Here is a 57,671-nt window from a genome sequence, read left to right as displayed (position 1 = left end):
GACAAGTCTGTCAACGCATTTCTTTCTGCTTCGCTGGACTTTTCCAGCTCATCCAGAACTTGTGCGAAGAAATCATCAACCGCCTCAATCAACGCCATGCTCTTGGCAACCGTTCGTTCGATTTTTTTGGTTATCTCGGTGCCGGGATCGCGTTTGTAAATGTTGTCGTGCGTGAGTTCAGAGTGCGCATGTTGCAAAAGCGTGCGAAGCTGAATTTCGCACGGCGTGCCCTTCGGAACGACCAATCCAGCAGTCTGTGTATCAGACGCCGCTTTCAACACATAGTGTTTGGATTGATATGCAAACTCCATCGGACGAGAATCACGATCAGCCTCAAAATCTTTGTCAAGACTCCACGACCAACGATCCGATGACTCTATGACATCTTTCAGTTTGAGGATGTCAGCCGTCAGAAGAACCACGAAGCGAAGTCCAACCTTATCCTCAATGTCGGCATACGGGTCCTGATACGGTTTACCTCTATGAAAGGCCTTGCCAATCAATGAGTCAACCGTTTTCAGCCGCGGTTGTGGCGGAATTTTCAGAAAGGACTGCAAATCAACAGATGGACTGGTGTTTTGCAAAGTACGTTCGATTTCTTCCTGCACGAAGCTACCCCATGCCCGATAGATGGGCTCCTCGGATTGCCACTTCGCGAGAAATTCCGCTTCGTTCATTCCTGGTTCGCGATATCTGCTTTAACCGTTAGCATGGTCCATCTCGGAGGCCCGTTGGGTCCCGGTGGCACTCCATCGATGATGTCAATTTTCATCAGGTCTTCGAAGCCTTCGGCCGGCCCGGTCACCTTAATCTGATTTTTGAACGTCAGCTTCCGAAGGCGCAGTGACACATTCACGTCAGCCAAGTCTTTATTTACGGCCGTGTTGGGGAAATCAGCGGTCGTCATGTGCGTGCCATAAGCGTCCCGAATCTCACCTTCAGCGAAATAGCTTTGACCAAAATCTGCAACACTGACTGTAGGTGTTTGGTCCGCCTTGAGATACGTGACCAGCGCGTTGTGCAACACGGCGCGCTCCTCTTCGGGAATACTCATCGAACGAATGAAACTCTTGGTCAAATCATGAAACTGCTTGGTCTGACGAGCGCTGGATTGCGGGAACTGACAACCCAGAAATCCTTCGTAGAAATACTGCGCTGCGCCATATCGGTTGGCAAGGGTCAGCGTCTCATCGTAAATGTAGGCATCCCAGCCAGCAGGCAACCCGCCTGCGGCCGCAGGATCCGACTCGACAAAGAGTCCAATCTTGTACAACTTTGTCTGCGCGGTAAGAAGCAAGTTCTTCAGGAACTTCAATGCGAGCCCACCCTGCTGCTGCTGTTCGCGTGTGAACCCATTGTGCACTTCAGCTTTGATGACACCCATCAGCCGTCTGGCAGGCACGCCTGCAGTTCCTACAAAAACGACAACAATCCCGCCTGGAAGGTTACGAAACTTCTGGGCATCAGCCAGAAGGTCAGCCACACCCCGCGATTGCTGGATGTACAACGCTTCGTCCGCGTCCACGAGCGTTGAGGCGAACGAGCACATGCTACCGACTTGTGTTTTCTCGATAGTCATCTGAATGCACCGAGCAGGACTGGACATCGCGGCAACAACTCTGTTGCGGAGTGCGTCCATCGCTTCCAGGTCGAGGTTTTCAACTGAATCGCCGTACACCGGCGGGATTTTTTTCTTGTCGTCGGCCCTTTGAAAAACCTCGTGAATTACGACACGAGACAACTGCAAGTTCACCAGTTCCATTTAGCCCCCTTTTTTTCGAATGTACCAGAAGCCCCAAATACGCCTCCGTTCTCGCGACTTACCACCGGCGAACATTCCAGCCAAGCAATTGCCACCCGAAGTCCTCCGTATTTCTCGACGATTGTGCTGGCGATTCACCCAAAACGCTCGCGCCCTCCTTTCAATAAGGTCACACTGATCCCGCATCTTGGCCTCGGCCAAAGCGCGCTCGTCGGAGCGCCCCTGAGTCTGCTCAGGCGTTGCGGTCGTTACCCGCCTTCCCTATTGGCGCTGCACCCTGCGGCTGTCATTGGCACCTGGGTTCTTGCCCCACTTGAGACATCCGCTTGCTGTCGTCTGACGGCAGACCGTTTCATTTTTCCATAGCCCATTGAGCCCGCCAGCTTCCCCCGAAACCCGGCGTGCTCGCATTCACACACGGGGGTCATTCCTGACCCTCTCATTCATTCCCACCCGGGGAGCACGTCTCCCCAGTGGGTGGCTGTGTTCCCCATTTTTTGGAGAACACACCCATGGCACGCTATACCGCGCCTTCCCTATGGCTACCCGGGTTCAATCCGGAGCCGTCCGAGCCCGCAGCTCTTGTCATCGAGACCGAACCGCCGGCTTCTGAACTGGCCACTTCAATGGAGGAAAGTTCTGCTGATGAGTCGGTCGAATCCGCCCGTCAGCGTGTCAACTGGCGTGTGCTCAGCGGCACCGCAAAAACTGCAACCCGCAGCCTGTGGCCGCAATTGACCCGCGCCGAGCTGTACAAGCTGGGCGGCAGCGTCACCAAGTTCGAGGCCAACCTGGCCGCGATCGAGATACTGCGCCAGATCGAATCCGAGCAACGCCCGGCTACCCCGGACGAACGCAGCACCCTGCTGCGCTACACCGGCTGGGGCGGCTTACCAGCAAGCTTCAACCTCGAAACAGAGGATGCCGCCTGGGGTCACCGCGCACGGCAGCTGAATGCACTGCTGACCCCGGCTGAGTACGAATCCGCCCGTGCCTCGGTCAACAACAGCCACTACACCGAGGTCCACGTGATCGAGGCGATGTGGCAGGCCGTGCTGCGCTTTGGCTTCAGTGGCGGGCGCATCCTGGAGCCCGCTGCGGGTATTGGCCACTTCATTGGTGCCATGCCACCGGCCATCGCTGAATGCAGCAGTGTCACGGCAGTCGAGATCGACCAGTTGTCCGGGCGCATGCTGCACGCGCTGTATGCGTTGGGTGGTGTCGATGTGCGGATTTCCCCCTTCGAGAAAACCGCCCTGGCCGACAACTGGTTCGACCTGGTCATCGGCAACGTGCCATTCGGCAAATACCAGGTTGCCGACGTGAGCAACCGGGCCTACGCTCGATTCAGCATCCACAACTACTTCTTTGGCCGTGCGCTGGATCTGGTTCGGCCCGGCGGCCTGGTGTGCCTGATTACCACCAGCTACACGCTGGATGCCCAGGATGCGACTGTGCGCCACTACCTCGGCGCACAAGCCCAGTTGCTGGGCGCGATCCGGCTTCCCAAAGGAGCCTTCGCAGGCATTGCGTCCACCGACGTGCAGACCGACATCCTGTTCCTGCGCAAGCGGCAGCGGGCGGAGAAGGTCGATGACACCTGGCTGAGCCTTAACCTGGTGCCCGAGACACTGCGCGACCCGCAGTGCTATCAGAGGTACCTGCAAATCAATGCCTGGTACGCCCAACACCCGGAGTTCTGCATTGGCCGGATTCGGCAGGAGAGCAACGGCTACGAGGAAGTGCCGGTGGCGGTGTTCGACGGTGACCTGGAAGCCGTATTACCCGAACGGGTTGCCCTGCTCCCGTCCGATGTCTACCAGCCGCTGGTGAGAAAGCCTGTGCCATTGCGCGTCGTTGTACCCGCCGAATTCGGTGCCCGCCCCGGCAGCTACCGCCTCCACCAGGGGCGGGTGCATCGGGTGGACGGTAGCGAAATGACGGATGTGCATGACCGGCTCAACGCGACGCAACGGGGCCGGATCACCGGTATGTGTGCGATTCGCGATTACGCCCGGACCTTGCTGGATGCCCAGCTGTCCGGAAGCAACGACGGACGGCTGGGTCACCTGCGGGCTCTGCTCAACGGCACCTATGACCGCTTCATTGCCAAATACGGTTGCCTGAGCACCCGGGCCAATGCATTGGCATTCCGGCGTGACCCGGATTACCCGTTGCTGCTGTCGCTGGAGCACTACGACGAAGAGTCGGACAGCGCCAAGAAGGCGGCGCTGTTTACGCGGCGCACGCTGACACGGGTGATGGAGCCGACCACGGCGGGAGAGCCAACCGAAGCGCTGGCAGCCTCCATCCAATGGCGCGGCCGGGTCGATCCAGCTTACATGGCCGGGTTGCTCGCCGCGCCTGAAGACGCGGTGCTGCAGGCGCTGGCTGAAGCCGGACAGGTCTTTCTCGACCCGGCGGACGCTGACTGGAAAACTACCGACGCCTACCTGTCGGGCAACGTGAAAGCGAAGCTCAAGCAAGCCGTGATGTCGGGTAGCGCCTACCGGCGCAATATCAACGCGCTGGAACAGGTGCAACCCGAAGACCTGCCGCCAGCGTCCATCGAGCCGCGCCTAGGTGCGGTATGGATTCCAGCCATGGACGTCGAAGGCTTCGTGCAAGACGTGCTGGAACTCCAGGACTGCGAGGTCAGCTATTCGGCCGAGGCCGGTGCCTGGTCGGTGCGCTACAACGACTGGACAGCGCGCCAGAACGTGAAAGTGACACAGGAATTCGGTACATCCCGGATGAACGCGATGGAGCTGGTGCAATGCGCGCTGAACGTGCAGGTACCCACGGTACGCGACCCGGACCCCGAAACCGACAGGTATGTCGTCAACCCGGGGGAGACACTGGCCGCGCGCGAGAAGCTGGGCCTGATCAAGGACCGCTTTGCTGACTGGGCCTTCGAGGACACGGCACGGCGAGAAAGGCTGTGCCGCATCTACAACGAGCTGTTCAACGCCACCCGGCCACGGCAGTTCGACGGTTCCCACCTGAAGCTGCCGGGGTTCTCCCGCTGTTTCACGCTGCACCCGCACCAGCTGGATTCCGTCTGGCGCATCGTGCAGTCGGGCAACACCGGACTGTTCCACGTGGTCGGTGCGGGCAAGACGGCAGTGTGCGTGATCGCCAGCATGGAGCTGCGTCGCCTGGGTTTCATCACGAAGCCTTGCCATGTGGTGCCGAACCACATGCTGGCGCAATACACGGCGGAATTTGTTCGGCTCTACCCGAACGCGTCGGTGCTGATGGCCAGCAAGGAGGATTTGGAAGGCGACCGTCGGCGCGAGCTGGTGTCGCGCATCGCCACCGGCAACTGGGACGCGGTGGTCATCACGCACTCAAGCTTTGAGCGCATCAAGATGTCGCCGCAATTCACGGAAGGCTTTATCAAGGAGATCATTCATGAGCTGGAAATGGCCGTACGCGCCGAAAAGAGCAACGACAAGTCCAACCGGATCGTCAAGCAACTGGAGGCGATGAAGAAGAACTGGGCCGCCCGGCTGGAACGGCTGCTGGCGGACCAGAAGAAGGATGACCTCCTTACCTGGGAACTGCTGGGCATTGACTGTCTGTTCGTGGACGAGGCGCATTTACATAAGAACCTGTACCGGTTCACCAAGATGACCCGTGTCGCAGGCCTGCCGCTGACCAGCTCGGAACGCGCCTTCGATCTGTTCCTGAAGACGCGCTACACCATGCAGATCCATGGCCATGCGCAGCGTGGGGTGGTATTCGCCACCGCAACGCCGGTGGCCAACACCATGGCGGAGATCCACACCATGATGCGCTACCTGCAGCCCAATCGCCTGGAGGAACTGGGCTTGCAGCAGTTCGATGCCTGGGCCGCCACCTTCGGGGAGAGCGTCACGGCACTTGAGATCGCGCCGGACGGCAGCGGCTACCGCATGCACACGCGGTTTGCGCGTTTCATCAACGTGCCGGAGCTGATGGCGGTGTTCGGCGAAGTGGCCGACATTCGCACAGCCGAGATGCTGAACTTGCCGGTGCCACCATTGAGAGGCGGTAAGCCACGCATCATGGCCTGCCCGGCCAGCAAGGCACTGAAAGCTTTTGTGCAAACACTGGTGCTGCGGGCGGAGGCCATCCGCAATGGCGATGTGAAGCCGCAGGACGACAACATGCTGGCGATCACCACGGACGGTCGCAAGGCTGCGCTGGATTTCCGGCTGGTGGCACCGCTGGCCAAGTTTGATACCAAGGGCAAGGTGGCAGCCTGTGTGCGTGAGGTGATGGACATCTGGCGCAGGACGTCCACCTTCCGTGGTGCCCAGATGGTGTTTTGCGATCTTTCATCGCCCAAGGGGGGTAAAGGGTTCAGCGTCTATGACGATTTGCGGCAACGGCTGATCGATGCAGGCCTGCCTGACAAGGACATCGCCTTTGTGCACGACGCCGACACCGACGTCCAGAAGGCGACGCTGTTCAAGGCGGTGCGTGAGGGACGGGTCCGGGTGCTGCTCGGATCGACGGCGAAGATGGGTATTGGCACCAATGTGCAAACACGGTTGTATGCCCTGCACCACCTCGATGCGCCCTGGCGTCCTTGTGACGTCGAGCAACGAGAGGGGCGCATTTTGCGCCAGGGCAATGAATGCGAGGAGGTGGAGATATTCAGGTACGTGACTGAACAAAGCTTCGATGCCTACCTCTGGCAGACGCTGGAGACCAAGGCACGCTTCATTGCCCAGGTGATGAAGGGCGACAAGGGCATCCGCTCGCTGGAGGACGTGGAACTAGCGACCCTGTCGTATGCCGAGGTGAAAGCCCTGGCTTCCGGCAATCCGCTGGTGATCGAAAAGGCCGGTGTGGATGCCGAAGTGGCCAAGCTCTCAACGCTGTTCTCGCTGTGGCGTAACCAGCGCTACGCCAATGAAAGCGAAGTGGGTCGGTTGCCCATGATGATCGAGGCCCTGGAGAAGAAGATAGCGTTGTCTACCCAGGACGTGGCCAGGGTTGAGCCGCAAACCATGCAAGGCATTGCGATGGAATTGGCGGGACGACCCATCGCCGGACCGGATGCCGTCGGGGATGCCCTGCGAGGTCTGGTGAAGGCAGCCAAAGAAGAGGTGCGTACCTCCATTCGGATGATGGAGCGGGTGATTGGCCGCTTTGCTGGCTTCGACCTGGGCATCCTGGCTGCTCACGGCGAGGAAGTGCCCAACCTGTACCTGGCAGGCCATTGCCTGTACAACGCCGAGCCCTACCAGACGGGGCCGGCCCTCGTGGCAGGCCTGCTGGCAGCGCTGGAATCGGTGACCAAACACCACGCCGACGCGCTGGGGCAGTTGGAGGTGCGGCGCAAACGGCTGGAAGACATCCGGCTGGAACTGGCCCGGCCGTTCGAGTACGAGGGTGGTTTGGTAAATCTCCTCGCCCGTCAGCGAGAGCTGCTCAAGCAGCTTGACCTTGACAAGGATGAGGCGGGCAGCGCGAAGGTCGATGCCGAAGAGGTGCGACAGGTGGCTTGATTGAATGGACCCCCATGGCTGAAAGGCGATGAGGGTCTATTTTTACTCCCACGGCTGCTGGCGTTGTTTGAAAATTGATTAATTACGGGATAATTCGACTTTTCATACTATGAGAGACTTCGGATTTCGTTTACGCCGTCTAATTCGCAAATAGAAATATGGTGTGAATTTTTCTGCAAGCAAACGCCTAAAATCCATATTGGTGTTTTGCACCCCCGTGTCACCTCCCTGCGCGGGCGCGTGATCGCAAGATTAGGCGTTCCAACCCGGCCTCGCGTCGGGTTTTTTTTGCCCCGGCGACATCTTCAATCTGCCACATGACAAATTGACTTCCTGCTTCTGGGAAGTTACTTTTTGTCAGTTTTTGGCTTGCAGTCACAACAAAAAAACATGGGCGAGTTCAAATACCTCTTGATCATCCCGTTTTTGCGCAGCTTGTGAACTCCGCACTTGATGCAACTCATTGTTTCTCCCATGCCACCCATGCCCTGAAAGGGGGACCCGTTTTCCTTTGACGTGTATCGCAAACCGGTCGGGGAAATTAAGGTGTCTTCGTATTTGTACATCGATGACAAAATTATTTGTGAAGTGCCAATTTTGATGGGAAAAGTTGCTTTTTAATGGACATGAGGCTTTGAGTTAGGGCTCGTAAAAGCGCCCTGCGTTTCATGGTGTGCCATCCAACACAGTGCACGGCAACCGTAACATTATGGCGGGCATTGTTCTCGGTATGCCAATATAGAGGCTGGTGGTACTGACATTGGCATGTCCCAGATTGTCACGCACGACCTTGAGGTCCGCCTTCTCACTCAGATGGTTGTTTGGGAAAATTTAGCCAAGCAGTAGTAGTGCCGTCTAGAAATAGGTTGAGAATGGCACTTTTGTCCGACCTCAATATATCGGGCAAACTTTCACCGGTGAAAGTTTATGGTCAAATTTTGAATAGCAAACATGTTTTAAATAATCAAAAGGCTTATGTGCGATTTCTGACCTTATCCCGGTTGCCCCCCAAGATGACGTCGGCGGAAACACATCATCTCCCGGCTTTTGTTATTCGGAATCATTCAAGATATCCAGTTTTCGTGCCTTGGGCTTATTTAGCATCGTAGAGTTTGCACTGAAACAGGTGAACTGCCTTGCACTGGAATGACTGGTATGGTTTGGACGGAAATGAGTGGCGGTATTCACTGGAATACGCAGACAAAGCTGAAGCGGGCAGCGCAAAGGTCGATGCCGAAGAGGTGCGACCGCAGGCTTGATCGACATGCGTAAAGACAATTGGGGGTCTTTTTAGCGCTTGTTTATCCACATTTCCTGTGGACAAGCAAGCCGCAGCATGCAGGCAGCCCGCGTCAGATAACGATGCGGATGGATTGCCTAAAAATCAAGCAAAACTCGAGAATGCAGCGTGAAATCACTCATGTTTTTGATGGCGGCAAGTTTTTTCTTTCACGCGAAGCACGTCAGCCCACGAGGTTTCGATTTTGCCGATGCCGCTGGGACCGACGAACAGGAACACGCCTTTGGATGGGCTCGGATCGTTGGGGTTAGCGCACGAGGTGTGGCCTGTTTCTCAGGAGCCTTCTGACTCGACCTTGGCTTCGCTGGCAACGCTTCCCAAAAGATCATCAACCACCTCGACCACTGCGTCGGAAATTGGCACGCGTTGAGTCCGTCCACTCTTCGGGTCAAACAACACCACAGTTTTCGAGGTGGAGAACACGACGCGGCCACGGGCTACGTTCTTGCCATCTTTCGTGATCGCTACACACACAGCTCCGGGCTTGCCTTTGACGTGATGTCCCTGCTGTCGATTTTTCCAATCAGAACTCAACGCGCAATGATCGGGATCGAGAACCCACTCTTTCACATAGGCCTCACCTGCAGTCATCCCCATGATCGGCACCATGGCCAGAAGTGCCAAACCAAACACAATCACCACAACGCCCAGCAACGCAAAAAGTGGCGACAAGAAAATGAACAGCATCATCAGGGCATGCATGAACCAATATTGAACTGCCGAACGGCCCCCGTTTAGATCGTTTGTCTTTTTACCAGAGTAAGCCTTGACCAGGTTAGACCGTAAATCAGGCCAGTACCAACCAACCACGGCCATGAACAACACTGCAGCCACGGCCAGAATAACGGTCGGCCACTGCGCCCGATAAAGATTGACGTAGAACGCCCATTGGGTCAACGCTTGGCCGATGGCTGGAATGATTTGAAGGACGGCAGCACTCGCCAAATCTATCAGTTCGAAGGCGGAATCAAACATGGCCGCGTGTGGAATCCCGAACAAATTCTCTGCCGCCAGCGAGACACCGTAGCCCAGCAACGCCAGCGTAACGGCGACGATAGACACCAAGGAAGCGGCCACCGCAAGCCAACTGATTTCTTTTTTCTTTTCCCCGACTACGTCGTTGCCCGTGTCTTTTCTTGCTTCTGCAGTTTTCACATTTTCCCCTTTTGATTACCAATAAAAATCAACACACCTCTTTGCCCGCTTTGCGTGGCTCACATTTTTTAGGCAGTGATGCCCTGCATGGCCAGTTTTTCAAATTCGCGCAAGGGCACGGGCCTGCCGAACAGATAGCCCTGGTAGGTCTGGCAGCCAAAACGTTCAAGGCAGGCGCGCTGCTCCTGCGTTTCCACGCCTTCGGCAATCACGCGCAGCCCCAGGTTGTTGGCCATGCCAATGATGGTTTGTACGACGATGGCGTCGTTGTGGTTCGTGTCAATGTTGCTGACAAAACTCTTGTCAATTTTGAGTTGTTGAATGGGCAAGAGCGTCAGCTGCGACAGCGAGGAATAACCGGTGCCAAAGTCATCCATTGAAAAGTGGATGCCCTGCTGGTTCAATGCCTTCATCTTGGCGATGGTGTCAACCACGTTGTGCAGCACCAGACTCTCGGTCAGTTCCAGCTTGAGTTTTTCCGGGTTGATGCCGGTTTGCGCCAATATCTGGCACACCATGGAGACGAAATCAGACTGACGAAACTGGCGGGCACTGACGTTGACCGCGAGCACAAATTTTTCTGTCACCGGGTCAGTCGCCCAGACCTTCAGCTGCTCACACGCTGTGCGTAATACCCATTCGCCAATCGGCAGGATGAGTCCTGTTTCTTCCGCTATTGGAATGAACTGATCGGGCAATACCAGGCCGCGTTGGGGGTGTTGCCAACGCAGCAACACTTCGGCGCCCAGGACACCCTGCGTGTTGTCTATCTGTATCTGGTAGTACAACTTGAGTTGACTGCCCGCCAGGGCGTTGCGCAGTTCGGACTCCAGTGAAATGCGTGTTTCCAGTGAGGCCTGTATTTGCGGGTCATAAAAGCGCAGGGTATTGCGCCCGCTGCTTTTGGCCTGGTACATGGCGCTGTCAGCACGTTTGAGCAGCTCATCGAGAGTGGCGTTTTGACCCAGAAACAGGCACAGCCCCATGCTGGCAGAACTGTGGTGAAGCTGGTTTGCCAGCATGCAAGGCTGGTTGATGGCTGCCAGAATCTTTTTGCCGACTCCCTCCGCCTGCAGTGCGGCCTGCGCTTCATCCGCGCTCAAATCAACCAGCACGACGATGAACTCATCGCCACCCAGACGGGCGACCGTGTCGGCCTGGCGCACGCAGGACTGGATGCGCAGTGCTGTTTCCACCAGCAGGCGGTCACCGACATCATGGCCACGGGTATCGTTGATGCGTTTGAAATTATCCAGATCGAGCATCAGCACAGCACCGTAGAGATGGTTGCGCGTGCCCAATGACAGTGCTTGTTGCAACCGGTCATGCAGCAGTCGCCGGTTGGGCAGGCCGGTCAGGTGATCATAAAAGGCGAGTTGCTCAATATGAGCCGCCTGGACTTTAAGCTCGGTGATGTCCTCCACGACGACCAGCAATTCTTCTTCTTCTTCTTCTTCTTCTTCTTCTTCTGCAAGCCGGATTCCAGTGATGGTGAGTCGCAGCCATTTTTCACCCAGCGCGACGTCAATGCCGCGCAAGGCCATCCCGCTGGCGAGGACGGCTTGTGCCTGTTGGCGTAGATCGGGTAGCGGCAGGATGTCTTCGAGTTCGCGCCCGCAAACGTCTTCTCCGTTTTTCAGTCCGAACATTTCGCGGAAGGAGCGGTTGATGCTTCGCACCTTGAGGGTGTCGTTCACCACGATCAGCCCGGCGGGCAGGCTCGCAATGATGTTCTCGGCGTAGCGCTTGAGGCCGAGAATAGTATGCCGGCCGGCTTGCATATAGGTGTCGAGGGCAAACCCTATGTCCAGGAACACAATCTTCTGCAGCGCGTGGTAGGTGGCGAGAAACTTTTCCGGGTCGTCGCCAAGTAAGCGCCACAGCTCGGGCAGCAGCCCAACGAGGTACTTGCTGTAGGCGCCGAGGTACCACTTGGGTTCGAGTCCGATGCGCTGGTGGACGACGCCTACGCGCAGGCGTTGGAGAACGTATTCGGGGCCGTAGTCGCCGGCGGTCAGGCTGTCGAAGTAGGTCGCCTGGGAGCGCTTCAGGCGCTCAAGGGAAGGTGAATCCGGGACGAAGCGGCGGGTTTCCTCGAATTTGATGAGATGGGTGTAAAAGTCGTCCACGAAGTGCTGCGACACATCGTGCAGACGTGCGTGCAATTCCGTGAGCAAGTTGACATCGGTTTCGTCGAACTTCAGGAATGCCTTGCGCTGGGTGATCTCTTGTGCGTCGATCCCGATCGCACGGGCCAGCGCGGCGACGGCCTCGTTCGAGAGATTTTTCATCGTCCGGTTCCCGCTATGGGGCTGCAGACGGCAAAAGGGAGGTCAGGCTTGCTTGCTTGCTTGCTTGCTTGCTTGCTTGCGCAATATTTGTTCCACGATATGGCCCATTCCTGTTAATTCGCGTTTATATTTTTTGCCCCAGACGCTGGTGCACCCCCATTTACCGCTTTCCAATTCTCACGGGCTCATTCGGTTGCACGGCGGCGGCATGCCGAAGGTTTCGCAAAATACCCGATACAGATCCCGCTCCGCCCAGCGCCAGCCTTCGCTGATCAGACGAAATCGCACCCGAGCAGCACCGTCTACGAGGTGCTTGTAAAGTAGCACATTATCACTACTCCCCCGCAGGTGATCCCCCAAACGCTTGCGCAAATCCCCGGTCGAGCCAATGTACACCACGCTGTGCGGCCCCGGCGGCGCGCTTTTCTCAAGGCATCCCTCTTTTGTTTCACTCACGGGCGAGCCTAAAGTTGCCCGGATTTCGTACACCCCCGGCTGGGCCGGAACCACAGTCCGCAGTGCTTGAAGGGTCAGTGGTACCAGTGTGGAAAACCCCTCGGTCGCCGCCAGATAGTTCATCCGCTGACTGCGACTCCGGCAATCGGGAATCGCCAGGTCGTGTCGGATGTTGGCCACCGTGCGCCGCGACAAACGAATGCCGTATTCGCGCTTGAGGATGGCAGCGATGGCTTCGTCTGTCAGCGGCTCGCACAACACCCCTTGGAGTATCCAAGCCTTTTCCCTTTTGATCACATGGTCCACAAAATGACAATGAACCTGCCGCGGCTTCGGGAAAAGTCTGCCCAATGGCACCGCTTCGCCATTCGGCAGCGCGATAGACAATACGCGCACTAACCGGGAAATCCGGCCTGGATCTGCGACCACGGAAAGAGTCGATTCCGACCGCAGCCGGGTAGAAATCTCCGCTTGGGTCAAAGGCAAGAGCGCCAAGCCCAGCCCGGAGCGCAGATAAGTCGCTTGCGATGCCAGCACGGCCTGTATCAGCGCGTGGGTGAGCCGGTTCCGGGTATTGATGAGGCGCAACCGGCGCAATAAGTTCGCCTGTTCCCTGGGGAAGTCCGGGTCGGACATCAGGTTGGTCACACCCTCCTCATCCAATCGGTATTCCCGCGCGTAGCTGTCGCGGTAGTAGATGAACATCAGACCCCAGCTTGCCTCGCGAATCACCCCCAGAACCGGGGAGGCTTGGGCTTGAGGGGTGTGGGCCGCATGGTGCGCCACCTGTGCGCCTTCCAATTGACCCACGGTCACCCAGGGACGCAAAGCGGCAAACTCGGCACAGGACTCCGTTCGGGTGACGAGAAGGTCGAAAGCCCGCAGCGGTAACTCCAGAAAACGGGCGAGAACGATTTTACCGAGCAGTCCGGCATCAATTTTATTGTTGTGGTGCTGCAATCGCTAGTACGCCGATAAGTGTGTTTTAACATGTCGAGGACTCACTATGAGATACATCAAATAACCATCCCCGGCAAAGCCGGGTGTCGGGTTCTTTGCTTCTTTAATTCGCCAGCACCATCGTCGATCACAAGGTCAGGCACCAGTTCACCTGGTCGCCGCCTGAAATGCGGCCTGCACGGCTCGCACCAGCGAAGGGTGCAGCGTGCCAAGCTTCGGCGTCTGGCCGTGCGGCGCGGCGGGCGGCACCGAAAACCACTCGGTCGTGTACGGCAGATCGAGTGCTGGTTTCAAATCAAATTTGGTATCGTAGCTGAGGCCTGCAGCGCTATAGGCCACCGGATTGCGGTCACGCAGGATGGAAAATTCGCCTCGGTGCAAGGTGCTTGTGCGCTGGCTGGTGCCGTAGGCGACACGAACCTCGAACTGAGGTGCATCGTCGTCAAATACTGCCAGAATCAGCGCTGGCCGTGGCTTCGGGCGTGGGTTGACGTCATCGGGGAAGTGGCACCACACAATCTCGCCAGCAGTGGGCTCGTCCCACCACTGATGCATCATGCCAACGCCACCTCGAACAGGCTGGATCGCACTGAACGCTTCTTGCCCTGCGGAACAAGCTTCTTGATCTGGCGCACTTGGGCCACCGTCAGCGGAGCATCATCGGCCTCATACTGCGGCAGCAACTTGACTGCCATTTCGTGCAAGGCCATATGGATGGCCTGGGTTTCATCAACGCCCAATCGTTCCGCCACGCGTTTTGCTGTTTCGCGCGTCACGCCGGTGCTGCTGTCTACCGTACGGTAGCGGAACGCGATTTGGTTGGCAGAGCTACGCTTGTTCATATTGAGGCCTCCTTGATTTGGATATCTTAAAGATATCTTAAAGATCGTGGTTTGTCAAGGCACATCACTCCGCCCTTCGCGCCATGGCGTTCATTTCAGCGTATAGCAAAGTCATAGACCGGGGCTGAAACGCTGCTGGCTCAGGCACGTACATCCAGTTGCCCAAATGCTGCTTTGACGCTGACAGGCAGTTGCCTGAAATTGCCACGTCAAACCATCCAAACTGTCAGGCGTTTGCGGGGGCAAGCCATCACAGCGTGACTGTCGAAGCTTGAACGGGTGCGTCGTCCTATCCGACAATGCAAAGGCTATCCGTGGACATCGCGTCCGCACAGCCTTCATCGGGGAATCCGTTCCTCCTGAAGTCCAGCCTGACTGGCGTCGCAGTCGTTACCTGCCTCTGAAAAATGCCGGTCTTCTTTGACTCGGTTAGGCCACGCACTTCGTGCACATGGCCTCGTGATCCGTTCAGCCCCAGGCTGAACACTGCGCTTGCCATTGAAGCTCCGGTTTCGATGGCATGGAATGTCGTGCGCGGTGACATCTTGTGTGTCACTGCGGACAGGCATCGATAGAAGGTCTCGGTTCGTAAGAGCTGTGGATCTTCGTTTTCATGGCACACCGCCAGGTGTCGCCACCCAGTCGCTCGGCCGTCTTCGGCCCGAGCATTCCCGAACGGGGAACTCCAAGTTCCCTGCCGGGGATGGGTGTTCCCCTTCTTACCCTGAAGGAGAGCACCATGTTCGCAGTCCTTGTGACGAGAGAAACGCGCCCCCTTGGTGTGCTGCTGGGAGGGTCCGGGCGTGCCCGGATGCTCACGATTCGCAAGCCATTGGTAGCCGCGCTGTTAAGGCCGTATCCCTTCGTCTCCAAACGAATCGCGTCGGTCGTTGAAACCTGCGCGGAGGTAGCCTGACCATGCTGGCCAGTATCTATCGCAAGCGCGTCGTGACCATGGCGATTCAACTCGCCAAGGATGACCCTCAACTGGTCAAGGAAGTGATCGCCCGGCTGAGGAAGTCTGGCGAGATCGAGTCCGACGATCTGGTCTACCTGGACCAGATTGCCGACCGCTGGATCAGGATTGCCCGGGAGAACCGGCAGCAGGCACGGCGTTGACCACCAGGTCCAGCGCTGAGGGCGGTCGCACGCCCTTGACCTTCGCCATCTCCAGGACGATCTTGTGCAGCAGATCAGGACGTTCATCGACCAGGGTCTGAGCCCAGCGGCCCAGCGCCTGTTCGACGTCGTCCTGCGTTCGCGTCCCGGCGAAGTCGATACCGAGTGATCGGTAGTCCTCGACTTCGTTGGGCGTGAACCGTACCGCCTTGCCTGCACGAAGCATGGTGTGGGCCTTTCCTGTGTTGTCACTGAGCTTATCAGTGACACGTATCTTTGCAAACCCTCGGGGAGTCCACCGTCTCCCCACTGGGGAAAAGGTGTTCCCTCTTTCATCTGGAGAAACACCATGTCCCTTGAGAAACCCCCTCCTCGCGCGAAGCGCTCCAGCATCGAGCACGAGGAAGAAAGAGCATGGGTCAGCTTTTACAAGCGGGTTGGCAATGATCTTGCCCTCGCCACCGAAGTACTGGCCCAACTGGATTCCGATCCAGACATGAAGCGTTCCCATCTGGCTCTTTACCTGGGCTGCAAGGAATCCTTGCGCACGCACAAGGCCTGGCAGGCGCGCAACAAACGGATCGGACTGTTCGTCCGCTGGTTGTGCAGTGGGCTGTTCACACAGCTGTTCCTGGAATGGCCGAGCGCATTGCGCCGCAGTCTGCGCCAGGGCGGCGACATCGTTGCCGAGTGTTTGCCCCAGACCGGCAAGGACATCGGCAAAGAGCCTGCCATGGCCAAAACCAGGCAACTGGCCCAGGAGTCCACCTTCGCCACCGCGCAGGCGGACTTCCGTCAGCAAAAAACGGGGCTCGCGTCAGACCCCGCCGCGACGACCGCACAGGCCGGTGATTCGGTCCTCCCCCCGGCCATCCGCAAGGCGGCCTGAGTTGTCAACACCCGTGGGCTGCACGTCAGCCCCTCCCGTCGACTTGCCTTGGGGCTTGGCGGCATCCCTCATGAAAAGAGTTCATCCATGACTTCCATTGCTGATACCCTGCGTGCCATCGAGGCACGCGCCGAACGCGCCATCGTCCAGGAATTGCGACTGATGACGCAGGAGATCCTCGCCATGCGCACCATGCTTGTGCTGGAAGACCGCAGTCACGCTGATGCCCTGTTGCTGAAGCTGGATCGCCTGGCGCAAGACCAGATGGTGACACCGGCAAGTAAAAGCGATACGCCAGTCCTGCTGATGCCGGACTTGCGTCTTGATGAAATACAGGCGCTGGAGCCTGTGGTGTACAAGGTCTTCTTTTATGACCGTGCGTGCGGTGATCTGGAGGATGTCGTCACCCTTGACGCTTTCGACACCGGCGTCCAGTGGGTCTGCGACCGGCTGGATACGCGCACCGACTGTGTAGTCGAAGCCAGCTGGACCAATGGCAGAGGCGCCCTCAAAGTTCTGACACCTAACGGCACCGTGCTGGCCAGTGTGAACGCGGCAGATGATGTCGATGTGGCGGTACACCCGGTCGTGAGCAACGCCTGCCACGCCCTGCAATCGGGCGATGCCTCGCGCATCGGGCAGTTATTCGGCCTGATGCTCAAAGTCGCTTGAAGACCCACATCGGCGTGTGCCTCGTCACGCCCCCTTGGCGCCTGCCCTTTCCTTCGGGACGTGCAGGCCCTTTTTTTTACGACTGAGCACGGAGTCCAGGCTACTGATTCCATTTCTAATTCACAAATGAAGTTAAAAATGCACCAATGATCCAGGGCCAGGATACGATGGAACCTACAGTGCTGGGGTCGAGTTCCATTGTTTTCAGCGCTATCGACAAGTGATCTTCCAAAGCATCGAGGCTCTTGAAGACTCGGTTGTGAAAGAATTTCTCACGCAGTTCATCCCATACGTGCTCTATCGGATTGAGCTCGGGCGCGTCGGGTGGAAGTTTCAGCAAGTGGATGTTTTCTGGTGCTTTGAGCGCATCGCTGCGATGCCAGCCCGCACCGTCAATCACCATGATGATGCGATCCTGTGGATGGCGTGCCGAGACTTCGTCCAGGAACAACTGCATGCAAGCGGTGTTGACGTGCGGCAGGATCAGGCTGTCGAGCTCGCCAGTGCAGACATCCACTGCGCCATAGGCGTAGGTGTATTCGTGTGTCAGCATGCCTTGGCAGACTGGGCGTAGTGGCTTGGGAGCCCAGCACCTGCGCACGTCCGAGATGCGTCCAAAGCGCGCCTCGTCTTGAAACATTACAGGGACTCCTCACGCTGTCAAGCACTCATATCGATTTTCTCTTGATTACGGTTTTCTACATTCGCGTTAGTTGAAGGGGCGGATAAACGAGGAACAGACTGCACATTTACAGACGGCCTTGTTGCACTTATTGTGCTGACCCAGATACGAACCGCTCGGCGGGGCTCCATTTAGCTTACGGGTATTTGCCAATGCAATCCCCGATGTTTCATCGAGCTTGCCCGCCGCCGGTCTGACCTGTTTACTGCATCTTCAATTTCACGTCTTGCAGAAATACACCTACCGAGCCAACTATGCCATTGCTGTTGCCGGACCAGCTGGCTTGACACTCACATGCCTGGGGTCAAAACGACACCCTTTAGTCATGATGGCCCACAGAATGCGTGCATTCTTGTTCGCCATCGCCACAGCCGCCTTTTGCCAGCCTGACTTTTCACGCAGTTGAAACAGCCACTTTGATATGGGGTCACTGCGCATATGTGCTGTCATCACCGCCGATTTAGCACCCTGAATCAGCAACATGCGCAGATACATGTTGCCGCGCTTGGTGATGCCGCCAAGACTATTCTTCCCTCCGCTGGAGTTTTGCCTGGGCGTCAGCCCCAACCAAGCGCCAAACTGCGCACCATTCTTGAACTGATTAAAGTCGCCGACTGTCGCCACCACAGCCGAAGCCGTCACCGAGCCAACTCCCACAAGCTCTTTGGCAGCCTTGGCCTGCGCATCATCCTTGACGTGCGCATTGATACGTTCATCGCACCATTCGATGCGCTTGTCGATATCTTTCCAATGGTCATAGGCCTCTTGAACGACCAGTCGCGCCAATCCGGATAGATCGTTACTGGCATCCTCCAACATTTCGGTCAACTTCTCACGCAATTTTTCCGGGCTCTTGGACACCACCAGGCCGAACTCAGTCAGCATGCCCCGGATGCGATTGATACTCGCTGTGCGTTCTTCCTTTAACCCCTCGCGCAAACTGTGCACGCACAAAATGCCCTGTTGAACCGTGGTTTTGACCGGTACAAAACGCATGTTCGGTCTGGACGCTGCTTCGCAAACGGCTGCGGCATCATTGGCGTCATTCTTGCCACCTTTGCCCTGCAGCCGATAAGGTGTCACCAAGTGTGCCGCGATGATTTTTACATTCAAGCCCAAAGCAATTAGTTTGCGGGCCCAATGGTGGGATCCACCACAGGCCTCCATCGCCACCAAGCAGCCTGGCGATAGCTGCGCACACCACGGCAGAAACTTGTCTCGACTGAGTTGCCGGTTGGTGACAAGTTTTCCACCAGCATCAACGGCGTTTACCTGGACCACAGATTTTGCCAAATCCACTCCGACTCGTGTAATCTCGCTCATGGGACTTCCCCTTTCAAAGGTTATAGATTGACTTTCCAATAAACCAATCTTGGCACTTGATGCCGTTGCCGGAAAGTGGGGAGTCCCTTCGTATTTAGCTTGACGGTTTTGCCTTGTGCCCAGCCTTGGCGGATTTCGGCGAGCGCTTCGGGGAGTTTTTTTTCCACTCCTCCTGAGCCAGCGGGTCACTTTGAGGATGGCGTTTGTCGGGCGCGAGCTTTCTCCAGTTGTGGCGATGCAGCAGGTTGTAGGCTGAGGCCAGCGCCACCTCACGCCCCAAGCGCTTGTCCAGCGCCGCTTTAATCTGGCCGACTACAAGCACGCCACCCGTGGCGGCTTGCTCCAGGAAGGGCGCCAGAAACTCACGCTCTTCTTCCAGGCTCATGTTCTGGCGTTTGCGCCCGCCCGCGGTGGGCGCATCTGGCGCTCCTGCTTTGTGTCCATGAATAAAGCGCCGACGCAGTTGACAGGCCCAACCCGGTGACACGCCAATAACCTGGGCCGTGTCGGCCAAGCTCATCGCATAGTCCAGTGGCAACACAACCGCCTGCGCCTGACGCAACTGTTCCACCGTCTGCGCCGAAGCGATGGCCTCGCGGGCTTTCATCAATATTCGATCATCTCCGCTGGCAGGACGCGACATGACTTTTTCCATCAGGGTTGATGGGGATATTATTACATCAATGAATTAGAAATTGAATGAGACGTGTTAACAATCAAGCCAGCCAGATATAGGCGCAAGCGAGACAGGGCGCGCCAAAGAAGTTGCGCACCAATTTTTCGTAGCGTATAGCGACGTTTAAGCTAATGCCGTATGCGCTTATTAGGATTCTCCGCAATGGCGATGGCCAACCAAAATGCTCACATTGTGCTCCGGATTGCTTCATTTATTACCTACTGGCACGGGTGCATAGCGAACTAGATCGACTGCGTGGCTGGTAGCCACATGGACCGTGGCTGCAACGGCGAAGGTCACAAGCACGGCCGTGACGAGGCTTCGGGTATTCAGCGCTTCGTGGCGTTGATAGAGATACGCCACTGCGAGAGCTGCGATCCAGGCCGTACCAAAGCTCAAACCACCCACGACGTCTGACATCCAGTGTGCTCCCAGATAGAGCCGGGACCACGCGACCGCACCGATGAGCAACGCAGTGGCAGTCGCGATAGAGACGCGCAGCCTGTGGGAAGCTTGCACAGACAGCAAGAATGCGAGAAAGCCGTAGACAACAACGGTCAGCGTAGCATGACCGCTCGGGAAGGAGAACTGCTCAATGCCGGCATACGACGCACCGGGCCGGGGGCGGTGCAGCGCGAGTTTGATGACCTTCACCAAGGCCTCGGCCACGCCGACCGCCGCAAGCCAATAGATGGCAGTGCGCCAGAACCGGTGTGCGATAAACCAGCCCAGAGCAACCAGGATGACCGGCAGTACGACCTGGACGTCTCCGAGTTCGGTGACCGCAACCAGGAAGCTGTCGCCGCTGGGTGTCCGCAGGGTCCGGACGACCTCGTAGACGAACGCGTCGACCTCCACGAGCGGATCGCGGCTGACCACGTCTTCAAGTATTCCGAGGAACAGCCACGCACCACCGAGAACAAGCACCGCCGCCGTCATGAGAAACCACTTGGGTGATCCTCGGCTCAACAACCAGGCAACCATCTCGCGCATCTTGAATCGGGGGATAGTCGAAGGGAGAAGCGTCCTGCGTGCCGGGACGGAAACGCTCCACAGCGCCAGGCCGCCCGCCACCGCGACGATGCCGGCCACGCCGATCCACATCATGGCGTGCAGAGGCTCGAGTGCAAAAAATAGACGCAAAGGCGACAGCCTCAATATCACCGCGAATGCGACGCAAATGATTACGATCAGGCCCGTCCGCATCGCGGTGAGCGGGCGCGCAACCAGCCCGACAATCCATACCGCTATGGCGAACAGCGCCACCGCAGCACCGGTGCGCGCTTGGGCAACGTTTGCGCCGAGAACGCCACCCAGAAGGCTGTAGGCCCCGAAGGTAGCCACGGCGGCTATGAGGCCCGCGGGCAACGAGAAGCGAAGCACACGTTCGACGAAACCGGGCAGGACGCGGTCAGCATTGCGTTCGAGCGAAAGAAAGAAAGCGGGTATGCCGATGGTCAGCGCGCCGATCAGCGTCAGGTGGCGCGGTAGAAAAGGAAACGTGACATCGGCAAGGCCCACCGCGAACGCCAGCAGCATGGCATAGACCGTCTTCGTCAGGAACAACGCCGCGACCCGTTCCACGTTACCGATGACACGTCGCCCTTCGGCGACCACGGATGGGAGTCGCGCGAACGCGTTATCCAACAGAACGAGTTGCGACACCGCGCGCGCGGCGCTCATGCCGGCGCCCATCGCCACGCCGACGTCGGCCTGCTTCAAGCCAAGAATGTCGTTTGCGCCATCGCCGATCATCGCGACAACATGGCCCTTGTCCTGCAGCGCCGCGATGATCGAACGCTTCTGCTCAGGCGTCGCACGGCCGAACACGGTGCGCGTGACGGCGAGCTCGGCCAATGCGCCGGGGTCTGTGGACATTTCCCGCGCATCGACGGCGGCATCGGCCGCCGCAATCCCAAGCCGGCCTGCGACCTGGCTGACCGTGGCGGGGTGGTCGCCCGAGATCACCTTGATGCTGATGCCTTGCTCGCTGAAATAGCGCAAGGTCTCCGCGGCGTCAGGCCGAACGCGCTCGGAGAGGATAACCAGAGCGACCGGGATCACCGCTTCTGGCCGACGCTCCGCCGCAATGGTGCTGTCCGTCCGCGCCAGCAGCAGCACGCGATACCCTGCTTGTGCCAACGACTGTGCCTGTGCACGCACCGCTTCATCGCCGTCGCTTGCTGGCAGTAAGACCTCGGGCGCTCCGATCATCCAGGTGCCCAACGATGCGAACTGTGCACCGGCCCACTTGCGGCTCGACGAGAACGGCACCGCGTGCTCGGGGGCCGGGGCCTGCGGGTCACCGTAAGCCCGCGCGATCGCCTGCAGCGTCGTGTTCGGATGCGGATCGGCAGCCGCGAGTGCTGCGAGCGCTTTGGTCCCGACGTCTTTGTCGGTAAGCCAATCAACGCGGACAAGCTCCGGATCGCGTTCCGTCAGCGTGCCGGTCTTGTCGAGGCAAACGGTGTCGATCCGGGCCAGCGTCTCCACCGCCGGTAGGTCCTGTACCAGCGTGTGGTTGCGCGCGAGCCGGATCGCTCCAAGCGCCAGCGCGGCGCTGGTCAGCAGCACGAGGCCCTCCGGTACCATCGCGACCAAGCCCCCCACCGAAAATCGCAGCGCGTCGCTCAGAGACATGCGCAGCCCGAGTTGACTCGCAACCAGCAACACCGCCGTCGGCACAATGGCCCAGGCGACATAGCGCAATATCCGATTGATACCGGCGCGAAGCTCGGAGTGTGCGAGGCTGAATTGCCGCGCCTCTGTCGTCAGGCGGTGCACATGCGATGCCGCGCCAACACGCGTGGCGCGACAGCGCGCCGTTCCCGCCACGACCAGGCTGCCCGAAAGCACTTCATCGCCCGCGTGCTTGAGCACTGGCTCGGCCTCGCCGCTTAGCAGCGATTCGTCGAGTTCGAGTTCCTCGGCCGAAAACACAAGGGCATCGACCTGGACCTGGTCGCCTGCAGCAAGCACGAAGATGTCGTCGAGGACAATCTCGGACGCCGCGATATCGATCGCGCGCCCGGAACGCACCACCAGGGCTCGTGTCTGGCTCAGCATCGCGAGATGGTCGAGCGCCCGTTTCGCACGCAGTTCCTGGGCAATACCGATCACAGAGTTGATGACAATCACGCCGCCGAACAAGGCGTCTTGCCAGGGTCCGAGCACCAGCATCAGCGTGAACAGTGAACCCAGCAGCGCATTGAAGCGGGTGAAGACGTTGGCACGAACAATGGCCCATGCGCCACGGCTCTTGGGCTCGGCGACACGGTTGACTTCGCCCCGGTCGCGCCGAGCCCCGACCTCAGCGTCGTCCAGGCCCGCAAGGTCGCTCGGCACAAATGCCTTGGCCATCGTGCTACGGACGCACCCAGCGCCGAGAGATCGGCCAGGCCATCGCTCTCTCGTACACCAACTCAACGAGCCGGGTCGCGCCTCCACCCATGCGGTGCCAGACCGGCGTGACGAGCAGATACATGATGGCGGCGATGCCAGCCGCCCCCAACATGTCGAGCGGGAAATGGACACCCAGGAAAATCCGCGCCCACGCCACACACAGCCCCGCCGCCAGCAACGCGAGACCAAGTACCAACTCTCCGTCCAGCAGCATGCAAAGACCGACAGCGGCGAACACCGTCAGGTGATCGCTGGGAAACGATGCGTCAGCCGCATGCGGCATCCAGGTATGCCCCAACCCGATCATGAAAGGGCGTGGGTGCGGCCAAGTGAGTCCAATCAACTGGCCTGCACCAAGCCCGAGGCCCGCGACAATGCAGGCCTTGAGTGCGACCGCCCGCTGGCGATGGCCGCCCCATAACCACAGCACCGTTAGCACGATTGGAATCAAGTAAATCAAACCGTTGGCAACCGCCTCCGCTGTAGCCAGCATCCAGTGCGCAGTTCCCGGGCGGGCGTTCAGAGCCAGGAAGACGGTCTGGTTCCAAAATTCTGCATTGTTCACTTACTTTCTCCCTGACTTCGAGTTTTTGCACGACGCCTCGAATCAGGATTATCCGCCTTGCCGTGATGGGCACACTATTTCTTTTAGGGGCGCGACTGGCATGGTTCGGTCAAGGTCTGATGTCTTTGATCGAATGTTGAACCCCATTCGCCAAGTCAACGATTCGCTCGGGAGCATTGAGGAGCGTTCAATGACTGCTAAGGGGTGCAATTCAAAATGACTCCCGTGGTGGTCGCCATGGGCCATTGGCACATCAACTCTGACTGACTGAAATCAGGGAGTCTTTTGCGTGTATCCGAGCTAAATGCGTAGCGGACGAGCCGTAAATGGAATTGGCGCAAACTGAAAAAGTATTTCGAGACGCTATTCTTTACCCAGCACTCGAAAAACAAGCCTTCCCGCTGATTTTGTGGATATTTGACTTGCATGAAGAAAGATCGCTATTCCGCATTCCTCTCAGAGGCCGTCGCAAAAAGTGTTGTGCACTCTTGAGTCGCACCATAGCAGTTTCCGGCCGCAATCGCTATGCAACCTGGCGGCACTGGCGATATTCCCGATCAATCAGCCAGTGGATGAACTCCGTTTGCTCGGAAACACCCCAGTAATGCGCTTTGCACCGTGCGACATAAGCATCCAGGTCACCCAGCGTGCGAATGCCCACCGGTTCGATGTCGGTGATCTTGGTAAAAACTTCGATTTCCTTGCGGGTCAAGCGAATCTGGTCGTTGAGTCGAATCATAGTCATGCCCAACAAATGGGTTTGGCCGGTATCTTGGCCGAATTTGACCCGCATATCTCTGGATTTTTGTGGTGAGCTCAAAAGATATTTCCAGCATTACTCCAGTCGCGGGCAAGTGTCCCTCCACTGTGAATTGCGACCCCATCTGAAACGCCACGTCGCGTCCATGGAACAGGGCCGATGCCAGAAAAGTGACCCCTGGCATACGCCACCGAAATCACCCGATCTTTTATGACAGTTGCAGGTGGTGTCGTGGCGCCCCCACTTGAACGCAGCCCTTCTCCGCGCCAGACTATGCGGGTGATCCCTGTGCATTCCATCGCGGAGTGCCCATCCGGTCTCTGGCCGGCGTCGCAGTCGACACCTGCCTTATCAACCGCGCATGCCCTGGCCTGTGCATCCCGAGCGGGAACCTTGTTCCCCTCGGGATCGGCGTTTCCGCTTTTCTGTTTATAGAGGAGAACGCCTTGAATCCTTCCTTTCTTTCCCGCGCCGATCTGGTGCGCGAGTTGCTCGCGCCTCCGGTCCTGGATTTTCTTGATACCGCACCCCATGTCGGTGACACCGAAGCTGGCTACCACGGTGTCGCCGCCAACGATTCGGCGCTGACCCACAAACTTGACGTGGCCCGCGAATTGCTGCTGCGTGACCTGCAGGCTCAGATGTGTACCGGTCCGGTCATGCATTCGCCGCAAGCGCTGCGCGATTGGCTGCGCCTGCACTGCGCCAACCTGGAGCATGAGGTGTTTCTGGTGCTGTACCTGACCGCGCAACACCAGTTGATCGAAGCGGTGGAGATGTTTCGGGGCACCTTGACCCAGACCAGCGTTTATCCGCGGGAACTGGTCAAAGGTGCAATTGCCCGGAACGCCTCCGCCGTGGTCATCGCCCACAACCATCCGAGTGGGCATGCCGAACCCAGCCGCGCTGATGAGTTCTTGACGCAAACGCTGAAGACGGCGCTGAGCCTGGTGGACGTGCGCGTGCTCGACCATTTGATCGTGGCGGGCGACACCGTGCTTTCTTTTGCGGAACGTGGCCTGATCTGACACCTTGGCCTGCGTTCCCACCAAAAAATTACTCCCCCGAGGGGCTTGCTGCCTCATAGGGGCCTGGCGAGCCCTTCTATTTTCTGAAGGAGAAACGATGCCTGCATCCACACAACCCCGTTGCCCCCTGTGTCCGGGCTTTGGGATTTTGCTTGGCCCACTCGGCCAACGGCGCTGGTTTCGCTGCCGGGCCTGCGGGATGGACTTCAACCGTCCATCCCGTGCCCGCCGGGCCGCGATCCAATCAACCCAACCCCAAGGAGGCCCCCATGAATGAAGCCACTGTTACCAGCTTGCGCCAGCAGGCCGAGCCTCTGGCAGCGCTGTCGAGTGCGCATTTGACGCCAACCACACGCCAGAGGTTGATCAGCAATGACCTTTCGGTCAATGCCTATCCCACCGCACATGGCGGCTTTGTTTACGTCGGTTCGCCGCGCTACGACATTCCAACGGAAGCCGACCTGGCGGCCGTCTTTGAAGCGGCGGAACTGGCCGGTATCGTCTGGCTGAAATTCGATGCCGATTCAGCCGTCATTGATGGCTTGCCAGTCTTTGACACCCCAGGAGACGCGTTGTGAGTCAGCATTCTGTCCGCACACGCTACCAAGGCGATGAAGTCGTGGTGGTCGCCGGCTATGACCGGCCGCTGAACGATCTTTTTCTGCAAGTGCTGAGTCATGAGGATGCCCCTCAGGTCGGCGAGGAATGCGTGCTCTACAGCAGCCTGCACGAGCCCCAGCGCGACTGGACCGATATCAACACGGTGTCGGACAAACTGATTGAACTGGGCATCAAGGTACCCGACAGCCTGTTGGAAGCGGTGTACCTGGACCAGTTGTTCCATGCTGGAAACTGCATGGTCCGGCACCACATTAACCAGCCGCCCGAGGTGCTGCTGGCCGGATGAATCGTATCGGCCCCCGAAAGGTGGCCTCAAGTCCCTCAGGGCGTCGCGCTGCAAGGCCGACGCCCTGCTTCTTTTGGAGTAATGTATGCAACATGACAACACCCGATTGGGAAAGGAACGCCCAACCCCACAGGTGACCCTCAACCCTGAGCAGAAACTGTACGTGATCGCCACCGACTATGGCTACAGTTGTTTTGGTTTCGACAATGCCCGCGACCATGCCAACCAGATTGCTGAGCGCCTGAACCGGACCGACTTGTCTTTCACCCCGAGCGACTACGCGGCACTCGCCGGGTACAGGAAATACGAAGAAGCAGTTTCGGCGTGGTCCCAGTCAGCCTTGACCCAGCAGACCTACTTTGACCCGGGAACGGATCCCCAAGCTGCCACCGTTCTTGAATCTCGGTATCAGACCGGCGGCAAAGTGCGACTCGTGTTGGGCGACACCCGCACCGGAGAACCGTGGCTGAATGAATATGACGTGGTCGGCAAGATTGGCCGCTCGGGTGGTAGTCTCAAGGTGCCACTGCTGATGGAAGACGGTGAGTCAGGCGGTAGCGCCATCCTCACGGCTTGTGTGCTTCACATCATCGACTGGAAGTCGGGGCGGACGTTGTACCGTCACCCTGCCTACCGGGAGCCAGAGCTCATTTTGCAGCCATCGGACATTCCTGAGAACCCCTGGGCCGTCATTCATCTCAATGAAGTGATTGCCCGGTTCAAAGACATGGGCAAAGCCTGCGCCTACATCGCATTCATGCGGGGAGAAACGATCGAACCGAGAATTTTCCAGTAGAGTGCCCTTGCGGAAAGCAGTTGGCAATCGTTTATACCGCGTCGGCTATCGACCCATCAAGCGGTGGCGAGCGATAAATCTCCTGAGACGAGGGATGTGCTGCCAGGTAGATTGGAAGCTCCTCCTCCGCCCATGGCACGAAAACAATATCGGTGACCCCTGCGCTTGACACGATCTTGTCAAGCTTGTGGGGGTTGACGAAGGCAGCCACGACCGGACCTTCCAGCTTGCGGAGTTGGATTTTCTCGGTCAGCAGATGGATCGTGATCCCTTTCAGGTCCAGCTTGTTATCCCGGTCCAGCACCTTGACCACGCTGTCACCGAAGACGGTGCGCACAACGCCGTCCAGATTGCTTTTGTTGTGAACCGCCAGACCCATGGTCGCGCCATGGCGCTGCTGCATCAGCGCGCTGCATTGGAGGAATGCAGCGCGCAGGGCCGCTTCATCCGGCCCCACGGAATGCGTATGAAAACGTTCAGGTGTCAAACTGGCTCCTCTGTCACCGAGATGTATTGATGGAATAGTTGCAGGTATTTTGCCAAAAGCAAGGCGGGTCCAATATGAAAGTACTGCCTCAAACGGCCGCGCATTCCACAGCATACTTCGACACCATCTGCGCATCCAGGTCAATCACCACATCCGCCATGGCCGTCAGCTCTGGCGTCTGCGACACGAAGAACTCCCGTGAGTAGCCGCCCAGGCGCAAGACCTCCCGTTTCATCGCCATGAACATGCGTTTGCGCTCAGAATCCAGTGGCCCATCGGCTTCGTCAGAAAACAGCGTCGCATAGCGCCGCCCGGAGTGCTGGGCCAGGTACAGGGCCACAGCCCGGGTCAGGCATTCATTCACGAAAACGCGTTCACCTCCACTCATCAAACCGACACTCTTGCTTTCACCCGAATCGCCGTCGTGCACAACGATGTCAAAACCTTCCCGCTGTTCGCCCTTACCCGTTTCCACCAGCGTATGGATGGACACGGTGAAACGCGGACCGTAACAGGCCAGCAACAGGTCGTTGGTCAGTCCCGACAGGGCCGGACCGGCGTCGTCAATCGCCAGGGCAATCAAGCCGTCGTTGCTCATGCAACGCGCGAACAGGTTCCAGCCGCCCAGTTCGGCCTCCACACGGGCCATGCGCGACGCAAGCTCCAGATGCCGACCAGCGAGGGTCTGAGCCTGATGGGCTAAGGTCTCGACCTGCTGCGCTTCCCGCACAGCGGCCAAGTGTGAGTGCTCGGCTGCCGCGACCGCCGCTTCGGCCTGAGTCATGGCCTGGACGGCCACAGCCAGTTGTTGGTCGTCGTAGGGCACAGGCATCGCGGCCAAGGCGTCGTCCAGCCGATCGAGCCCGGTCCGCAAATGCTGGGACTGTCGCTCCAATTGCTGGGCAACGGCCTGCCGTGCCGCGCCAATCTGCTGGCGCTCGGTCTGCTCGTCGGACGTCTCGGCCGCGTGCGACGGGTCGGCATGACACTGCTGCAGTGCGACCAGTTCCTGTTCGGCGCTGGCCAGCGTGGTGCGCGCCTGTGCCATCTCGCCTGACTTGGCCGCCAGCACGGCGAGTCGCGACGCACGCTCCCGGGCTCTATGGCCCCGGTGCTCAGCCCACGCCAGCGCCTGCGCCACATCGCCCAGTCCCAAACGCTCGCGACGGACAGTCGCCAACTCCGATTGCACCTGCGCCCGTTCCTGCGCCAACCGGGTGGTCTGTGCCTTGGCACTCGGGATCAAGGCTTGGGCCTCTCGCGCATCCCCCAGCAGCTTGCATTGACCCTGCAGGTCGGTTCCTACACACGGCACCTCGCCCGTCAGACCGAAGCGGTGGGCCAGTTCCTCGGCATGCAGCACCGCCTTGCCGGCCTCGCGCTCAATACCCGCCAGTTTCTGCGCAGCGACACGCTCGGCCCCTTGGCATTGGGTCAGACGCTGGGCTTGTTGACGACAGGTCAAGGTCTGCGCGGTGCGCAATGACACTACACGCTCGGCCAAAGGCAAGCGCGCGGCGGCATACCCGACCGCCACCGCCGCATCCAGCACCGCCCGGCACTGCCGCTGCGTGTACTGCAAGGCCTTCCTGCGGACGCATTCCTGACTCAGCCGATTCGCGATGCGTTGCACCAAGCGTTCCAGTCGATGCTGCTCGCCTTGATCCTGCGCCTTAAACGCCGCGATGGCCTGGGTACCCGCTTCGACCAGCGCCTGGCGCTCGGTCAACCATTGCGCCCGCCGCGTCTCGACGGCCCGCGACTGCTCACGCTCGGCCGACAGCGTGGCGTGCCTTGCTCTGGCGACATCCAGCTGATGTTGTGCCAGTTGCCGCGCGGCAAGGCCTTGCGCCACCCGATCCGATGCGCCGTCAAGCCGTCGCCGCTCGCTTGCGACACGCCCGGTTTCCTCGTCGAGACCGGCCAGTTCCTGCCGGATCCCCGACAGCCCGGCCTTGAGCAGCCGCGCCGTCTCCGCCGCTTTCTGCCCCAGGGTACGGATTTCCTCCTGTCCGAGCAAATCGGCCAACAGGGTCTTGATCTCGGCGTTGCGGTAAGTGCTGAGCTGGCGCCTGCCCTGCGCGGAAAACACCGACGTGAAAAAGGTATCGGCGCTGCCGCAGATCGCCTCCACGCACCGGGTGTAAGTCTCCACCTTGCCATCAGAGACGGTGCCGTCGTCCAGCCGCAGTGGCACCCAACTGCCCGCATCACTGAGCGCAAACAGGAAAGCCTCGGTCTTGCGCCGACCATTGAGACGGATCACCACTTGCGAGCGGTAGCTGCGGCCCTCGTGAGCCCAGGTCAGGTCCTTCTCGTTCTCCGGCAGGCAGACGTGGTCGTAATATGAAAAACCGCCCGGCCCCGCCACGGCGGCGCGCGAAGGCATGGTCAGGTAGGGGTGCATGTTGTCCATGACGGTGGTCTTGCCCCGTCCATTGGCCCCGGCAATGGCGACCAGTTCGGCGCCATCGGCCAATCGCTCGAAGTCCAAGCTCAACGCGTCGCGGCCCAAGCCATCGCGGATACCCCGAAACCCTTTGAGGGTCAGTGAAAGAATTTGCATGATCGTGCTCCTGAAGAATGACGGAACCAGTTTCTCGCGTTGGAGGTTTTGTTCAAGTCCATCGGCACGCTGGATAGCACCGTCAGAACACCAGTTCTGACTGACATTGCGCATCCGAGATTGACGTCGAATCAGGCGTCACCGCTGGCGCAGGCGTCCCGGTTCGGCACAAGGCTCGCTCGGCAATCGCTTCCGGTGTCTGGCTTGCCAGCGCCTGCAGACAGTCCAACAGTGGGTCAGGTTTCGCATCCGTGGACTTTGCCCAGGCCCGCACCTTGTCAGCAAGGCTCGCGAGTTGGGAGATGCCTGCTGACCGAACGCGCACCACCGGCACGATACGCCCTTCGAGTTGGGTCTCGGCCGCCCCCTCCAGCAACTTCTGGATCGCCGCGCGATTCACTTCGTGCCTATCCTCATCGGCCACGGTCCAGCGCACCCGCACAAAAGCCCCGGCGACGTCCTCTCGTAGGACGGCTTCGCGCAGCACCTCAAGGTCAGGCTTGCCTTCAAACACAATGTTAATGGTGCGACGCGCCGGTGTCGGCTCCAGCGTGAAGCGAACCTCGTCCATGGCAATTTCCCACAACAGAAAACCCTTGTCGCCCTCCTCGCCATAGTGGAAGCGTCCAATAGAGCCGGGATATGCGATGCACTGATGCCCGGCCAGTCCCCCCAACGCGGTTGTCTGGTTCTCCCAAACCTGGTGTCGGTGAATATGGCCCAGCATGAAGGCTTGAGCCTGCGCGCCAAACAACGCGCCGGTCGTGAACTCGTGGTCAAAGGCTGCCATGGGCACGCCATGCTCCGAGATACAACCAAACACCGTGCCGTGCGACACGCCGATGGTGGCCAGACCTTGCATGTGGGCCACCTGGTTGCTGGCGGCAAACCCACGCAGCAACAACGCAAGATGCTCACCCACCGCTTGCGCCGCCAAACTGGCACCCACGGTCGCCGCGACCACCGCCTTGTTCACCGTCGGCACGCAAGAAAACAGTGCATACAAACCAGCAGGCAGGGATGTGAAGCACCATGCCTCCGATGCCACCCACCGACCCTCCGTCGTGAGCCCGACCTGTTCAATCCGGTCCGCGACGTGCACCGGGTATCGCCCGCCCAGTAGCCGGAACATCGCCAAGGTGCCCGGCGGTTCGTGCGAGAACGTCCCTTGCAGCATCAGCACCGGACAATGGTCAGCCAGACGCCGGATGTTGCGTGCCAGGCGCTCCGCTGCAGGCGAATGCAGATCCAGCGCATGGTCCGTCGAATCACCCGACACCACGGCAGCATCCACTTTCAGGGCGATGGCGCGGTCAACCGCATGGCTGAAGCAGCGGTCAGCCTCGACCAGATTCTTGGCGTTGTAGTGAAGATCAGAAAACTGGGCAATACGGATCATGGCGAACTCCTGAACTGGTGTCTGGTAAATATGTGAAGGCTTCAACAGCTTCCCCTTGATTTCCAAATCATCAAGGGTGTGCGCAGAGCCCAACGCGGTGTTGAGGGACTCCTGCCCGCTCACGCCCGCCCCTGCATCGCGCAGTCGATCTTGTCGAGATAGCCCTTTGGGTCGTTCCGATAACGTTCCAGTTCGTCATACGCGTGCTGGCGACCGAAAGCATTCAAGCGCCAGCCACGGCCCCAGCGCTGGTCGGCGTAGGCTTCGTACTGGATCCGGTCGATGCCATAGGACTTGGCCCGATCACTGACCTGTTCGAACGTCGGCCCTTTCACGGCGATGTCTTTCCAAGCTACCTTGTCATCGGGTGGGCTATCAGCGGGCTCTATCGCTGGGGACATCTGATTGGCAGCGGCATTACCTTCTTCCAGTCCTTTGGCCCCTTCCAGCACTTGAGCCGCTTGCCGAGCCTGCACGATGACAGCACCTTCATCCTCGTTCTGACGTATCAGCGCCGTCACATCAACAGGGGCTTCCAGATCGATGATCCATTGCGGTACCCGCACCGCCCTGCCCTGCTCGTCGATGCGCGCCACCTCCATCAGCTTCTTGGTCAGATAAAACGGCGTGCGCTGGCTGTCCAGAAAGCCCGAGATGCGCCCGCCGCGCAGAAAGCTGATGGTCTCGAACTTCTGGATCGCCATGTTCATGGCGTAAAAGCTGTTGGTGTGCAGTTCGAAGGCGCTGATCGAGCGGATGCCGGGGATGAAAAAAAGAAAACGCCCGGTCAGGTTGCACTGGCGAAGCTGGTATTCGCGGCAGGATTCCGGGTCGCACAAGCCCTCGTTTTGTTCACGCAACATTGTTTTGCGCCCGCCGAACAGCCGAATCACCCGCTTGCCGGTATCGTCGAAGGGCACAGACGCGTGCTGTTTGCAGTAGCGCACACGGCCATCCGGCGAGTATTCAGACCAGTAATGTTTCTCTGCCGCGCCCCAGGCCGCCAGTTCGTGGGGCATCACCACCTGCCAGTAGTCGGAGGGGAACACCACCGGGAATCGGTAGAGGCGCTTGAAACCGTCCCCTCGGTCTTCACTGTGGGCCGCCAGAATCTGCCGGGCGATCTCGGGGTTCGCAAAGTCCTGGCCACGCACCGTGAACCAGGACACGTTCTTGGGAGTTAGCGGGGTTTTCAGCTGAGGCAGCGCAGCGGCAAGCGCCTGTTCGATCTGGACAAACGATTCGCCTGCCGCCAGGCCCCGCTCGTAGATGGCGCGGGCATCGGGGTGCGCCGCCGCCTTGGCAGTCAGAACCTTGATGCCGGCGCGGATTTTACCGCCGGTGGGAATCCGTGCCGGGCCTTGCCCGAGCACGGTGGGCAGCTCTGCCTGGCTGCCATGGACCTTGAACACTGCATTCGACATGGTTGCACTCCTTCATGAATCGCGAAACAACTCGCTGATTCATGCTCTCGCGCAAAGAGACTGTGTCAACCGACCGTTTGGCGCGGGGGCAAATGGCATCCAATTCATCGATTCGCAAGCAGAAACCTGCGCCCGAGCTGTTCAGCTTCTATGAAACAGCCTCCACCTTCTGAAGGCCATTCACCTTGATCGCAATTTTTGACTCCATCGCCGCACGGTCTGCCGCCACCAACGTCACCTTGCCATCGCAAACGAGTTCATGGTCGTCGTAAGCCCTGATGCAAAACGTGACGCTACGCTGGCCCAGCCGCTCTACCCAGCCCAACAGACGAATCGTTGCACCGGGCGGTATCGGGCCGCAATGCTCAAGGTGGATGGTTCGGCCAACAACCACCTCCACCGAAGGATCGATCTGCAGCTGCATCTCCCGGATGCAAATTGACTCGACGACCGCGATCAGGTACCCGGTGGCCAGACACTCGATGAGCGTCTCGGCATAGTGTTTTCCATGCGGCAAACGGGTGAACAGTGAACGCGCCGTCTGATTGGATGGCACGGTGTAGGTTTCTTCGAAACATATCTCGCTTAGCTGTTGGTGATTCATAAAGTGCGGTTGGGTTGGTTGAGGTTGCATTGGCAACCGAAGCAGCACGATGTTCACGGATACACAGGAAACGCACCAGAGACAAGCAGCGCGAAAGAAGCGATGTTTCGACATCGGTTGACCCAGTACTACTGGTACGGCGCCACCCAACGCCTGCGCATTTGCCAGTGTGCTATGGACGCGCTCGGACCGGTAATTTCGGCATCGATTCACTCGTATGCCACACCCACTGCTTGTCGTCACCCGCTCTCAGAGCAAGTGCCTTGGCCGCTTGTTCTTTCGGATCCAAATAAGCACTGACCACATGCAAGGGAACCGGCGAGGCGCCTGCGTCCAGCAATAAGGCATTTGGAAAACTTGCCGCATTCCTGGCGTCGTAGCGCAGGGGTTTGACGAAACGCCGCTGCTGATCCACCAGGGCCTGCACCAAAGGCAACTCGTGAATGCCTTCGACCGGGATCCAGTGCTCGCTGGCCAACATCAGGCTCGCAACATCGATCTCGTAGGTATGCTCGCGGCGCGCGCGGATCAATGCGACCAACATCAACCGTACCTTCTGCCCCCCGTCGGCATCCCGAGCCTCCAACAGCGGAGCAAACACCCGCTCGATCCGTTCCCATGCCTTGGCGGCCATCAGCAGCGGCGCATCCGGCATGTGTTTGATCCATACCCGGCGTCCCAGTGGTGTCACTTCGCTCGCCTTGAACTCGCCAATCACCACCGCCAGAGGGCTCTGACCTTCCCGTGGCCGCAAGACCGCGAGCTTCTCGCGACGCCGCTGGGCAACTGCGGTTTTTCCGGCTTCACTGAAGGGCTCAGGCACATACAGTCGTTCTGCCAGCACCACGCCCTTGACCACTATGCCTTCGGCAGCCTCCTGCAAGTACTTGTGCAACACACCCTGGTTGCGTTTGCCTTCCATGGCAGGACTCCAGCGATTGAAGTCTGCTCGCTCGAACAAAAAGTGCATCAACGCCCGCAGGCTCATGCGTCGGCGCGGCACTTCAATTTCAGACGCGTCTTGTGGCTCCCCGCGTGGCACGCCTCGCCCGGTAGTCCTTGTCCACGGGAAATCAACGCGCAATTCCACAGTGCCCACCTCTGACTCAAGCACTGCTTCGCCAAGCAGTTCGCCCAGGCCAGATTGCTGCAGTTCGGGTTCGTAGGACGGGCAGCCGGGGTGGTGCTGACTCCCCGTTTCAGGCATGCGCTTGACCACAAATTGCCGGTGATGCGCCACGTACATCTCCACACCGCCCGGCACGCACAGGCAACGCGGACGCTCTGGTGTCTCGTGGACCTGCGCCAATGCACCCTGCAATTTCGGGTCGTCAGCACCGAATACACTTCCCTTGATGCAGAAACGCTGAATATCCATGGTCGTCAAACTCCTGATCAGGCAGGCTCAACCTTCCTGTCTCAAAGCGCCACTTAAAACAGCGAGAAAAGGGGTGGGATTACGGCACCGGCTGAGCCAAGTACCTCAGATCAGTTCGTCGACCAGCGCCAAAAGGGTCGGTTTTTGCCTGGATAGCAGTTCCCGCAGAGTCTGGTAGGTCGGGTAAGGATTGACATGAAACGCATCACTCAGGATGCGTTTGCCCGTCACCGGCCCGGTCAGCACGGCGTTCATCAGGCCGTTGGCTGCAGCGGTGCAGGGCGCTGTCCCTGCACGCTCAATCCAAGCCGCTCGAACAGCTGGCGGTCCCGATCGGCCTGGGGGTTGCTGGTGGTGAGCAATTTGTCACCGTAAAAAATGGAGTTGGCACCAGCGGCAAAACACAGTGCCTGCAAGGCCTCGTCCATCTGCTCGCGTCCGGCCGACAGGCGGACCATGGTGCGCGGCATGGTGATGCGGGCCACCGCAATGGTGCGAACAAACTCGAACGGGTCCAGCGGCTCGGTGTTGGCCAAAGGGGTCCCCGCAACGGCCACCAGGTTGTTGATCGGCACCGACTCGGGATACGGGTTGAGGTTGGCCAGCTGCGCAATCAGGCCTGCGCGTTCGAGCCGGGACTCCCCCATGCCGACGATGCCGCCACAGCAGACGTTGATACCGGCCTCGCGCACATGGCCCAGGGTGTCCAGGCGGTCCTGGTAGGTGCGGGTGCTGATGATCTTGTCGTAGAACTCCGGGGCACTGTCCAGATTGTGGTTGTAGTAGTCCAGCCCGGCGTCCTTGAGTGCCTGGGCCTGCTCAGCTTCGAGCATGCCCAGCGTCATGCAGGTTTCCAGGCCCAGGGACCGCACTTCGCGCACCATCTCCGTGACGCGCTCCATGTCGCGCTCCTTGGGGCTGCGCCAGGCGGCCCCCATGCAAAAGCGCGTCGCGCCCTGGTCTTTGGCGGCTTGCGCCGCTTCCATGACTTCGGCCAGCGGCATCAGTTTGCTGGCCTCAATACCGCTGTCTGCGCTGGCTGCCTGCGGGCAATAACCACAGTCCTCGGCGCAACCACCGGTCTTGATGGACAGCAGGGTCGACAACTGCACTTCATTGGCATCAAAGTGCTCGCGGTGCACCTGCTGGGCGCGAAACAACAAGTCCATGAAGGGCAGCGCATACAGGGCTTGCACATCCAGAACCGGCCAGCGTTGGTGAAATTTGGGGGCCTCGGTACGCGCCGGTGCCGGACGCAGCGAGGAAACGGGAACCAGGGTGATGGTGGTCATGTCATGTCTTTCAGGTAGAGGCCAGGAAGGAAGAAGTGGCGGTAAAAATGGTGTGCAGGGCGGAACCGTCCAAATGGACGGCGACGGCCGCTGGCGTGGGGTCGGGCAAGTAGGGCACCACGCCCAGGCAGGGGCTACCCTGCAATTGAAAGCGCTGGCGCAACGTGGCGACATTTTCGTCCAGCCACGGCATGTTCGGGTTAATGACGTTGCCCACCCAGCCGGCCAGTTGCAAGCCACAGGCACGTACCGCTTGCGCCGTGAGCAGCGCATGGTTGATACAGCCCAGACGCAGGCCGACCACCAGCACCACGGGCAACTGCAGGTCGACGGCCAGATCGGCGCTGTCCCAATCGGCGCCCATGGGCACACAAAAACCACCGACCCCCTCCACCACCAGCACGTCGGCGCGCGCCGCCAGTGCGTGGGCCGAGCGCAAGAGAAAGGTACGGTCAATGGTCTGCTCCTGGAGTGCCGCCGCAATGTGGGGCGCACAGGCGGCCTCGAATTGCAGGGGGCCTACTTCCGCATCAGTCAAGACCAGTGAACTGGCGTCGCGCAAGGTGCGCACATCGTTGTTGACCCACTGGCCATTGATCAGACTCGTGCCTGCGGCCACCGGCTTGAAGCCGGCGCTGCGCCAGCCCTGTTGGGTACACCAGTGCAGCAGCGCGGCGCTGATGCGGGTCTTGCCCACTTCGGTGTCGGTGCCAGTGACGAAGCAACCCGTCAGCGGGGCAAGCGCCGTCATGCCAAGGCTCCGGTCAAGTCCCCGGCAGCACGGGCCAGCCCATCAACCAGCCGCTGCACGTCGTCGCTGCTGTGCGCGGCGCTGAGCGTGATACGCAGACGGGCCGTGCCAGCAGGTACTGTGGGCGGGCGAATGGCTGGCACCCACAGACCCTGGGCATCCAGGGCCGCCGCCAGCGCCAGGGTGACCGCGTTGTCACCCACGATGATCGGCTGGATCGCGGTGCTGGAGTCCACCAGGCGCCAACCCAGCGCAGGGTGGGCGGCCAGCAAAGCGGTGAGCTGCGTGCGCAACTGCCCGATGAGTTGTTGCAGGTGGGCGCGTCGCCGGTCGCCTTCTGCCCCCGCCATCAGGCGCAGGCTCTCACGCAGCGCATGGGCCACGGCGGGGGGCGCCGCGGTGGTGTAGATGTAGGGCCGGGCGGCCTGGACCAGCCAGTCGATGATGGTCGGGTGCGCGGCCACAAAAGCACCGCCCACCCCGGCCGCCTTGCCAAGCGTGCCCATGTAGATCAGGCGTTCACTCTTCAATTCAAAATGCGAGAGGCTGCCGCGCCCTTGCGCGCCAAGCACCCCAAAGCCATGGGCATCGTCCACGATCAGCCAGGCATCAAAACGCTCCGCCAGCGCCAGCAGCGCGGGTAAATCGGCCAGATCACCGTCCATGCTGAAGACGGCGTCGGTCACGATCAGCTTGATCGGAGTCGTACAGCGCGTCAACTGGCTCTCCAACGTAGCGAGGTTGCGGTGGGGGTAACGCTGCAGGGGCGCCTTGGCCAACAGGGCCCCGTCGATCAGCGAGGCGTGGTTGAGTTTGTCAGCAAAGATCGTGGCGTGGGCGTCGCCCAGGGCCGTGAGCAGCGCCAGGTTGGCCATGTAACCGGTGCAAAAGTACAGCGCCTGGGCCTCCGGAATACACGGTGCCAGCCAGTGGGCGAGATCGTCTTCCAGCGCGGCATGGGCGCGTGAATGGCCGTTGATGAGGTGAGACGCGCCGCTGCCTGCGCCGAAGCGCTGTGCACCGTCCGCCAGCGCTTGAATCAGCGCCGGGTGATGGGCCAAGCCCAGGTAGTCGTTGCTGCAAAACGCCAGCATCTCGCGGGCCGGTTGCCCATCCCGGCTGACGCGCTGGTGCGGCGCACAGGGTGACTCAGCAACGCGACGCTGGCGTTTGAGCGCCTGCGCTTCGCGCTCACGCAGTTGGCGGTTCAGGTGCTCGATCAGCATCGGAGGGACTTTGGCTTAACACATCGTTGAGTGTGGCGATGACGCGGTCGGCCAGCCAGTGGGCGAGTTCGTCATTCAGCACATACGCTGGCATCAGGTAGACGGTACGCCCGATCGGGCGGATCAGGAGTTCGTGCGCGCGTCCGGCCAGGTGAAAGCGCTCGGCAAACCGCGGACCCGCGAACGCCTCGCGCACGTCAAAGGCCCAGATCATGCCGATGTGGCGCCAGTGTTCGATGCGGGCATCGCTTTGCAGGGGCGCCAACGCAGCGCTCAGGGTGGCCGCCTGCTGGCGGTTGTTGCGCAGCACCTGGTCCTGCTCAAACCGGTCAAGCACGGCCAGTGCCGCGCGGCAGGCCAGCGCATTGCCGGTGTAGGAGTGCGAATGCAGAAAGCCGCGTGCCACGTCGTCATCGAGAAAGGCGTCATAAATGTGGTTGCGCGATAGCACCAGGGACAGCGGCAGGTAGCCACCGCTGATGCCCTTGGACAGGCAGACCAGGTCGGGCCAGATCCGGGGCTCGTCCGGCAACGATGCCTGCTCGAAGGCAAAAAAGGTGCCGGTGCGCCCACAGCCCACCGCAATTTCGTCGGCAATCAGGTGCACTTCATACTGGTCGCACAGGGCACGCACGGCGCGCAAGTAGGCAGGGTCGTACATGGCCATGCCGGTGGCGCCTTGTACCAGTGGCTCCAGGATGATGGCTGCAATGTGATCGTGACGTGCAGCCAGCAGGGTCTGCAATTGGGCCGCCGCACGCAGGGCGACCTCCAGGGCGGACTCGCCCGGAGCCGCCTGGCGCGCGTCGGGCGACATGACCTGGTGTGATCGCATCAGCAAGGGGGCATAGGCATCGCGGAACACGGCCACGTCGGTCACCGCCAGTGCACCCAGCGTCTCGCCATGGTAGCCCTGGCGCAGGCAGACGAATTCCTGTTTGGCGGGGCGCCCCCGGTTGCGCCAATAGTGAAAGCTCATCTTGAGTGCGATCTCGACGGCCGAGGCACCATCACTGGCGAAGAAACAATGCCCGAGCACGCCGCCGGTCAGGCTGGACAGGCGTTCGGCCAGTTCCACCGCCGGCGCGTGGGTGCAGCCCGCCAACATGACATGCGGCAACGTGTCGAGTTGGTCTTTGAGGGCTGCGTTGATGCGTGCGTCAGCGTGGCCAAACAGGTTGACCCACCAGGAGCTGCTGGTGTCGAAGTAGCGCTGCCCGGCATCATCAAAAAGCCAGGGTCCCGCGCCGCGAACGATGGCCAAGGGCAGCACAGTGGCGGCCCGTCGCATTTGCGTACAGGGATGCCAGACGGCCGCCACACTGCGCTGGGCCAGCGAGGCGGCGGGCTGACCGCCATCAACGTGCCCCATCACAGGTGCTGGGTTGGCACCTGGTGGCGCAACGCGGTCTGTTTGTTTTTGTCGTTCACAAACACGAGCCGGGGCACGTGTGCGGCGACCTGGTCGTCATGCACCTGAGCAAAAGCCGCGATGATGATCAGGTCGCCCACGGCAGCACGCCGTGCCGCTGAACCGTTGACCGAAATCATGCCAGAGCCGCGTTCGCCCTTGATGGCGTAGGTGATGAAGCGCTCGCCGTTGTTGATGTTCCAGATATGGATCTGCTCGTTCTCGGCCATGTTGGACGCTTCCAGCAGGTCTTCATCGATGGCGCAAGAGCCTTCATAGTGCAGCTCACAGTGGGTGACGGCGACGCGGTGAATTTTGGATTTGAGCAAGGTGCGAAACATGAGGATTCTCAGTGGCCAATGGGAAATTTTTCAGTGATGTCATTTGGATGAGGCTTCGCAGAAAACATACCGCGAAACGGCCTACCCGGACTGAAATCAGGTCGATTTGTAAGGAAAAGCTCTCTGCACGGATCAGTTTTTGACCCCTCAGGTTCTATTTTTCAGCCCCCGCGGACGAACCAGCCGACCTTACATGCGCTCGAAAATGGCGGCAATACCCTGGCCGCCACCGATGCACATCGTCACCAAGGCGTAGCGGCCACCAATGCGTTCCAACTCATACAGCGCCTTGACCGTGATCAACGCACCCGTGGCGCCAATGGGGTGACCCAGGGAAATACCTGAACCATTGGGATTGACCTTGGCCGGGTCCAGGCCCAGATCGCGGGAGACGGCGCAAGCTTGCGCGGCAAAAGCTTCGTTGGCCTCAATCACGTCCAGGTCACCCACGGTCAGTCCGGCTTTCTTCAACGCCAGTTGGGTAGCAGGCACCGGGCCAATACCCATGTACTTGGGGTCAACGCCCGCATGGGCATAGGCCACCAGGCGTACCATCGGTTTCAGCCCGCGCGCCTTGGCGGTGCCGGCTTCCATCAACACGACAGCGGCGGCAGCGTCGTTGATACCCGAAGCGTTGCCCGCCGTCACCGTACCGTTTTCTTTCAGGAACGCAGGTTTGAGTTTGGCCATGTCGGCCAGCGAACAGTTGGGACGGAAGTGTTCGTCTGTGGCATAGGCAACGTCTCCCTTTTTGCTCTTGAGGATGACCGGCATGATCTGGGAGGTGAAGTAACCGGCTTCGGTAGCGCGCTGTGCCCGGTTGTGGCTTTCGACCGCAATCGCATCCTGCTCTTCACGGGTGATGCCCCACTTGGCAGCTATGTTTTCAGCCGTCACCCCCATGTGGATGGTGTGGAATGGGTCGTGAAGTGCGCCCACCACCATATCGACCATCTTGGTGTCACCCATGCGGGCGCCCCAGCGCGCCGTCAGGCTGGCATAGGGACCACGACTCATGTTCTCGGCACCACCGCCAATGGCGATGTCCGTGTCTCCCAACAGGATCGACTGGCTGGCCGAAATGATGGCCTGCAGGCCTGACCCACACAGGCGGTTCACGTTGTAAGCAGGTGTGCCTTCGGCACAACCGCCATTGATGGCCGCCACCCGTGAGAGGTACATGTCTTTGGGTTCGGTATTGACCACATGGCCAAACACCACATGGCCGACATCCTCGCCGTCCACGCTGGCCCGCGCCAAGGCCTCGCGCACGACTTGCGCCGCCAGCTCCGTGGGTGGAATGTCCTTCAGGCTGCCGCCATAGGTACCGATGGCGGTGCGCACACCGCTGACAACAACAACTTCACGTGACATGGTTGATTTTCCTAGGTTGAATGAAAGAATTGGTTCTGTCGAATTTTGCGGATCGTGGACATCAGTTCAATGGAGCTCCATGCTGACTTGACAATGCGAAAGCATTTGAATTCTGACATCGGTTGGGGCGCTCTCCATCGGCGATGCTGCTGAGCGACCTGGCCTGACAAGCCTTGTCGGGACCCCTCATTAAGCCCATGCATGACGGCTTTGATGCGCCAGCACACGGCACGGTTATTGCCACTGAAAACCCACTTTGTTCACGTCCACCCATCTGACAATTTCTGTCCACAGTGCGCTTGCACTGTTTCGGCGTTTTTCTGAAGCGACTCATCATAAAGAGAAAGATTGGACGTTAATTAATGCGACAAAGATACCCGGACAGGTCGACGCGTTCTGCTTTACAGCAAGGCTTTGAGCAGCTTGGCCATCTCGCTTGGATTGCGCGTGATGGTGAAACCGCACTCTTCCATCACTGCCAGCTTGGCATCCGCCGTATCGGCGCCGCCAGAGATCAAGGCACCGGCATGGCCCATGCGCTTGCCTGCAGGGGCAGTTACACCGGCGATGAAACCGACGATCGGCTTCTTCATGTTGAGCTTGCACCAGCGCGCGGCTTCAGCTTCGTCCGGGCCGCCAATTTCGCCAATCATGATGACGGCGTCGGTGTCCGGATCGTCATTGAAGGCACGCATGATGTCAATGTGCTTCAGGCCATTGATGGGGTCGCCACCAATACCGACCGCAGTGGATTGGCCCAGACCGATTTCAGTCAACTGCGCCACGGCTTCGTAGGTCAACGTACCGGAGCGGCTCACCACGCCAATGCGGCCCTTGCGATGGATGTGACCGGGCATGATGCCGATCTTGATTTCGTCAGGCGTGATCAAACCCGGGCAGTTGGGGCCCAACAGCAGGGTTTTCTTGCCGCCAGCGGATTCTTTGGCGCGCATTTTGTTGCGCAGTTCCAGCATGTCACGGACCGGGATGCCTTCGGTGATGCAGATCGCCAGGTCCAGATCCGCCTCAACGGCTTCCCAGATGGCGGCGGCAGCACCGGCTGGCGGCACGTAAATAACCGACACGGTGGCGCCGGTATCTTTGGCGGCTTCCTTGACGGAGGCGAAGATTGGAATGCCAAAAATGGATTCGCCAGCTTTCTTGGGGTTCACACCCGCGACGAAACATTCTTTGCCGTTGGCGTATTCCTGGCACTTTTCAGTGTGGAATTGACCGGTCTTGCCGGTGATGCCTTGGGTGATGACCTTGGTGTCTTTATTGATGAGAATTGACATGATGTTTCCTTATGCGGCAGCTTTAACAGCAGCAACCACTTTTTGGGCTGCATCGGCCATGGTGTCCGCGCTGATGATGGGCAGACCGGACTCGGCCAGCATCTTCTTGCCCAAATCTTCGTTGGTGCCCTTCATGCGCACGACCAGCGGCACACTCAGGTTGGTGGCTTTACAAGCCGTGATCACGCCGGTGGCGATGGTGTCGCACTTCATGATGCCGCCGAAGATGTTGACCAGAATAGCCTTGACCTTAGGGTTTTTCAGCATGATCTTGAAGGCTTCCGTGACCTTCTCGGGGGTGGCACCGCCGCCCACGTCCAGGAAGTTGGCCGGCTCAGCGCCGAACAACTTGATGGTGTCCATGGTGGCCATGGCCAGACCAGCACCATTGACCAGGCAACCGATGTCGCCGTCCAGGCTGATGTAAGCCAGGTCAAACTTGCTGGCTTCGACTTCGGCCGGATCTTCTTCGTCCAGATCGCGGTAAGCCACGATTTCCGGGTGACGGAACAGGGCGTTGGCGTCAAAGTTGAACTTGGCGTCAATCGCTTTGATGCCGCCGTTGCCTTCGAGAATCAAGGGGTTGATTTCGACCAGTGACGCGTCGGTGTCCATGTACACCTTGTAGACTTTTTGCAGCACGTCCATCGCTTGCGCGGTTGAGCCGGCAGGCACGCCAATGCTGTCGGCCAGCATCTTGGCTTGTGCATCGGTCAAACCGAGCGCTGGGTCAACGATTTCGGTGATGATTTTCTCAGGAGTGGAATGAGCCACTTCTTCAATGTCCATGCCGCCTTCGCTGGAAACAATCATGGCCACGCGTTGCGAGGCACGATCGGTCACAGCCGACACGTAGTATTCTTTTTTGATGTCAGCGCCGTCTTCAATCAACAGGCGGCGGACTTTTTGGCCTTCGGGGCCGGTTTGGTGGGTGATGAGCTGCATGCCCAAGATTTCACCGGAGATCTTTTTGACCTCGTCGATCGAGCGGGCCAGCTTGACGCCGCCGCCCTTGCCACGGCCACCCGCGTGAATTTGTGCCTTGACAACCCATACCGGGCCACCCAGTTTTTGAGCGGCTTCCACCGCTTCTTGAACGGTGAATGCCGGAATGCCGCGCGGCACCGGTACACCAGCTTGACGCAAGATTTCCTTGCCTTGGTATTCGTGAATCTTCATGAGGACTCTCTTCAAACAATGTTCAGGACAGGTTTTCAATACTTGCACGCCTATCGAATCAGACACGCCGCTATTGCGGCGTAACCCGAACGACGTTCCGCAATATGAACTGGTGTCGATGCTCACATAACCAATACCCAGGCCTATGTTGCATTTCGAGTGGGCAAAACTCTGTTACCGCTCAGTTTTTCAAACATTTCTTAGATAATTATAAATTAATAATAATTATATTGGCAAATTCGTAGCGTTGATCGTGTTTAGCGCTTCCAGTCGCTCTTCAGTGCCCCACCACACATTGACCTTGACGACACCCAACGGTACTTCGAGCTGCGAAAAAGGCTTGATTCCGTCGAGAAGGATCACTTGCGCCAATACATCCGCCACCTCAGAGAGCATCGGCAGTTCAAGGAAACAACGATCAAGCGACGACTGGCGAGCCTAAAGCTGTTGTTCAAATGGGCCATGCAAGAAGAGTTCATCAAGACCAATCCCTTTGGTTCACTCAACGCTTCGCGTCGCCATGCCGCCGTTGCAAGCCAATCCAGATCCAACTTAGACCGGCGGTGAAAAACTCTAACGCATTCTCTTTCAGCCCTCTGCGCGCTGGACCGGAATCGTCGATCTCAGTTCGCGTATCCGGTTGTCGGTATCCACAAAAACCAGTCGCGGCTGGGCGCTGTCGAGATCGGTCTCCGCCACCAGCCCGAACGCGGCAATGATCACCAGATCGCCCACTACGGCGCGACGCACGGCCGAGCCGTTAAGGGGGATGATCCCGCTTGCGCGTTCGGCACGGATGACATAGGTGATGAAGCGTTCGCCGTTGGCGATATTCCAGATGTGGATTTGCTCGTTCTCGCGCAGATCGGAGCATCCATCAGATCCTCGTCGATCGCGCAGGAGCCCTCGTAATGCAGTTCGCATGCCGTTACTGTGACGCGGTGGATCTTGGACTTGAGGAGGGTACGGTACATGGTTTCACCTTCAAAGGAGTTCAGCGGGCCATCAGCCCCAGGGTATCAAACAGGCGTCGATCGCTGGCCCAGTCGGAGTTACGGGTAGTGAGCAACTTGTCACCCTGGAAATCGAATTTGACCAGCCACAGCGCGTCAGGCGCCTTGTGGTCTGATGTGCTGGGTGGCCTCGTCTTCGACTCGCTGCCAAATCTCGACTGCCATCGGGTTCTTGCTTTCTTCCAGGATGTGCCCCACCAGCCCGATGGCGCGCGCCAGCACGCCGATGCCGCGCACGATCTTCCAGGGCAGCCCAAGCTCGCAGCAGATGGCACCGATGGCGCCGGTGGCGTTGACCGGCAGCATCTTGCCAGCGACACGCTCGGCCTCGGCGCAGATCAGTTGTTCGAGCCGGATGTAGTCGCCGGAAAAATCGTTCTCTTTGGCGATCTGGAACAGGCGCGGCGCGCGCGGATCGACCGGCTTGTGCAGCGGATGGCCCAGGCCGGGGATGATCTGGCCGCGGGCGCGAAAAGCGGCCACGGTGTCGATGGCGATGCGCTCCAGGTCCGCCCCTTTCGTTCCAGGCGGCAGGGCTTCGTAGAGCATTTTGGCGGTGCCTTCGGTGCTGCCGACGAACACGCTGCCCAGGCCGCACAAGCCGGCCGCCACAGCCGCCTGCAGCGATTCGGGCGCACCGGCGTAGGTCAGGCGCGCGACCAGGGCGCTGGGCGTGATGCCGTGCTCGACCAGCGTTACCGCAATGGCGTTGAACACGTTGGATTCCTGCGGCGTCGGCATGCGCCCGGCGATCTGCAAAAAGGCCATGTCGCCCAGGTTGAGATGGCCGAGGATTTCATCCGGCAGGCTCTTGCCATGCACTTCGATACGGTCGGGCGTGCTCCAGGCAATGTCGGAGCGGATGGGTTTGGTTTTGCGGGTCATAAGAAATTCCAGTCGGTTGGGGGTGGGGTCAAAAAATCAGGCATTCAGGCCTGCGTCGCGCAGCACGGCGCGCGCGCGCTGGACCACCGGCAGGTCCACCATCTGGCCGTCCACGGCCACGGCGGCGCCGCCGGCGGCGGCAAAGGCTTCACACACGCGGCGTGCCCAGGTGATGCGCTGCGGGCTGGGGACGAACACCGCCTGCACGGCGGCCACCTGCTGGGGGTGGATGCACAGCTTGGCGCCAAAGCCCAGACGCCGTGAGCGCTGCGCATCCGCCTGCAGGCGCTGCGGGTCGTGGATGGCGGTGCTCACACCATCCACCGGCGCGGCCAGCGCAGCCAGGCGCGAGGCCAGCACCAGTTGGGAGCGGAAGGCCAGCAGCTCGATTTCCGCGCCGTCGGGGTCACAGTCGATGCCCAGGTCGAGCGCCAGATCGACGCTGCCAAAAGCCAGCCGGATCACGCCCGGCACGCGTGCGATGTTGTGCATCTCATGCAGGCCGCGCGCCGACTCGATGATCGGCAACACGTCCTTGCCGGTGGCCTCGACCACGGTGCAGACGGCGTCGCGGCCCTCGGCCTTGGGCAGCATGAGCGCGGCCACGCCGGGGTGACGACACAGCGCCAGGTCGTCGTCAAACCAGGGCGTGCCCGCGGCGTTGATGCGCACCACCAGCGGCGCGGCCTCGTCCAGCAGCGCCGCCAGCACCTCGCGCGCGCGCACTTTGGCCTCGGGGGCCACGGCGTCTTCCAGATCGACGATGACCGCGTCGGCGCCGCTGGCGCAGGCCTTGGCAATGCGCTCGGGCCGGTCGGCGGGCACAAAAAGGTAGGCGTGCGGCAAAGCCTTCAGGCCAGAGGTATGGGCCGTCATGCGCGTGCCACCAGCCAGCGGTCCATGCGCGGCGCATCGGCCACGGCCCAGACGCGGGCAATCAGCGCCTGCATCTCGGCCGGCGTGGCCCCCTGGCCGTAAGCCGCCAGGCGCTGCGCCTTGTCTTCGAGCTCGGCGCGGGTCAGGGTGTTGCCGGGGTCGCCCTTGGGCTCGTCGACCCGCGCATTCAGCGTGCGGCCGTCGCGCGTCGTCACCGTCACCTTGCCGATCCAGCGCTGCGGGTAGGCCTGATCGACCTCGGCGTCGAGCTGCATGGTCACGCGGTCGCGCAGGGCGGCCACACGCGGGGCGAGGTAATGCTGCTCGAATTCATTCAGCCCGGCAAAGCCGTATTCGGCCGCCAGCGCCAGCACCGTGCCCATGGAGAATTTGGCCTGGTGCACGGTGGCGGGCACGGTGACGCGGCCCAGCACGTCAATGGCGCCCTGGTGCACATGGGTGGTGACGCTCTCAATGTCGTCGGCTTTCACGCCGTGCGCCTGCATCAGCGCCAGCAGCGCATCGGCGCTGGGGTGGGTGTGGCGGCACGAGGCGTGGTATTTGAACGAGGTTTCCGCCGTGGCCCAGCGCTGGCCCAGGCGGTCGGTCAGGCGCGCCGGATCGGCGTCGCTCGACATGCCTGCGGCCATGCCCTGCGCGCCTTCCAGAATCTGGCGCGCGCCGGTAAAACCGCTTCGTGCCAGGTAGGCCGAGGCCAGGCCGCAGGACGCGGCGTGCGCGGTGTGCAGTTGCTTGGAGTCGGCGGCGTCGCGCAAGAACTCCCACAACCCAGCGGCCTGCGTGCCGGCGCTGCCGAAGGCGTGCAGCATGGCGGTGGCGTCCAGTTTCAGCAAGCGCCCGGCAGCGGCGGCGGCGGCCAGTGTGCCCGCCGTGGCCGTGGTGTGGAAGATGCGGTAGTGCGCGCGACCCAGGAACTCGCCCACGCGAATGCCGACTTCGTAACCGGCCACCACAGCGGCCAGGAACTCGCGGCCGCTGGCACCGATCTCCTGCGCCACCGCCAGCGCGGCCGGGAACACCACCGCCGCGGGGTGGAACACCGAGCCGTTGTGGACGTCGTCCTGTTCGGCAAAGTGCGAGGCCGCGGCGTTGACCATGGCCGCGAAATGCGGCGAAGTCATGCGGCGCGAGATCAGCACCTCGGCATGGCCGGCGTCCGGCCCCATGCTGCGGGCGTAGGCCTCGATGGCTTCGACCGGCCGCGCGCCCTTGCCCGCCAGCGCCGAGGCATACCAGTCGAGGAACAGGTCTTCGGTGCGGCGCACCACCGGCGCCGGAATGGTGTCAAATTGCAGGCCGGCGGCAATGGCGGCCAGCGTCGCGCTCGGGTTTGTATCCAGGGTCATGGTGTCGATCTCGCGCTCAGATGGCTTGGTCCGCACGCAGCCGGGCGATGTCAGTCGCGCCGTAGCCGAGTTCGGTCAGGATGGCTTCGGTGTGCTGGCCCAGCGCCGGCACCGGTCCCATGGGCGGCGGCTCGCTGCCGCTGAGATGGTGCGGCGGGTACAGCGCGGGCAGCGGGCCGCCGGGCGAGTCGATCTCGGTCCAGCGCCCGCGCGCCGCCAGTTGCGGATGCTTCCACAGGTCGGCCATCTCGTTGAGTTGGCCGTTGGCGATTTGCGCCGCGTCCAGCCGCACGACCAGTTGCGCCGCGGTCAGGGTGGCGCACACGCCTTCGATGATCTTGCGCAGTGGCTCGCGCTGGGCCAGCCGGTTGGCGTTGCCCAGGTACTGGGCGGTCAGCTCGGGCAACTGCAGCACCTGGTTGCAGAAGGTGGCCCATTCGCGGTCATGCTGCACCGCCAGCACCACCTGCTTGCCGTCGCCGCAGGTAAACGGGCCGTAGGGGTAAATGGCGGCGTGCGAGGCGCCGGCGCGCGGCGGCGGCGGCTGGCCGTCCAGCGTGTAGTAGAGCGGAAAGCCCATCCATTCGGACATGGCTTCGAGCATGGAAATTTCGAGCCGCTGGCCGCGCCCGGTGCGCCCGCGCTGCAGCAAGGCGGCCAGCACGCTGCTGTAGGCGTACATGCCGGCGGCGATGTCGGCAATCGACAGGCCCGCCTTGGAAGGGTGCTCGGGCGTGCCGGTGACCGACACAAAACCGGCTTCGCTCTGGATCAGCAGGTCGTAGGCTTTTTTCTCGGTGTAGGGGCCGCCGTCGCCATAGCCGGAGATGTCGCACACCACGATGCCGGGGTTGACCGGCGCCAGGCTGGCATGGTCCAGCCCCATGCGCGCAGCAGCGCCGGGGGCCAGATTTTGCACCAGCACGTCGGCCCGCTGCACCAGCTTTTGCAGCACGGCGCGGGCCTCGGGATTTTTCAGGTCGAGCGTCAGGCTTTCCTTGGAGCGGTTGCACCAGACAAAGTGCGAGGCCGAGCCGTGGGCCCGTGTGTCATAGGCGCGGGCGAAATCGCCCTCACCCGGACGCTCGACCTTGATGACGCGCGCGCCCAGGTCAGCGAGCTGACGGGTGCAGAACGGCGCGGCAATCGCGTGCTCCAGGGTGACGACCAACATTCCTTCCAATGGACGCATGGCAATGTCTTTCAAAATGAACGGGGCAGCCCGAGCACATGCTCGGCCACGTAGCTCAGGATCAGGTTGGTGGAAATGGGCGCGACCTGGTACAACCGGGTCTCGCGGAACTTGCGCTCCACATCGTATTCGCAGGCAAAGCCAAAGCCGCCGTGGGTTTGCAGGCACATATTGGCCGCCTCCCAGGAGGCCTTGGCAGCCAGGTACTTGGCCATGTTGGCCTCGGCGCCGCAGGGCTGGCCGGCGTCAAACAGCGCGCAGGCCTTGAAGCGCATCAGGTTGGCGGCCTCGGTTTCGATGTAGGCCTCGGCCATCGGGAACTGCACGCCCTGGTTCTGGCCGATCGGGCGGTTGAACACCATGCGCTCGCTGGCGTAGCGCCGCGCCTTGTCCAGGAACCAGTAGGCGTCGCCAATGCATTCGGCGGCAATCAGGGTGCGCTCGGCGTTCAGGCCGTCCAGGATGTACTTGAAGCCCTTGCCTTCCTCGCCAATCAGGTTTTCCGCGGGGATTTCCAGGTTGTCGAAGAAAACTTCATTGGTCTCGTGGTTCACCATGTTGGCAATCGGCTGCACCGCCATGCCCTGGCCGATGGCATCTTTCAGATTGACGATGAAGATCGACATGCCTTCGGACTTGCGCTTGACCTCGGCCAGCGGCGTGGTGCGGGCCAGCAGGATCATCAGGTCGGAGTGCTGGATGCGCGAGATCCACACCTTTTGCCCGTTGACCACGTACTTGTCGCCTTTCTTGACGGCGACGGTCTTGAGCTGCGTGGTGTCGGTGCCGGTGGTCGGTTCGGTCACGGCCATGGACTGCAGGCGCAACTCGCCGCTGGCGATTTTGGGCAGATAGCGTTTTTTCTGCGCGTCCGAGCCATGGCGCAGCAAGGTGCCCATGTTGTACATCTGGCCGTGGCAGGCGCCGGCGTTGCCGCCGGCGAAGTTGATCTCTTCCATGATCACCGAGGCTTCGGCCAAGCCCAGGCCCGAGCCGCCGTACTCGGCCGGTATCAGCGCAGCCAGCCAGCCGGCCTCGGTCAACGCATTGACAAAGGCTTCGGGGTAGCCGCGCTCATGATCGACTTTTTGCCAGTAGGCTGAATCAAAACTGGCGAACATGCCGCGCAGGGCTTCGCGCATCTCCTGGTGGGCATCGTGGGACGGAATGTGGGTTTTCATGGATAGACTCAAGGTTGTGGATACAGTTCAAGCAGGCTGCGTTTGAGCACCTTGCCGCTGTGGGTCATCGGCAGCGACGTGATCGGCACGACCCGCGCCGGCCGTTTGTACGGCGCCAGGTTCTCCCGGATGAAGGCCTGCAGGGCCGCCATGTCCAGCACCGTGCCGGACGCGGTCTCGACGAAGGCGAGGATTTCCTCGTTGCCGTCGGACTCGCGCCGCCCGACCACGGCGCTGCGCTGGATGCCGTCAAAGCGGTTGAGCACCGTCTCCACTTCACCCGGGTACACATTGAAGCCGGAGCGGATGATCATCTCCTTGAGCCGGCCCACCACGAACAGCGCGCCATCCGGCGCGAGGTAGCCGATGTCGCCGCTGGCGTACCAGCCGCCGGGGCGCATCACCTGGGCCGTGGCCGCCTCGTCGCGCAGGTAGCCGGGCATCAGGCCCACGCCACGCATCCAGATCTCGCCGCGCTCGCCAGCGGGCAGCTCGCTGCCTTCGCTGTCGACGATGCGCAGCTCCGCCCCTTCCACCGGGTAACCGGCCGAGGTGTCGGTGCGGGCCACGCCGCGCGGGGTCAGGCACAGCGCGCCGGCGTATTCCGACATGCCGTAGCCGTGGTGTAGCGGCTGGCCAAAGCGGGCCTCGACCGCCTGCTTGAGCGCCAGGTCCAGCGGCGCGGCGCCCGTGTAGACATAGCGCAGCCGGGGGCAGTTCGGCCTGGCGATGCCAGCTTCGTCCAGCCAGGCCAGCAGGCGCGTGAACATGGCGGGCGGCCCTTGCAGGTTGGACACGCCCAGGCGGGCCAGCGCATCAAACACGTCCGCAGGGTCGAAGTGACTGCGCATCACGAGACTCGCGCCAGCGTGCAGCGAGGCCATCAGCACGGTGCCTAACCCGAAAATATGCGTCATCGGCACGTAGGCGTAAGACAGGTCGTCCGGCCCCAGGCCCCGCGAAGCGGCGGACAGGCGCGCAAACTGCAGCAGCCCGGCATGGGTCACCAGCACGCCTTTGGGCGCGCCGGTGGTGCCCGAGGTAAAGATCACCGCCGCCACACGCGGCACCAGCTCGCCCTGTTCGGCCTGCGCCTCGGTCCGCACCGGGCTGCGCTGCAAGGCGGCGAGCGCCGAGGCCCGCGCGCCGGCGCGCACGGCATGCTGCTGCGCCGCCGGCGACACGCCCATGGTGAAGTAAGTCACGCGCGGATCGGCCTTGTCGACAAAGGCCTTGATCTCGCCGGGCGACATGCGAGCATTGACGCCGCAAGACCAGGCGCCCACGCGGCTGCAGGCCAGGATCAGCGCCACGTGCTCGGGGCAGTTTTCGGCCACTATCATGACCCGGTCGCCGGGCAGCACGCCGTCGGCGCGCAGTTCCTGCGTCAGCAACTCTACCCAGGCGCCCAGCGCGGCGTAGCTCAGGCTCGTGCCGGGCAGAATCAGGAACGGCCGCTCGGGAGAATCCTTCAGGCGCTGCTCAAACAGGGAATGGATACGGGGATCAGTCATGCAATGTTCCGGGGCAAAAGATAAAAGAAATCGCGGCTTATCGCTGCACGGCCCGGTGATCGCCCCAGGCGCACCGGTTCGCACAGCGTACGAAGCGTGGCCTTCTCAATCCACCTGAATGCCTTTGGTCACGGTGGCCCACAGGGCCAGCTCCTTGCTGGCTCGGTCCGACAGGGTTTTGGGCGCGCCCAACCACAAGTCATATCCCTGCTCGACCAGCTTGCTGCGCAGCTCTTCGTTGGCAAGTGCCTTGCGTGTCGCATCGTTATAGCGGTCCACGATGGCAGCCGGCAATTTGGCAGGGCCGTACAGGCCGAACCAGCCACCCACCTCGTAGTCAGCAATGCCTTCTTCACGCATGGAGGGCACGTCGGGCAGCGAAGGATTGCGTTCGCGCGACGTCACGGCCAACGCGCGCACCCGCCCCGAGGTGATGTAGTTGCGGGCGCTGCCAACAATGTCGAACATCATGCTGATCTGCCTGCCAATCACGTCGGTCATGGCCGGGGCATTGCCTTTGTAGGGGATGTGGTTGAACTCGGTGCCAGTGCGCTTGGCAAACAGCTCGCCACTGAGGTGATTCGAAGCCCCCACGCCGGCCGAGCCATAGGTCAGCTTGCCAGGGTTGGCTTTGGCGTAGACCAGCAACTCCTTGATGGTTTTGAAGGGCTGGTCCTTGCTAACCACCAGCACGTTCGTATAACTGAGAATGGGAGCGATCGGGCTGAGGTCTGTGACCGGGTTGAACGACATGGACTTCAGGACGTGCGGACTGATGGTAATGGTCGGGCTGCCTGCAAAAAACAACTGCAGTCCGTCAGGAACTGCTTTGGCCACCGAGTTTCCGGCCAAGACCCCGCCGGCACCGGGCCTATTTTCCACAATCACCACCATGCCCAGCTCCTTGGCCAGCGCGGGGGCAAACAGCCGGGCTGCAGCGTCCACCGGGCCGCCTGCGGCATAGCCGACGACCAATCTCACGGGCTGTGAGGATTGCGCCTGCACGGCCAGTGGCCCAAATGTCACCAGCCCAAGCAAGGCCGCAGAAAGCCCGCGACGGGCACGCTTGACAAGTTTGAGGTTGTCCATAGTCTTTGTCTCCATTGTTGTAAAAAATCGGAACTCACGACCATGGGTGGGCACTTGCCTACCCATGGTCGTCCAGTTACGTCGCTCCGGATGGCACCCCTTCAGGCCGCGGCGACCCGCTCAAGCACCGGAAGCGATCGACACGCGACGGTCCAACCCGGCCCATCATGGTTGAACGTATTTGAAGGTGCCCATGGCCTTGGCCACGAGGTCACCGGCCTCATCCTCGATGCGCGCTTCGCAAAAACACACCGATCGCCCGCCGCCCAGCGCCGTGCCGTGCGCCACCAGACGTCCGCGACCCGGCTTGAGAAAACTGGTGGACATGTCGATGGTGACCACGGCCCGCTGAAAACCCGATTTGGAGAGGGCCGCGCTGGACATGGCGACATCGAGCAGGGTCATGATCACGCCGCCATGCGTGGCTTCAAAATTATTGGTCAGTTCGTCGCGGGTCTCCAGCACCATCCGGGCCTGCCCTGCCTCGCAGAACTCCCGCCGCAGGCCCAGCAAACGGTTGAATGGCACCCTGGCAAACAAGGTCGATGTATCGACCTCCGGCAAGCTTATTTCAGTATCCAACACACACTCCTTCATCAAACCGCAGCGCAGGGCGGTTGCGGGTTTTCATGCCAGGTGCTCGCGCACCCTGTGGCGGGCCCTCACGCGCTGCGGGATCAGGCTGGTGCCCACGTTGCGGCCGAACAGTCTGCTCACAATGCCGCCGCCGTTCCCAGGATCGCAGTCGCCTGGCTCGACAGCGTGCCACCGTTGCCATGCGCCAGTGCGGTCACCGCGCCGGCGATTTGCCGCTCACCGCAGTCACCGCGCAGCTGTCGCACCGCCTCGATCAGCGCAAAAATGCCGTACATGCCGGGGTGAACACAGGACAGGCCACCGCCGTTGGTATTGACCGGCAGGTGCCCGCCGGGTGCAATACCGCCGTTTTCGACAAAGCTGCCGGCCTCGCCTTTTTTGCAAAAGCCCAGGTCTTCGAGGAACAGCAAGGTATTGATGGTGAAGGCGTCGTAGACCTGCACCACGGCCATGTCTTTCGCCGACAGGCCGGCCATGGCATAAGCCTGGCGACCGGACTGGCTGGCCGCGGTGACGGTCAGGTCGTGCATGGACGAGATCTGCCGGTTCCACACGGCGGTCGCGTTGCCCAGCACATACACCGGCGGTTTCGGCAAATCACGGGCCCGGTCGGCGCGCACCAGCACATAGGCGCCGCCGCCGTCGGTGACCAGGCAGCAGTCGCGCACGCTCAAAGGGTCAGACACCATGCGGGCGGCCAGCACATCGTCGATCGACAGCGGCTCGCGCATGAAGGCTTCCGGGTTGAGCCGGGCCCACGCCCGTGCGGCCACCGCCACCTCGGCCAGCTGGCGGCGCGTGGTGCCGAATTCAAACATGTGGCGCGAGGCCGCCAGCGCGTAGGACGACAGCGGCTGCATCGGCTCGTAAGGCGCTTCATAGGGCTGCGGGTCCAGCCAGCGGCGGGCCGCGCCGATCTCGCGCCGGCCGAACTGCGCCGAGCGCTGGGCGCTGCCGTAACACACCAGCACCGCATTGCACTGGCCGGACTGCAGGGCATGCATGGCCGGCAGCAAATGGGCGATGAAGCTGGAGCCGCCCAGCATGGTGCTGTCGATGTAGCGCGGACGCAAGCCCAGGTACTCGACCACCGGCATGGCCCACATCGTGGCCGCGGCGCTGGCGGTGCAGATGCCGTCAATGTCGCTCATCTTCAAGCCGGCGTCCCGCACGGCGGCGCGGGCGGCGCGCGCCAGCAGCTCCATGTCGGTAAAACCCGGCGTTTCGCCGCAGCCAAAGGTGGCCACGCCGGCAATCGCCGCGCTGCCGCGCAATGCCTTGAGGGAGGTGTCACTCATGCTGCAACTCCTGTGGTGCCGGCCGCAGCCGGTGCGGGATCAAACAGCACCAGGCCGCGCCCGTCGGTGAGCTGGACCCGCGCCTGGACGCGCTGGCCGATTTTCAGTTCCAGCGGTTTCATGTTCTCGACACGGCTCATCAAGCGCACACCTTCGTCCAGATCGACCAGCGAGACGTTGTAATCGCCGCCGGCCTCGAATTTTCTCCGCACGGTGGTCACGGCGTAGACCGTGCCGAGACCGGTGGGCGCAACCCAGCCGAGTTCGGCCGAGCCGCAGTGCGGACAGCTCTCACGCGGGAAGTGCACATGCTTGCCGCAATCGGCGCAGCGCTGGATCAGCAGGCGCCCTTCGTCGAGCGCCGATTGGTACATGGCTTGGACGCCGCCGCCCGCTGCCACAGGAATGGACTGGTTTTGTGTCATGTTTCGGGCCTGTCTCAAATCGGATCCCAGCTGAACACGTCGCCGGAGCGGTCCAGCGCAAAGAAGCTGGCTTTCAACGCGGGCAGCGCGTGGCTGGCCACGGCCTGCGGAGTCCAACCTTCGGAGCGGTGTACCGAGCGGATCGGGCGCGGCTGGCTGATCAGGAAAATTTCGTTGTTACGCACCGCAAAAATCTGGCCGTTCGCGTCGCGTCCCGCTTCGCTGGCCAGGCAGACGGCCAGCGGCGCGATCTTGGCCGGCGTCATCTGCTTGATGCGATTGACCCGGGCCTGCTCTTCCGGGGTATCAGTCGGGATCGCGCCTATCATGCGGCTCCAGGCAAATGGGGCGATGCAGTTGGAGCGCACATTGAACTTGAGCATGTCCAGCGCAATCGACTTGGACAGCGCCACCACACCGAGCTTGGCCGCGGAGTAGTTGGCCTGACCAAAGTTGCCGATCAGGCCCGAGGTCGAGGTCATGTGGATGTAGTTGCCCGATTCTTGCGCCTTGAAATGCGGCGCGGCGGCGCGGCTGACGTGATAGGCGCCGTACAGATGCACCTTGATCACGGCATCCCATTCGTCGTCACCCATCTTGTGGAAAAAGCGGTCGCGCAAAATGCCGGCGTTGTTGACGACGCAGTCGATGCGGCCAAAGCTATCGAGCGCGGCGGTGATGATGTGCTGGGCGCTCAGGGCTTGCGACACGCTGTCGGTGCTGGCCACCGCTTCGCCGCCGGCGGCGCGTATTTCGTTGACCACTGCCTGGGCCGGCCCGGCATCAACGCCCTCGCCCGCCACCGAAGCACCAATGTCGTTGACCACCACCCGGGCGCCTTCGCGCGCCATTGCCAGCGCGATGTCGCGCCCAATGCCGCCACCGGCCCCGGTGACGACCACTACCTTGCCTGCCAGCATGAATGAACTGCTCATTGTCTCAAGTCCCCTGATTTGTATTGAAGCGCCTGCTGCGCGGAAATAGGGCATCGTCGCCGAGCCCGGGCAATTCAACAATCTGTAAATTCAGTAGCAAGGCTTCTGAATTTTCGAAGTCTGGCTCGCACCGCACGGCCCCATGCTGCTTTTACCGGCCTGCCAAATTCGTAAATATACGTACTAGCCGATGGTACGGGCCGGTCAGCGCCGGCGCACAGCCAAGGCTTAATCCATGCCGAAGGCTGGGCCGGCTTTGCGTTAGCATGGCGTCATGCAATTTGATCTGACAGACCTGCGGCTTTTTGTATCAACGGCCGATGAGGGCAATATGACCCGTGCCGCGCAGCGGCAGCACCTGTCGCTGGCAGCGGCCAGCGCCCGCATCAAGTCGCTGGAGGTCCAATCCGGCTTGAGCCTGTTCTACCGCGAGGCCAGAGGCGTGCGTCTGACGCCGCCCGGTGAAGCTTTTTTGTACCATGCACGTGGCGTGCTGCGGCAAGCCGACCAGCTGCGCAGCGACCTGCAGGAATACGGCGGCGGCCTGCGCGGGCATTTGCGGGTGTTTGCCAACACCACCGCAGTGACGGATTTTCTGCCGGAAATCCTGCCCGGCTTTTTGTCGGCCCATCCTAGAATCAACATCGACCTGCAGGAGAAGCCGAACGCCGAGATTGCGCACGGCGTGCTCGACGGCCGGGCCGATGTCGGCATCGTGGCCGGCAAGGTCGATACGCTGGGCCTGCAGGCGATTCACTTCAGCACCGACCGCCTGGTGCTGGCCACCGCGAAAAACCACCGCTTTGCGCGCCGCAAGAAAATCGCCTTCGCCGAAACGCTGGACGAAGACGCCGTGGGCATGCAACACGGCAGCACCTTGCAGACCTTTCTGGCACAGGTCGTGGACAGCCTGGGCAAGCCGCTGAAGCTGCGCATCCAGCTCTCCAGCTTTGATGCGATGTGTCGCATGATTGGTGCCGGCGTTGGCGTCGGCATTGTTCCGGAGTCCGCCGCGCGGCGCAACCAGGCCGACACCGGCATCGTGCTGGTCGAACTGACCGACCCCTGGAGTGTGCGCGAGCGTTTCATCCTGGTGCGCAAGCGTGAGGCCTTGCCGCACTACGCCGAGTCGCTGATTGAAACACTGTGCGCTCATTACCGGGTTTAGCGGAATTTGCTGAAATCAGGCTTGCGTTTTTCAAGAAAGGCACTGGCGCCTTCCTGCTGCTCGCCGGTGTTGAAGTAGTTGGGCGCCACTTCCTGGATCAGGTCGTTCATGTCCTTGCCCATGATCGGCGCCATGTGGTGGTAGAACGAGCGCTTGACGATCTTCAGGCAGGTCGGCGACAGCGACAACAGTTCGTCGCAATACTTCTGTACCTCCGCGTCGAGCTGGGCCATCGGCACCACCGAATTGGCCAGACCCCAGTCGAACGCCTGCTGCGCGCTGTAGCGGCGGCACAGCATCCACAGCTCGCGCGCCCGC

General features: G+C 60.7%; 51 protein-coding genes and 1 pseudogene (2 of these 52 cut by a window edge). 10 read left to right on the top strand and 42 right to left on the bottom strand.

What is annotated here, in order from left to right:
• Positions 1 to 677: the 5' portion of a GTP pyrophosphokinase gene (locus C5P05_RS29770; protein WP_114973488.1), read on the bottom strand. It extends 310 nt beyond the left edge of the window; only the first 677 of its 987 coding nucleotides appear in the window; the start codon lies at positions 675 to 677; the stop codon falls past the left edge of the window.
• Positions 674 to 1,762, bottom strand: a complete 1,089-nt coding sequence (locus C5P05_RS29765; protein WP_114973487.1) for a nucleoid-associated protein — start codon at positions 1,760 to 1,762, stop codon at positions 674 to 676. Before C5P05_RS29765 ends, C5P05_RS29770 begins: the two co-directional genes overlap by 4 nt.
• A 512-nt stretch (positions 1,763 to 2,274) precedes the next feature.
• Here C5P05_RS29765 and C5P05_RS29760 point away from each other — a divergent pair.
• Entirely contained in the window at positions 2,275 to 7,263 is a 4,989-nt protein-coding gene (locus C5P05_RS29760; protein WP_114973486.1) for an Eco57I restriction-modification methylase domain-containing protein, read from the top strand.
• A gap of 1,573 nt (positions 7,264 to 8,836) precedes the next feature.
• Here the strand turns inward: C5P05_RS29760 and C5P05_RS29745 are convergent.
• The 5 genes from C5P05_RS29745 to C5P05_RS29725 all read right to left on the bottom strand — a co-directional run bounded on the left by C5P05_RS29745 (position 8,837) and on the right by C5P05_RS29725 (position 14,267).
• On the bottom strand, positions 8,837 to 9,718 hold the full coding sequence (locus C5P05_RS29745; RefSeq protein ID WP_114973484.1) for a hypothetical protein: 882 nt from the start codon (positions 9,716 to 9,718) through the stop codon (positions 8,837 to 8,839).
• 68 nt (positions 9,719 to 9,786) lie between these two features.
• On the bottom strand, positions 9,787 to 12,009 hold the full coding sequence (locus tag C5P05_RS29740; protein WP_114973483.1) for an EAL domain-containing protein: 2,223 nt from the start codon (positions 12,007 to 12,009) through the stop codon (positions 9,787 to 9,789).
• Between the two features lie 177 nt (positions 12,010 to 12,186).
• A complete protein-coding gene (locus tag C5P05_RS29735) occupies positions 12,187 to 13,425 on the bottom strand; it encodes a hypothetical protein (protein WP_114973482.1) in 1,239 nt (412 codons plus the stop codon).
• Positions 13,426 to 13,572: 147 nt separating this feature from the next.
• Positions 13,573 to 13,983, bottom strand: a complete 411-nt coding sequence (locus C5P05_RS29730) for a hypothetical protein (protein ID WP_114973481.1) — start codon at positions 13,981 to 13,983, stop codon at positions 13,573 to 13,575.
• A complete protein-coding gene (locus C5P05_RS29725; RefSeq protein WP_114973480.1) occupies positions 13,980 to 14,267 on the bottom strand; it encodes a hypothetical protein in 288 nt (95 codons plus the stop codon). The genes C5P05_RS29730 and C5P05_RS29725 overlap by 4 nt, the downstream gene beginning before the upstream one ends.
• A gap of 918 nt (positions 14,268 to 15,185) precedes the next feature.
• On the opposite strand from C5P05_RS29725, the gene C5P05_RS29720 reads away from it, so the two are divergent.
• Entirely contained in the window at positions 15,186 to 15,386 is a 201-nt protein-coding gene (locus C5P05_RS29720) for a hypothetical protein (RefSeq protein WP_114973479.1), read from the top strand.
• Here the strand turns inward: C5P05_RS29720 and C5P05_RS29715 are convergent.
• Positions 15,346 to 15,612 carry a hypothetical protein gene (locus C5P05_RS29715; protein WP_114973478.1) on the bottom strand — a complete coding sequence of 89 codons (267 nt, stop codon included), beginning with the start codon at positions 15,610 to 15,612 and terminating at the stop codon, positions 15,346 to 15,348. The two genes, C5P05_RS29720 and C5P05_RS29715, sit on opposite strands and share 41 nt — an antisense overlap.
• A 123-nt stretch (positions 15,613 to 15,735) precedes the next feature.
• On the opposite strand from C5P05_RS29715, the gene C5P05_RS29710 reads away from it, so the two are divergent.
• A complete protein-coding gene (locus C5P05_RS29710; protein ID WP_114973477.1) occupies positions 15,736 to 16,275 on the top strand; it encodes a hypothetical protein in 540 nt (179 codons plus the stop codon).
• Positions 16,276 to 16,362: 87 nt separating this feature from the next.
• Entirely contained in the window at positions 16,363 to 16,947 is a 585-nt protein-coding gene (locus C5P05_RS34110; protein ID WP_198674911.1) for a hypothetical protein, read from the top strand.
• A 115-nt stretch (positions 16,948 to 17,062) separates the two neighbouring features.
• Here C5P05_RS34110 and C5P05_RS34785 read toward each other — a convergent pair whose 3' ends face one another.
• From C5P05_RS34785 to C5P05_RS29675, 6 genes are all read right to left on the bottom strand, one after another.
• Positions 17,063 to 17,587, bottom strand: coding sequence for an IS630 family transposase (locus tag C5P05_RS34785; RefSeq protein ID WP_114973476.1), 525 nt, complete (start codon positions 17,585 to 17,587; stop codon positions 17,063 to 17,065).
• 294 nt (positions 17,588 to 17,881) lie between these two features.
• On the bottom strand, positions 17,882 to 18,952 hold the full coding sequence (locus tag C5P05_RS29695; protein WP_114973475.1) for an IS110 family transposase: 1,071 nt from the start codon (positions 18,950 to 18,952) through the stop codon (positions 17,882 to 17,884).
• Positions 18,953 to 19,046: 94 nt separating this feature from the next.
• Complete coding sequence (locus C5P05_RS29690) at positions 19,047 to 19,595, bottom strand: winged helix-turn-helix domain-containing protein (protein WP_198674910.1); 549 nt, start codon at positions 19,593 to 19,595, stop codon at positions 19,047 to 19,049.
• Between the two features lie 240 nt (positions 19,596 to 19,835).
• Complete coding sequence (locus C5P05_RS29685) at positions 19,836 to 22,988, bottom strand: HAD-IC family P-type ATPase (protein WP_114973474.1); 3,153 nt, start codon at positions 22,986 to 22,988, stop codon at positions 19,836 to 19,838.
• Positions 22,989 to 22,992: 4 nt separating this feature from the next.
• Positions 22,993 to 23,595 carry an undecaprenyl-diphosphatase gene (locus C5P05_RS29680; protein ID WP_232834718.1) on the bottom strand — a complete coding sequence of 201 codons (603 nt, stop codon included), beginning with the start codon at positions 23,593 to 23,595 and terminating at the stop codon, positions 22,993 to 22,995.
• 523 nt (positions 23,596 to 24,118) lie between these two features.
• Positions 24,119 to 24,334: a hypothetical protein gene (locus C5P05_RS29675; protein ID WP_114973507.1), complete on the bottom strand. Its 216-nt coding sequence runs from the start codon at positions 24,332 to 24,334 to the stop codon at positions 24,119 to 24,121.
• Between the two features lie 467 nt (positions 24,335 to 24,801).
• Between C5P05_RS29675 and C5P05_RS29670 the strand changes: the two genes are divergently transcribed.
• From C5P05_RS29670 to C5P05_RS29655, 4 genes are all read left to right on the top strand, one after another.
• A complete protein-coding gene (locus C5P05_RS29670; protein ID WP_114973473.1) occupies positions 24,802 to 25,383 on the top strand; it encodes a JAB domain-containing protein in 582 nt (193 codons plus the stop codon).
• A 269-nt stretch (positions 25,384 to 25,652) separates the two neighbouring features.
• On the top strand, positions 25,653 to 25,961 hold the full coding sequence (locus C5P05_RS29665) for a hypothetical protein (RefSeq protein ID WP_114973472.1): 309 nt from the start codon (positions 25,653 to 25,655) through the stop codon (positions 25,959 to 25,961).
• On the top strand, positions 25,958 to 26,290 hold the full coding sequence (locus C5P05_RS29660; protein ID WP_114973471.1) for a hypothetical protein: 333 nt from the start codon (positions 25,958 to 25,960) through the stop codon (positions 26,288 to 26,290). The genes C5P05_RS29665 and C5P05_RS29660 overlap by 4 nt, the downstream gene beginning before the upstream one ends.
• An 85-nt stretch (positions 26,291 to 26,375) precedes the next feature.
• Entirely contained in the window at positions 26,376 to 27,086 is a 711-nt protein-coding gene (locus C5P05_RS29655) for a hypothetical protein (RefSeq protein WP_114973470.1), read from the top strand.
• A 31-nt stretch (positions 27,087 to 27,117) separates the two neighbouring features.
• Here C5P05_RS29655 and C5P05_RS29650 read toward each other — a convergent pair whose 3' ends face one another.
• The 15 genes from C5P05_RS29650 to sucC all read right to left on the bottom strand — a co-directional run bounded on the left by C5P05_RS29650 (position 27,118) and on the right by sucC (position 43,813).
• On the bottom strand, positions 27,118 to 27,573 hold the full coding sequence (locus tag C5P05_RS29650; protein WP_198674909.1) for a hypothetical protein: 456 nt from the start codon (positions 27,571 to 27,573) through the stop codon (positions 27,118 to 27,120).
• An 88-nt stretch (positions 27,574 to 27,661) separates the two neighbouring features.
• The gene (locus tag C5P05_RS29645) at positions 27,662 to 30,139 is read right to left on the bottom strand and encodes a DNA repair protein (protein ID WP_114973468.1); all 2,478 of its coding nucleotides are present in this window, start codon (positions 30,137 to 30,139) and stop codon (positions 27,662 to 27,664) included.
• An 82-nt stretch (positions 30,140 to 30,221) separates the two neighbouring features.
• Complete coding sequence (locus C5P05_RS29640; protein ID WP_198674908.1) at positions 30,222 to 31,538, bottom strand: metallophosphoesterase family protein; 1,317 nt, start codon at positions 31,536 to 31,538, stop codon at positions 30,222 to 30,224.
• A 119-nt stretch (positions 31,539 to 31,657) separates the two neighbouring features.
• Positions 31,658 to 32,962, bottom strand: coding sequence for a hypothetical protein (locus tag C5P05_RS29635; protein ID WP_114973467.1), 1,305 nt, complete (start codon positions 32,960 to 32,962; stop codon positions 31,658 to 31,660).
• Between the two features lie 148 nt (positions 32,963 to 33,110).
• Entirely contained in the window at positions 33,111 to 33,623 is a 513-nt protein-coding gene (locus tag C5P05_RS29630; RefSeq protein ID WP_232834717.1) for a thioesterase family protein, read from the bottom strand.
• A 115-nt stretch (positions 33,624 to 33,738) separates the two neighbouring features.
• Complete coding sequence (locus C5P05_RS29625; RefSeq protein ID WP_114973465.1) at positions 33,739 to 34,944, bottom strand: DUF1173 family protein; 1,206 nt, start codon at positions 34,942 to 34,944, stop codon at positions 33,739 to 33,741.
• A gap of 105 nt (positions 34,945 to 35,049) precedes the next feature.
• Positions 35,050 to 35,199 carry a hypothetical protein gene (locus C5P05_RS33925; RefSeq protein ID WP_157979484.1) on the bottom strand — a complete coding sequence of 50 codons (150 nt, stop codon included), beginning with the start codon at positions 35,197 to 35,199 and terminating at the stop codon, positions 35,050 to 35,052.
• Entirely contained in the window at positions 35,199 to 36,236 is a 1,038-nt protein-coding gene (gene bioB, locus C5P05_RS29620) for a biotin synthase BioB (RefSeq protein WP_114973464.1), read from the bottom strand. Before bioB ends, C5P05_RS33925 begins: the two co-directional genes overlap by 1 nt.
• A gap of 10 nt (positions 36,237 to 36,246) precedes the next feature.
• Positions 36,247 to 36,987 carry a dethiobiotin synthase gene (gene bioD, locus C5P05_RS29615; protein ID WP_114973463.1) on the bottom strand — a complete coding sequence of 247 codons (741 nt, stop codon included), beginning with the start codon at positions 36,985 to 36,987 and terminating at the stop codon, positions 36,247 to 36,249.
• Positions 36,984 to 38,213 carry an 8-amino-7-oxononanoate synthase gene (bioF, locus tag C5P05_RS29610; RefSeq protein ID WP_114973462.1) on the bottom strand — a complete coding sequence of 410 codons (1,230 nt, stop codon included), beginning with the start codon at positions 38,211 to 38,213 and terminating at the stop codon, positions 36,984 to 36,986. Before bioF ends, bioD begins: the two co-directional genes overlap by 4 nt.
• Positions 38,179 to 39,585, bottom strand: coding sequence for an adenosylmethionine--8-amino-7-oxononanoate transaminase (gene bioA, locus C5P05_RS29605; protein WP_114973461.1), 1,407 nt, complete (start codon positions 39,583 to 39,585; stop codon positions 38,179 to 38,181). The genes bioF and bioA overlap by 35 nt, the downstream gene beginning before the upstream one ends.
• Complete coding sequence (gene panD, locus C5P05_RS29600) at positions 39,585 to 39,965, bottom strand: aspartate 1-decarboxylase (protein WP_114973460.1); 381 nt, start codon at positions 39,963 to 39,965, stop codon at positions 39,585 to 39,587. The genes bioA and panD (C5P05_RS29600) overlap by 1 nt, the downstream gene beginning before the upstream one ends.
• A gap of 189 nt (positions 39,966 to 40,154) precedes the next feature.
• Positions 40,155 to 41,339, bottom strand: a complete 1,185-nt coding sequence (bktB, locus tag C5P05_RS29595; RefSeq protein ID WP_114973459.1) for a beta-ketothiolase BktB — start codon at positions 41,337 to 41,339, stop codon at positions 40,155 to 40,157.
• Between the two features lie 401 nt (positions 41,340 to 41,740).
• Positions 41,741 to 42,634 carry a succinate--CoA ligase subunit alpha gene (gene sucD / locus C5P05_RS29590; RefSeq protein WP_114973458.1) on the bottom strand — a complete coding sequence of 298 codons (894 nt, stop codon included), beginning with the start codon at positions 42,632 to 42,634 and terminating at the stop codon, positions 41,741 to 41,743.
• 9 nt (positions 42,635 to 42,643) lie between these two features.
• Positions 42,644 to 43,813: an ADP-forming succinate--CoA ligase subunit beta gene (gene sucC, locus C5P05_RS29585; protein WP_114973457.1), complete on the bottom strand. Its 1,170-nt coding sequence runs from the start codon at positions 43,811 to 43,813 to the stop codon at positions 42,644 to 42,646.
• A 294-nt stretch (positions 43,814 to 44,107) separates the two neighbouring features.
• Between sucC and C5P05_RS29580 the strand changes: the two genes are divergently transcribed.
• Positions 44,108 to 44,380 carry a site-specific integrase gene (locus C5P05_RS29580; RefSeq protein WP_114973456.1) on the top strand — a complete coding sequence of 91 codons (273 nt, stop codon included), beginning with the start codon at positions 44,108 to 44,110 and terminating at the stop codon, positions 44,378 to 44,380.
• Positions 44,381 to 44,401: 21 nt separating this feature from the next.
• Here the strand turns inward: C5P05_RS29580 and panD (C5P05_RS29575) are convergent.
• The 12 genes and pseudogenes from panD (C5P05_RS29575) to C5P05_RS29520 all read right to left on the bottom strand — a co-directional run bounded on the left by panD (C5P05_RS29575) (position 44,402) and on the right by C5P05_RS29520 (position 56,170).
• Positions 44,402 to 44,787 (bottom strand): annotated as a pseudogene (panD, locus tag C5P05_RS29575) (aspartate 1-decarboxylase).
• A 135-nt stretch (positions 44,788 to 44,922) separates the two neighbouring features.
• A complete protein-coding gene (locus C5P05_RS29570) occupies positions 44,923 to 45,711 on the bottom strand; it encodes a citryl-CoA lyase (RefSeq protein WP_114973455.1) in 789 nt (262 codons plus the stop codon).
• A 36-nt stretch (positions 45,712 to 45,747) separates the two neighbouring features.
• A complete protein-coding gene (locus C5P05_RS29565; protein WP_114973454.1) occupies positions 45,748 to 46,587 on the bottom strand; it encodes an HpcH/HpaI aldolase/citrate lyase family protein in 840 nt (279 codons plus the stop codon).
• The gene (locus C5P05_RS29560; RefSeq protein WP_114973506.1) at positions 46,584 to 47,954 is read right to left on the bottom strand and encodes an MmgE/PrpD family protein; all 1,371 of its coding nucleotides are present in this window, start codon (positions 47,952 to 47,954) and stop codon (positions 46,584 to 46,586) included. Before C5P05_RS29560 ends, C5P05_RS29565 begins: the two co-directional genes overlap by 4 nt.
• 16 nt (positions 47,955 to 47,970) lie before the next feature.
• A complete protein-coding gene (locus C5P05_RS29555) occupies positions 47,971 to 49,146 on the bottom strand; it encodes a CaiB/BaiF CoA transferase family protein (RefSeq protein WP_198674907.1) in 1,176 nt (391 codons plus the stop codon).
• 11 nt (positions 49,147 to 49,157) lie between these two features.
• Positions 49,158 to 50,327 (bottom strand): acyl-CoA dehydrogenase family protein, encoded by a 1,170-nt coding sequence (locus tag C5P05_RS29550; RefSeq protein WP_114973452.1) that lies wholly within the window; start codon positions 50,325 to 50,327, stop codon positions 49,158 to 49,160.
• A gap of 8 nt (positions 50,328 to 50,335) precedes the next feature.
• Positions 50,336 to 51,841 (bottom strand): class I adenylate-forming enzyme family protein, encoded by a 1,506-nt coding sequence (locus tag C5P05_RS29545; protein ID WP_114973451.1) that lies wholly within the window; start codon positions 51,839 to 51,841, stop codon positions 50,336 to 50,338.
• A 105-nt stretch (positions 51,842 to 51,946) separates the two neighbouring features.
• On the bottom strand, positions 51,947 to 52,930 hold the full coding sequence (locus C5P05_RS29540; protein ID WP_114973450.1) for a Bug family tripartite tricarboxylate transporter substrate binding protein: 984 nt from the start codon (positions 52,928 to 52,930) through the stop codon (positions 51,947 to 51,949).
• 165 nt (positions 52,931 to 53,095) lie between these two features.
• Entirely contained in the window at positions 53,096 to 53,512 is a 417-nt protein-coding gene (locus C5P05_RS29535; protein WP_232834716.1) for a PaaI family thioesterase, read from the bottom strand.
• A gap of 131 nt (positions 53,513 to 53,643) precedes the next feature.
• The gene (locus C5P05_RS29530; protein ID WP_114973448.1) at positions 53,644 to 54,825 is read right to left on the bottom strand and encodes a thiolase; all 1,182 of its coding nucleotides are present in this window, start codon (positions 54,823 to 54,825) and stop codon (positions 53,644 to 53,646) included.
• Positions 54,822 to 55,250: a Zn-ribbon domain-containing OB-fold protein gene (locus tag C5P05_RS29525; RefSeq protein ID WP_198674906.1), complete on the bottom strand. Its 429-nt coding sequence runs from the start codon at positions 55,248 to 55,250 to the stop codon at positions 54,822 to 54,824. Before C5P05_RS29525 ends, C5P05_RS29530 begins: the two co-directional genes overlap by 4 nt.
• Before the next feature lie 14 nt (positions 55,251 to 55,264).
• A complete protein-coding gene (locus tag C5P05_RS29520) occupies positions 55,265 to 56,170 on the bottom strand; it encodes an SDR family NAD(P)-dependent oxidoreductase (RefSeq protein WP_114973504.1) in 906 nt (301 codons plus the stop codon).
• Positions 56,171 to 56,459: 289 nt separating this feature from the next.
• On the opposite strand from C5P05_RS29520, the gene C5P05_RS29515 reads away from it, so the two are divergent.
• A complete protein-coding gene (locus C5P05_RS29515) occupies positions 56,460 to 57,353 on the top strand; it encodes a LysR substrate-binding domain-containing protein (RefSeq protein WP_114973447.1) in 894 nt (297 codons plus the stop codon).
• Here C5P05_RS29515 and C5P05_RS29510 read toward each other — a convergent pair.
• A protein-coding gene (locus C5P05_RS29510) for an enoyl-CoA hydratase-related protein (RefSeq protein ID WP_114973446.1) crosses the window boundary here: on the bottom strand, positions 57,350 to 57,671 show its final stretch. It continues 461 nt past the right edge of the window; only the last 322 of its 783 coding nucleotides appear in the window; its start codon lies beyond the right edge, outside the window; it ends in the stop codon at positions 57,350 to 57,352. The genes C5P05_RS29515 and C5P05_RS29510 overlap by 4 nt on opposite strands.

This window comes from Rhodoferax ferrireducens, from assembly GCF_003347515.1.
Classification (GTDB): Bacteria; Pseudomonadota; Gammaproteobacteria; order Burkholderiales; family Burkholderiaceae_C; genus Rhodoferax.
This window is presented reverse-complemented; position numbering and strand designations above follow the sequence as displayed.

Bases quoted from the DNA above. Each gene is read 5' to 3' on its own strand.
- C5P05_RS29765 (WP_114973487.1), bottom strand. From the start codon at position 1,762: ATGGAACTGGTGAACTTGCAGTTGTCTCGTGTCGTAATTCACGAGGTT.
- C5P05_RS29760 (WP_114973486.1), top strand. From the start codon at position 2,275: ATGGCACGCTATACCGCGCCTTCCCTATGGCTACCCGGGTTCAATCCG.
- C5P05_RS29740 (WP_114973483.1), bottom strand. From the start codon at position 12,009: ATGAAAAATCTCTCGAACGAGGCCGTCGCCGCGCTGGCCCGTGCGATC.
- C5P05_RS29730 (WP_114973481.1), bottom strand. From the start codon at position 13,983: ATGATGCATCAGTGGTGGGACGAGCCCACTGCTGGCGAGATTGTGTGG.
- C5P05_RS29725 (WP_114973480.1), bottom strand. From the start codon at position 14,267: ATGAACAAGCGTAGCTCTGCCAACCAAATCGCGTTCCGCTACCGTACG.
- C5P05_RS29720 (WP_114973479.1), top strand. From the start codon at position 15,186: ATGCTGGCCAGTATCTATCGCAAGCGCGTCGTGACCATGGCGATTCAA.
- C5P05_RS29715 (WP_114973478.1), bottom strand. From the start codon at position 15,612: ATGCTTCGTGCAGGCAAGGCGGTACGGTTCACGCCCAACGAAGTCGAG.
- C5P05_RS29710 (WP_114973477.1), top strand. From the start codon at position 15,736: ATGTCCCTTGAGAAACCCCCTCCTCGCGCGAAGCGCTCCAGCATCGAG.
- C5P05_RS34110 (WP_198674911.1), top strand. From the start codon at position 16,363: ATGACTTCCATTGCTGATACCCTGCGTGCCATCGAGGCACGCGCCGAA.
- C5P05_RS34785 (WP_114973476.1), bottom strand. From the start codon at position 17,587: ATGTTTCAAGACGAGGCGCGCTTTGGACGCATCTCGGACGTGCGCAGG.
- C5P05_RS29695 (WP_114973475.1), bottom strand. From the start codon at position 18,952: ATGAGCGAGATTACACGAGTCGGAGTGGATTTGGCAAAATCTGTGGTC.
- C5P05_RS29690 (WP_198674910.1), bottom strand. From the start codon at position 19,595: ATGTCGCGTCCTGCCAGCGGAGATGATCGAATATTGATGAAAGCCCGC.
- C5P05_RS29685 (WP_114973474.1), bottom strand. From the start codon at position 22,988: ATGGCCAAGGCATTTGTGCCGAGCGACCTTGCGGGCCTGGACGACGCT.
- C5P05_RS29675 (WP_114973507.1), bottom strand. From the start codon at position 24,334: ATGATTCGACTCAACGACCAGATTCGCTTGACCCGCAAGGAAATCGAA.
- C5P05_RS29665 (WP_114973472.1), top strand. From the start codon at position 25,653: ATGAATGAAGCCACTGTTACCAGCTTGCGCCAGCAGGCCGAGCCTCTG.
- C5P05_RS29655 (WP_114973470.1), top strand. From the start codon at position 26,376: ATGCAACATGACAACACCCGATTGGGAAAGGAACGCCCAACCCCACAG.
- C5P05_RS29645 (WP_114973468.1), bottom strand. From the start codon at position 30,139: ATGCAAATTCTTTCACTGACCCTCAAAGGGTTTCGGGGTATCCGCGAT.
- C5P05_RS29640 (WP_198674908.1), bottom strand. From the start codon at position 31,538: ATGATCCGTATTGCCCAGTTTTCTGATCTTCACTACAACGCCAAGAAT.
- C5P05_RS29635 (WP_114973467.1), bottom strand. From the start codon at position 32,962: ATGTCGAATGCAGTGTTCAAGGTCCATGGCAGCCAGGCAGAGCTGCCC.
- C5P05_RS29625 (WP_114973465.1), bottom strand. From the start codon at position 34,944: ATGGATATTCAGCGTTTCTGCATCAAGGGAAGTGTATTCGGTGCTGAC.
- C5P05_RS33925 (WP_157979484.1), bottom strand. From the start codon at position 35,199: ATGAACGCCGTGCTGACCGGGCCGGTGACGGGCAAACGCATCCTGAGT.
- bioB (WP_114973464.1), bottom strand. From the start codon at position 36,236: ATGACCACCATCACCCTGGTTCCCGTTTCCTCGCTGCGTCCGGCACCG.
- bioD (WP_114973463.1), bottom strand. From the start codon at position 36,987: ATGACGGCGCTTGCCCCGCTGACGGGTTGCTTCGTCACTGGCACCGAC.
- bioF (WP_114973462.1), bottom strand. From the start codon at position 38,213: ATGCTGATCGAGCACCTGAACCGCCAACTGCGTGAGCGCGAAGCGCAG.
- bioA (WP_114973461.1), bottom strand. From the start codon at position 39,585: ATGGGGCACGTTGATGGCGGTCAGCCCGCCGCCTCGCTGGCCCAGCGC.
- panD (WP_114973460.1), bottom strand. From the start codon at position 39,965: ATGTTTCGCACCTTGCTCAAATCCAAAATTCACCGCGTCGCCGTCACC.
- bktB (WP_114973459.1), bottom strand. From the start codon at position 41,339: ATGTCACGTGAAGTTGTTGTTGTCAGCGGTGTGCGCACCGCCATCGGT.
- sucD (WP_114973458.1), bottom strand. From the start codon at position 42,634: ATGTCAATTCTCATCAATAAAGACACCAAGGTCATCACCCAAGGCATC.
- sucC (WP_114973457.1), bottom strand. From the start codon at position 43,813: ATGAAGATTCACGAATACCAAGGCAAGGAAATCTTGCGTCAAGCTGGT.
- C5P05_RS29570 (WP_114973455.1), bottom strand. From the start codon at position 45,711: ATGACCCGCAAAACCAAACCCATCCGCTCCGACATTGCCTGGAGCACG.
- C5P05_RS29565 (WP_114973454.1), bottom strand. From the start codon at position 46,587: ATGACGGCCCATACCTCTGGCCTGAAGGCTTTGCCGCACGCCTACCTT.
- C5P05_RS29560 (WP_114973506.1), bottom strand. From the start codon at position 47,954: ATGACCCTGGATACAAACCCGAGCGCGACGCTGGCCGCCATTGCCGCC.
- C5P05_RS29555 (WP_198674907.1), bottom strand. From the start codon at position 49,146: ATGCGTCCATTGGAAGGAATGTTGGTCGTCACCCTGGAGCACGCGATT.
- C5P05_RS29550 (WP_114973452.1), bottom strand. From the start codon at position 50,327: ATGAAAACCCACATTCCGTCCCACGATGCCCACCAGGAGATGCGCGAA.
- C5P05_RS29545 (WP_114973451.1), bottom strand. From the start codon at position 51,841: ATGACTGATCCCCGTATCCATTCCCTGTTTGAGCAGCGCCTGAAGGAT.
- C5P05_RS29540 (WP_114973450.1), bottom strand. From the start codon at position 52,930: ATGGACAACCTCAAACTTGTCAAGCGTGCCCGTCGCGGGCTTTCTGCG.
- C5P05_RS29530 (WP_114973448.1), bottom strand. From the start codon at position 54,825: ATGAGTGACACCTCCCTCAAGGCATTGCGCGGCAGCGCGGCGATTGCC.
- C5P05_RS29525 (WP_198674906.1), bottom strand. From the start codon at position 55,250: ATGACACAAAACCAGTCCATTCCTGTGGCAGCGGGCGGCGGCGTCCAA.
- C5P05_RS29520 (WP_114973504.1), bottom strand. From the start codon at position 56,170: ATGCTGGCAGGCAAGGTAGTGGTCGTCACCGGGGCCGGTGGCGGCATT.
- C5P05_RS29515 (WP_114973447.1), top strand. From the start codon at position 56,460: ATGCAATTTGATCTGACAGACCTGCGGCTTTTTGTATCAACGGCCGAT.